Below are 51,124 nucleotides of genomic sequence, written 5' to 3'. Positions count from 1 at the left end.
CCCGGTGCTCCAGGACCATGCGAACGGCACGCTCGCGCACTTCTGGTGAAAACTGGTTCGACTTCTTGCTCATGGCTCTATCCTCTCAGGGAAAAGAGCCTCCTCAAAACCCGGGGCGGTTCATACAGCCAGAACAGAATCGACAAACCTGACTGGTCAATGTTGAAGTCTGTGACGCAGTCTAGCGGCGAGTAAAGAAGCCATCCACCGCGGCCTCCTGAGCCTCGGCCCCCACTGGCTACGATGCGGAATCAGAACAACGATAAGCCACAGGGAGGAACCCATGTCACCCGTCACCCCAACCACTCCCGCACAACAGCGCTCCACCTTCGTGACCACGCTCGCCTGGCTGTGGATGGTGCCGTCGCAGGCCTCGGGCATCGGACTGCTCAAGCGCAAGGAGTGGGCGCGGCTGCTGTTCATCGCCCTGCTGGGCCTGAGCATCCTGGGGAACATCGGCGGGTTCTTCGCCCAGCAATCGGCCTTCTCGTACATCTCGGCCATGCCCGAGGCGCCGCCCGAATTCCACGCGCAGTTCGAACGCATGGCGACGACGATGTGGGTCGTTTCGATCGCGATGGCGGTTGGGGTCTCGGCGGTGTCGGGCTGGCTGATGTGGCGTCTGGCTTCGGCGCCGGTCAAAGCGGAGTTTGGTGCTGCATTTGGAGCTGCATGTTGAAAGCCTCCTCGATGCAAGTTCAGCTTTCACCAAACGACTATCTCGCCGCGGTTCGTCTCGGCATCAAGCCGCGCCCCGTGTTCATGGTCATTGGCTGCATGGTCTGCCTGCTCGGGTTGCTCGGGCTGGTCTGGATCGCGAAATCAATTGTTCAGGGTCAGGCTGGTTGGAACGAGGTGATCGGCTTCTTCGTTCTGTGCTTCCTCCCTGTTTGGTACTGGGTGTACATCCCTTGGCGGGTCAACAGGCTGTTTCGTCAGCATCGCTCGCTGCACGAGCCCTATACCGTTGAGCTGGAAGCGGAAGGCTTGCGCTTTCGAACTTCCAACGGCGCGGCTTTGCTGCCGTGGAGTCATGTACATCGGTGGAGGGAGTCCACTTCGGTTTTCTCTGTCTACCAGGCAGATACGCTGTTTCAAATCCTCCCGAAGCGATTCTTCGCGCGACCGCTCACCGAAGAAGCCTTACGAGAAGCGCTTCTCAGACACGTGGGACCGGCCAACAAGGCCGTCAAACCTGCGAAGCCTTGAATTTGTAACCGCGCTTTGCGGACACTTGCCTTGACGTTTACACGTCAGAGACGAAACAGGTCCACCATGGCTGTTCGACTTTGAAAGGAAAAGCCATGCAACGACGTTCCCTCTTTCAGGCCCTGTTGGCGACCGGTGTCGGCGTTTTCGCCCTGCCCGCCATGGCCAAGGACCACAAGGAATGGCCGCCTTCGGCACGGCACGGTGGCTGGAAAGACAAGCCGCCCAAGGGCGACAAACACGACAACGGACACGACAACGGACGCCACAACGCCCGCGGCCATGCGTTCGGGCGCGGCCGGCCGCTGCCGGGCGAGTTTCGTGGTCCGCGCTACGTCGTGACGGACTACCGGCGCTACCGCCTGCCGCGGCCTCCCCGCCACCAGCACTGGGTGCGGGTCGGCCCCGATTTCGTCCTGGTGATGGCCACCACGGGCATCATCGTGAACGTGGTGTTCGGCAACTGACCTCCCGCCCCGGCGCGCTCAGAACTTCCTCACCTCGATGCCGTGCTTCTGCAGCGCGTAGCCCATCTGCCGGGGCGTGATCTTGAGCAGGCGGGCGGCCTTGGCCTGGACCCAGCCGCAGCGCTCCATCGCCCAGACCAGGCGTTCGCGTTCGCCTTCGGGTTTGTCGTCGGCGCGGGCCGCTGACGCGATGCTGGTGCCCGCCGGCTCGGCACCGGCCGAGGGGGCCAGGGGGGCGCCGAAGGCGCTGTCTTCATCGAGTTCGGCCGGACGCGAGTCGCCCGCGTCGGTGCCGCCACCGAAGTAGGCGGGCTGGCGCGGGGGCGGCGCGGTGGGAATTTCGGTGATCGGGATTTCGGCCAGGCGGCTGGGGCGCACGGCGTCTTCGCGTTCGATGTGGTGCAGCACCTGCGTGAGGCAGCGGTTGTCGCGGCAGGGGAAGGCGAGGTCGGTGATGACTTCGTTGTGCGCCATGGTGGCGGTGCGCTCGACGCAGTTTTCCAGCTCGCGCACGTTGCCGGGCCAGTAGCAGCTGGTGAGCACGCGCATGGCCTCCGGGCTGAACTTGGTGGTCTTGGCGTTTTCGCGGTTGAAGCGTTCGAGGAAGTGCTGCGCCATCGCGGGGATGTCTTCGCGGCGCTCGCGCAGCGGCGGCAGCTGGATGCTGACGACGTTGATGCGGTAGTAGAGGTCGGCGCGGAATTCGCCGGCCTGCACCATGCGCTCGAGGTTGCGGTTGGTCGCGAGGATGAGGCGCACGTCGACCTTGACCGGCGCGCCGCCGCCGACGCGCTCGAAGCTGCGCTCCTGCAGCACGCGCAGCAGCTTGGCCTGGAACGAGGCGGAGATGTCGCCGATTTCGTCGAGAAAGAGCGTGCCGCCGTGGGCCATTTCGAAGCGGCCCTTGCGCTGGCCCTGGGCGCCGGTGAAGGCGCCTTTTTCGTGGCCGAACAGTTCGCTCTCCAGCAGGCTTTCGGTCAGCGCGGCGCAGTTGACGCCGACGAAGGGTTCCTTGGCGCGCGGCGAGAGGCTGTGGATGGCGCGGGCCATCACTTCCTTGCCGGTGCCGCTTTCGCCGCGCAGCAGCACGGTGGTGCGCGAAGGGGCGACCTGTTCGATCTGCTCGAAGACCTTGAGCATGGGCTCGGAGACGCCAACCACCTGCTCGATCTTGGCGCGCTGCCCGCCCAGGGCCTTGTGCATGCGGCGGGTTTCGTCCTGCAGGGTCTCAGCGGCGGCGGTGACACTGCGGTGCAGCAGCAGCGCCTGGCCCATCAGCGTGGCGACCATGCGCAGCAGCCGCAGGTCGTCGGCGAACACGCGGCGCTCGTCCGGGTTGAGGCAGTCGATCACCAGCACGCCCAGCGTGCGGTGGTCGGCGCGGATCGGGGTGGCGAGCATGGCGACCGGGATGCCCGGGCTCTGGTCGGCGCCGCCGGTGCGGTTGAGGAACAGCGGCTCTGCACGCACGTCGGGCACGGTGGCGGGCACGCCGCTGGCGAACACGTGGCCGACGATGCCTTCGCCCGATTCGAAATGCAGGCGCTGCTGTTCGGCCTGCGTGAGGCCGAGGGCGCAGAGGCCGGTGAGCCTGTTTTCGCCGTCGGCGACCACGACGAAAGTGCGGCGCCAGTCGAAGGCGTGGAGCAGGTAGTTGAGCGCTTCGCGGAAGGTCTTGTGGACGTCCAGCGAAGTGGCCAGCGTCTTGCTGACTTCGTAGACCGCGTCCAGCTCGCGACGCATCAGGTGGGGTTGCATGTTCACGATGGGACTCCCATCTTTGGTAGGCCGTCGGAGATGCACCAGCAGCGGGAATCCGCCGCGAGGCGACAGCCATGAGCCTGCTGCGGTGCAAAAAACATGCCGACCCCGGCGTTTGCAACAAACCCGACAAGGCCGCCCGGTGTTGTCCGACACGCGGCCCACAAAGCCCACACAAAACCGTCTTCGAAAGGCCGAGAAAGCGACAAAAGCGCATGGCACCGAAGTTGCAGAAGGGGCAACAACCGCCTTTTCCAGGAGCCTGCCATGCCGGACGACAGCACCCCTCACGCCACCGCCCGCACCGCACTGCCGATCTATCTGGATTACGCCGCGACGACCCCGGTGGACCGCCGCGTGGCCAGCAAGATGTGGCCCTACCTGATCGAGCAGTATGGCAACCCCGCCAGCCGTTCGCACGCCTATGGCTGGGTGGCGGAAGAAGCGGTCGAGCTGGCGCGCGAACAGGTCTGTGCGCTGATCAACGCCGACCCGCGCGAGATCGTCTGGACCAGCGGCGCGACCGAGTCGAACAATCTCGCGATCAAGGGCGCGGCCCACTTCCACAAGGCGAAGGGGAAACACCTCGTGACCGTGGCGACCGAGCACAAGGCGGTGCTCGACAGCATGCGCGAGCTGGAGCGCGAGGGTTTCGAGGTCACGGTGCTGCCGGTGCTGCCCAGCGGCCTGCTCGATCTGGACCTGTTCAAAGCATCACTGCGCCCTGATACGGTGCTCGCCTCGGTCATGTTCGTGAACAACGAGACCGGCGTGATCCAGGACATCGCCGCCATCGGCGCGATCTGCCGCGCCAAGGGCGTGCTGCTGCATGTGGACGCGGCGCAGGCCGCTGGCAAGGTGGTGATCGATCTGGACGTGCTGCCGGTCGACCTGCTCTCACTCTCGGCGCACAAGATCTACGGCCCCAAGGGCATCGGCGCCCTGTATGTGCGCCGCAAGCCGCGCGTGCGCATCGAGGCGCAGATGCACGGCGGCGGTCACGAGCGCGGCATGCGCTCGGGCACGCTGCCCACGCACCAGATCGTCGGCATGGGCGAGGCCTTCTGGCTGGCGCGCGAACAGATGGCGAGCGACAACGCGCGGATCACCGCGCTGCGCGAGCGGCTGTGGGCCGGCATCACGAAGCTGGACTGCGTCGAGCTCAACGGCGACCCGGTGCACCGCGCCTGCGGTTATCTGAACGCCAGCTTCAACTATGTCGAGGGCGAGTCGCTGCTGATGGGCATCAAGGGCGTGGCGGTGTCGTCGGGCTCGGCCTGCACCTCGGCCAGCCTGGAACCCAGCTACGTGTTGCGCGCCATGGGCCGCAGCGACGAGCTGGCGCACAGCTCGGTGCGTTTCTCGATCGGCCGCTTCACGACCGCCGAAGAGATCGATTCGACGATCGCGCAGATCACCGAGGTGGTGACACGGCTGCGCGGCATGAGCCCGCTGTGGGACATGGTGCAGGCCGGCATCGACCTGTCCACGATCCAGTGGGCGGAACACTGATCCATCCACCCTGACACCGGAGAAAACCATGGCCTACAGCGACAAGGTGGTTGACCACTACGAGAACCCCCGCAACGTCGGCGCGTTCGACGCCGGCGACGACAGCGTCGGCACCGGCATGGTGGGCGCGCCCGCCTGCGGCGACGTGATGAAGCTGCAGATCCGCGTGAACGCCCAGGGCGTGATCGAGGACGCGAAGTTCAAGACCTACGGCTGCGGCTCGGCGATCGCGTCGAGCTCGCTGGTCACCGAATGGGTGCGCGGCCGCACGCTGGACGAAGCGCTGGCGATCAAGAACTCCGCCATTGCCGAAGAGCTGGCGCTGCCGCCCGTGAAGATCCATTGCTCGATCCTGGCCGAGGACGCCATCAAGGCGGCCGTGGCCGACTACCGCTCGCGCCACGGCGGCTCTCCCGGCGAGAGCACCGTCGTGGAAAAGGAAGCCTGCGAACCCCGCGGTCATTGAGGCCGCACCCCTCCTGAGGAGAAATGCCATGTCCGCTGTGTCCGAAGCTGTCGCCCACCCGTCGGCGCCCATCCCTGCCCTGCTGGATTTCACGCCGCAGGCCGCCGCCAAGGTGGCCGAGCTGATCCAGGAGGAAGGCAACCCCGAGCTGAAGCTGCGCCTGTACGTCACGGGCGGCGGCTGCTCGGGCTTCTCGTATGGCTTCGTGTTCGACGACCAGGTCGCCGAAGACGACACCATCGTCTCGACCGAAGGCGTCTCGCTGGTGGTCGACGCGATGAGCCAGCAGTACCTGATGGGCGCGCGGGTCGATTTCGAGGACGGCCTGGAAGGCTCGCGCTTCGTGATCCACAACCCCAACGCGCAGACCACCTGCGGTTGCGGCAGTTCGTTTTCCGTCTGAAGGAGATCACCATGTCGGTGTCACTCACCCCCGCCGCCGCGCGGCATGTGGAGAGGTCGCTGGTCAAGCGCGGCGCGGGCCTGGGCCTGCGGCTGGCGGTGAAGACCAGCGGCTGCTCGGGCTTCGCCTACGCGCTGGAGTTCGTCGACGAGATGAACGCCGACGACCAGTGTTTCGAGAACCACGGCGTGAAGGTCATCGTCGACCCGCGCAGCCTGGGCATGCTCGACGGCACCGAACTGGACTTTGTGCGCGAAGGCCTCAACGAGGGCTTCAAGTTCAACAACCCGAACGCGAAAAACAACTGCGGCTGCGGCGAAAGCTTCGCGGTATGAAGCCCACCCCCGTCGCTTGCTCGCTGCGCGTAGCCGCATCCCCCCTCAAGGGGGCGCTCCCTGCGGCCCGGCGGAGCCGGTTCCGCGGGAGCCCTGGCGTGCGGTCGTGGCACCACTGAACCCGTATCGGAAAGAACATGGCACTCCTCCAGATCGCTGAACCGGGCCGCTCGGCCGCACCGCACCAGCACCGGCTGGCGGCGGGCATCGATCTGGGCACCACCAACTCGCTGATCGCGACGGTGCAGAGCGCGCAGGCGCGGGCGCTGCCCGATGCGGCCGGGGCGCTCTTGCTCCCCTCGGTGGTGCGCTACTTCGCCGACGGCGAGCCGGTGGTCGGCCACGCGGCGCAGGCGCAGCAGGCCGAAGACCCGCAGAACACGATCGTCTCGGTCAAGCGCTTCATGGGCCGCACCCTGGGCGACCTGCGCGAGGCCAAGGGACTGCCCTACCGCTTCGTCGACGGCGCGGGCATGGTCGGCATCACCACCGCGGCGGGCGAGCGCTCGCCGGTGCAGGTCTCGGCCGACATCCTCACCGCGCTGCGGTTGCGCGCCGAGGACGCGATGGGCGGTCCGCTGGCGGGGGTGGTGATCACCGTGCCGGCCTACTTCGACGACGCCCAGCGCCAGGCCACCAAGGACGCAGCCAGGCTCGCGGGCCTGACGGTGCTGCGCCTGCTCAACGAACCGACCGCCGCGGCGATTGCCTACGGTCTGGACAAGGCGGCAGAAGGCACGTTTGTGGTCTACGACCTGGGCGGCGGCACGTTTGACGTGTCGGTGCTCAAGCTCTCGCGCGGCGTGTTCGAGGTGCTGGCGACCGGCGGCGACTCGGCCCTGGGCGGCGACGATTTCGACCGCGTGATCGCCGAGTGGTTCTGCACGCAGCACGGCATCGCGGGCGTCGAGGCCTTGTCTCCGACGGCCCAGCGTTCGCTGCTGGGCGCGTCGCGCTCGGCCAAGGAAGCGCTGTCCTCGCACGAGACCACGCCGCTGCGGGTCGCACTGACCGGCGGCGAGACGCTGCAGGCGATCCTCAGCCGCGAGCAGTTCGCCCAGCTCTCCAGGACACTGGTCGACCAGACGATCCGAGCGACCAAGCGCGCGCTGCGCGACGCGCGGCTGTCGACCGCCGAGATCGACGGCGTGGTGCTGGTGGGCGGCTCGACGCGCATGCCGGTGGCGCGCGACGCGGTGCGCGAGCACTTCGGCGTCGAGCCGCTGGCCGACATCGACCCCGACCAGGTGGTCGCGCTCGGTGCGGCGATGCAGGCCGACGTGCTGGCCGGCAATGCGGGCGGCGACGGCTGGCTGCTGCTGGACGTGTGTCCGCTGTCGCTGGGGCTGGAGACCATGGGCGGGCTGGTCGAGAAGATCATTCCGCGCAACTCGACGCTGCCGACAGCGCGTGCGCAGGACTTCACCACCTTCAAGGACGGCCAGACCGCGATGAGTCTGCATGTGGTGCAGGGCGAGCGCGAGTCGGTCAGCGACTGCCGCTCGCTCGCGCGTTTCGTGCTGCGCGGCATCCCCGCCGCGGTGGCGGGCTCGGCGCGCATCCGCGTGAGCTTCCAGATCGATGCCGACGGCCTGCTCTCGGTCACGGCGCGCGAACAGACTTCGGGTGTCGAGGCACACGTCGAGGTGAAGCCCACCTACGGCCTGGGCGACGAACAGATTTCCTCGATGCTGCAGGACGCCATCGGCTCCTCGGCCAAAGACATGCAGCTGCGGTCCCTGCGCGAGGCACAGATCGACGCGCGGCGCCTGCTGGACGCGACCGACGCGGCGCTGGCGCAGGACGGGCACCTGATGAACGACGACGAAGTCGCGGCGATCCGCGCCGTGATGTTCCAGCTGGCCGATGTGCTGGAGACCGAAGAAGACGTGCAGGGTCTGCGCATCGCGAGCGCGGAGCTGTCCTCGGCCACCGGCGAGTTCGCCGCGCGGCGCATGAACGCCTCGATCCAGCAGGCGCTGGCCGGCCGTTCGCTCGAAAGCCTCTGATGCCTGTGGTCCTCCTCCTGCCCCACCCCGACCTTTGCCCCGAGGGCAAGGAGTTTGAAGTCAAGCGCGGCGCGATGTTGTGCGAGAGCATGCTCAAGGCGGGCGTGGCGATCGAACACGCCTGCGACATGGTGGCCGCCTGCGCGACCTGCCATGTGCATGTGCGCGAGGGTGGCGCTTCGTTGGCCGAGCCGGACGACGAAGAAAACGACCAGCTCGACAACGCCTGGGGGCTGGACGCGCAGTCGCGGCTGGCCTGCTGCGTGAAGCTGCGCGACGCCGATCTGGTGGTTGAGCTGCCCAAGCACACCCGCAACCACGCACGCGAGAAATAGCCTTCGTTGCACCTCGCGCTGCGGCGGGCCTGCGTGCGCGAGGGCACAACCGGGGTGGTCGGCTGCGCCGACTCCGGTGCGGGCGCACGGGCGGGATCGGCACGGCCAAACTCGCTGCGTTCGCTGCGCTCTCTCCGCTCAGACAGTGGCCGTGAGTCGGTCAACGAGGCGCGCACCTGCGCGCCCGATCCCGCCCGCACGCCCACAGCCACCCCGGAATGCGCCCCCGCGCACGCAGGCCCGCCGCAGCCAATGGCGTGGTTGGAGAGCGGTGTTTGAAACGGAACATTCCTGACACCGTTCGGGCAAGCCGGGTGCCCTCGTCGGACAAATCGGGCCTCAAACCACACACAACACCGCCCAAACACCGTGGCACGCCTTATGCGATAGACCTCTCGAAAGGACACCGCGACATGGCACACCACCTGGTCATCAACGACACCACGCTGCGCGACGGCGAGCAGACGGCGGGCGTGGCCTTCACGGTGGCGGAGAAGTGCGCGATCGCCAGTGCGCTGTCGGCCGCCGGCGTCCCCGAGATGGAAATCGGCATCCCGGCGATGGGCGACGAAGAGATCGCCTGCATCAACGAGATCGCGGCGCTGCGCCTGCCGGCCCGCCTGATGGTCTGGGGCCGCATGACCGACGCCGACCTCGCCGCCGCGCTGCGCTGCGAGGCCCACATCATTCACCTGTCGATGCCGGTCTCCGACATCCACCTGCGCCACAAGCTGCGCCAGACGCGCGAGGAAGTGATGTCGCAGGTCACGCGCGTCATCACCCGCGCCGCAGCCAGCGGCCTGCAGGTGTCGTTCGGCATGGAAGACGCCTCGCGCGCCGACCACGCCTTCATGGCGCAGATCGCGCGCCGCGCGGCCGACTGCGGCGCCTCGCGCGTGCGCTTCGCCGACACGCTGGGCGTGCTCGACCCGTTCTCGACCTTCGAGGCCATCGCCCGCCTGCGCCAGGACCTGCCCGACATGGAAATCGAGATCCATGCGCACAACGACCTGGGCCTGGCGACCGCCAACACCCTGGCCGCGCTGCGCGCCGGCGCCAGCCACGCCAACACCACCGTCAACGGTCTGGGCGAGCGCGCGGGCAACGCGGCGCTGGAAGAGATCGTGATGGGCGTGCGCCACCTGCACGGCGGCGACACCGGCGTGCACACGCAGTCGCTGGTCGCCATCTCGCACCTGGTCGCGCAGGCCTCGGGCCGCCCGGTCGCGTTCAACAAGAGCATCGTCGGCGAGGCGGTGTTCACCCACGAGTCCGGCATCCACATCGACGGCCTGCTCAAAAACCCGAGCACCTACGAAAGCTTCGACCCGGCCGAGCTGGGCCGCGAGCGCCGCACCGTGCTGGGCAAGCACTCGGGCTCGCAGTCGGTGCGCATGGCCTACGGCTCGATCGGTGTCGCGCTCAACGACGACGGCCTGACCGGTCGCCTGCTGGGCCGCATCCGCGCCCACGCGATGGCCGCCAAGCGCGCGCCGACGCCGCAGGACCTGCAGCGCTTCCTCGCCGAATCGCGCCCGGTGCTGCCGGCCGCCGGCAACGCGTCATGACCGACCGCGAGAACCCCATGCTGGCTGTCACCGCCCCGACCTCCGCCCAGCGTTCACCAGGCTGGTGGGCGCTGGTGCGCGGGGACGTGGCCTGTGTGCTGGCGCGCGACCCGGCGGCGCGCAACCGCCTGGAGGTCTGGACCATCTACCCGGGCGTGCAGGCCGTGGCGCTGCACCGGCTGGCCCACGCACTGTGGTCGCGCGGCTGGCGCTTCGGACCACGCTTCATTTCCTATGTCGCGCGCTGGATCACCAACGTCGACATCCACCCGGGCGCGCGCATCGGTGCACGCTTCTTCATCGACCACGGCGCGGGCGTCGTGATCGGCGAGACGGCCGAGATCGGCGACGACGTCACCCTCTATCACGGCGTCACGCTCGGCGGCACCAGCTGGAACCCCGGCAAGCGCCACCCGACGCTGGGCCACGGCGTGGTGGTCGGCGCGGGCGCCAAGATCCTGGGGCCCATCACCGTCGGCGAAGGCGCCCGCGTGGCGGCCAATTCGGTGGTGATCGAACCCGTGCCCTCGGGCGCGACGGTGGTCGGCATTCCGGGCCGCGTGGTCGCGCCGCGCCGCCGCACGCCGCACGGCTTCGACCTCAACCACCACCTGATCCCCGACCCGGTCGGCAAGGCCATGGCCTGCGTGCTCGACCGGCTCGCCCAGCTTGAACGCGCACAGGCCGCCGGCGCCGGCCTGAGCACGACCGACGCGGCCTGCGGCGGTTGCGAAGACCCCTGCGCCACCCCCAGCTTCGACCGCAAGACAACGGTCACCGTCCACGAGGAGTGAACACCATGGAAGACTTTCTCACCCGCCTCAAGGCCCTGTCGTCGGCCGAAGACTTCCTGCACTTCTTCGGGGTGCCGTTCGACCCCGCGGTGGTCAACGTGAGCCGGCTGCACATCCTCAAGCGCTTCTTCCAGTACCTGCGCCAGCAGTCGGCCGACATGCCGCAGGACAACGAGGTCGCGATGTTCACGGCCTACCGCGGCCTGCTGGTCCAGGCCTACGGCGACTTCGTGCGCTCGACCCCGGCCCAGGAAAAGGTCTTCAAGGTGTTCCAGGACGTCGGTGGCCGCCAGCACGTGTCGATCGACAACCTCAAGGCCTCATTGCCGCAGCGCGCCGCTGCCTGAAAGGAGCACCACCATGCACATCGTCGTCTGCATCAAGCAGGTCCCGGACTCGGCGCAGATCCGCGTCCACCCGGTGACCAACACCATCATGCGCCAGGGCGTGCCGGCGATCGTGAACCCCTACGACCTGTTCGCGCTGGAAGAGGCGCTGCGCCTGAAGGACCAGTTCGGCGGCCGCGTCACCATGCTCTGCATGGGCCCGCCGCAGGCCGAGGACGCGCTGCGCAAGTGCATCAGCTTCGGCGCCACCGACGCCATCCTGGTGACCGACCGCGCCTTCGCCGGCGCCGACACCCTGGCCACCAGCTACGCGCTGACCGCGGCCATCCGCAAGATCCACGCCGAGCAGGCGGTGGACCTGGTCTTCACCGGCAAGCAGACCATCGACGGCGACACCGCCCAGGTCGGCCCCGGCATCGCCAAACGCCTGGGCTGGAACCTGCTGACCTACGTCAGCAAGATCAACGAGGTCGACCTGGACGGCAAGACCCTGACCGTGGAGCGCCGCGCCGAAGGCGGCGTGCAGCGCCTGCAGACCACGCTGCCCAGCCTGATCACCATGCTCGAAGGCACGAACGAAATGCGCTTCGCCACCATGGACGACATGCTGCGCGCCGGCCGCTGCCAGATCCGCAAGTGGAGCAAGGACGACGCCGGCATCGAGGACATCACCAAGATCGGCCTCAAGGGCAGCCCCACGATCGTCAGCAAGGTGTTCGCCCCCAAGGCCCGCAGCGTGCGCGCCGAGATGCAGGAAGTGGGCGACGGCACCAGCGTCAACGACGTCTGCCTGAACCTGCTGCAGAAGATCTTCACCACCCACCCGACGCTCGAGCAAGAGACCGTCGAGCGCCTGTCCGCCTGAGGAGCACACCATGAGTGAAGCCGCCAAACCCGCGAACGTTCCGCAGATGGCCGCCGCCGCCGCTGCGGGTGCCGCCAAGACCGCCGGCCGCAGTGGCCGCAGCACCGAACTGCCCGAACACCTGAAGGTCTACAAGGGCGTGTGGGTGTTCATCGAACACGACCGCGGCCAGGTGCACAGCGTCAGCTGGGAGCTCATGGGCGAGGCCCGCAAGCTGGCCGACAAGCTGGGCGTGGACGTCAGCGGCGTGCTGCTGGGCGGCCCGGCCGACAAGCTGGAGGACTACGCCAAGGAGGCCTACGTCTACGGCGCCGACCACTGCTACCTCATGCGCGACCCGGTGCTGCAGGGCTACCGCAACGAGCCCTTCACCAAGGGCCTGACCGACCTGGTGAACCAATACCAGCCCGAGATCCTGCTGCTGGGCGCGACCACCATGGGCCGCGACCTCGCGGGCTCGGTGGCCACCACCCTGGGCACGGGCCTCACCGCCGACTGCACCGAGCTGAACATCGACGGCCGCGCCCTGGCCGCCACCCGCCCCACCTTCGGCGGCAGCCTGCTGTGCACCATCATGACCCTGGCCTACCGGCCGCAGATGGCCACCATGCGTCCGCGCACCGCCGCCATGCCGGCCCGCGACGAAAGCCGCAGCGGCGACATCATCACGATGGACCTCGGCATGATCGAGACCGACATCGTCACCAAGCTGCTGGCCTTCATTCCCGACGCCACCAGCAACAACATCAACCTGGCCTACGCGGACATCATCGTCACCGCCGGCAAGGGCCTGAAGAACGCCGACAACTGCAAGCTGGTGTGGGACCTGGCCCGCGTGCTGGGCGCCGAAGTCGGCGCGACGCGGGCGGTCACGCAGGCCGGCTGGCTGGAGGCCGAACGCCAGGTCGGCCAGACCGGCAAGACCGTGCGGCCCAAGCTCTACATCGCGGCCGGCGTGAGCGGCGCAATCCAGCACCGGGTGGGCATGGAGGCCTCGGACGTGATCGTCGCGATCAACACCGACCCCAACGCGCCGATCTTCGACTTCGCCCACCACGGCATCGTCGGCAACGCGATGCAGGTGCTGCCGGCGCTGACCGCCGCCTTCCGCTCCCACCTCGACAAGCGCATCCGGAGAGTGGCATGACCCCCCGAAGCGGCCAAGGCCGCCTCCCCCCAGGGGGCGCCGCTGGCGGCCCGGCAAAGCCGGTTCCGCGGCGGCCGCTTGAAAAATCCTCGTTCAAGGAGATCTGAGATGTCCAACGAAAAGTTCGACGCGATCGTGGTCGGGGCGGGGCCCTCGGGCAACGCCGCGGCCTACACCATGGCCAAGGCCGGCCTGAAGGTCCTGCAGATCGAGCGCGGGGAATACCCGGGCAGCAAGAACGTGCAGGGCGCGATCCTGTACAGCAACGCGCTGGAACAGATCATTCCGGACTTCCGCGAGGACGCGCCGCTGGAGCGCCACATCATCGAGCAGCGCATGTGGATGATGGACGACGAGAGCTTCGTCGGCACCCACTACCGCAGCGACGACTACAACAAGCCGCCCTACAACCGCTACACCATCATCCGGGCGCAGTTCGACAAGTGGTTCAGCTCCAAGGTGCGCGAGGCCGGTGCCCTGCTGATCTGCGAGACCACGGTGGAAGAGCTGCTGCTGGACGGCGAACGGGTCATCGGCGTGCGCTGCGACCGCCTGGGTGGCGAGGTCTACGCCGACGTGGTGGTGCTGGCCGACGGTGTCAACAGCACGCTGGCGCGCAAGGCCGGCTTCCACGGCGAACTGGACGCGGGCAACGTGGCGCTGGCCGTCAAGGAAATCCTGTTCATGCCCGAGGAGGTGATCCAGTCGCGCTTCAACATCAAGGAAGACGAGGGCGTGGTGATCGAGCTGATGGGCAAGGTGACCGAGGGCATGGTGGGCACGGGTTTCCTCTACACCAACAAGGAGTCGCTCACCATCGGCGTGGGCTGCATGCTCAGCGACTTCAAGGCCAACCCGCTGCGCACCAAGCCCTACGAGCTGCTGGAAAAGCTGAAGAAGCACCCCAGCATCGCGCCGCTGATCGAAGGCGGCGAGATGAAGGAGTACTGCGCCCACCTGATCCCGGAGGGCGGCTTCAACGCCGTGCCGCGCATCCACGGCGCCGGCTGGCTGATCGTGGGCGACTCGGGCGGCTTCGTCAACGCGGTGCACCGTGAAGGCTCCAACCTGGCCATGACCAGCGGCCGCCTGGCCGGCGAGACGGTGATCGCACTGAAGGAAGCCGGCAAGGAACCCACGGCGGCCAACCTGAAGCTCTACAGGGACAAGATGGACGGGTCCTTCGTGATGAAAGACCTGAAGAAGTACCGCAAGCTGCCCGACGTGCTGCACAGCAGCCCGCAGTTCTTCACCGCCTACCCCGAGCTGGTCAACCGCGCGGCCAAGACCTTCTTCACCGTCGACGGCGTGGACAAGCATTCCAAGGAAAAGGAAATCCTGGGGAGCTTTCGCAGCAAGCGCAGCCTGACCGGCCTGATGGGCGACGCCTTCAAGCTCTGGCGCGCCTCGCGCTGAACGCGCACGCCACCGCCGCACCCCCGCCGACCGCCCTTGCCCGAAGGAGCCACCATGAGCCTCGCCGTCAACGTCGAAGAGAAACTCTTCCAGAACCGCTACAAGGTCGACCACGGTCGGCCCCACATCCAGATCAAGAACGCCGAGGTCTGCAGCAACGAGTGCCAGTCGCAGGCCTGCACCTTCATCTGCCCGGCCGCCTGCTACAAGGCCGAAGGCAACCGCACGGTGACCCTGATCACCGACGGCTGCCTGGAGTGCGGCAGCTGCCGCGTGATCTGCACCGAACACGCCAACGTCGCCTGGGAATACCCGCGCGGCGGCCACGGCATCCTTTTCAAATTCGGTTGAAAGCGAAGCCATGAGCAAACCCGCCCGACACGTTTTCATCTGCACCCAGAACCCGCCGCAGCACCCGCGCGGCTCCTGCGCCGCCAAGGGCAGCACCGCGGTGCTGCAGGCCTTCTGGGCCGAGCAGCAGAAGCGCCAGGCCTACGAGGGTCTCGCGATCACCTACTCGGGCTGCATCGGCCCCTGCGACCAGGGCGCCAACGTGCTGGTCTACCCCGAGTCGGTGCTCTACCGCAATGTGACGCCCGAGGACGTGGCCGAGATCTTCGACGCGCACCTGGTCGGCGGCACGCCGGTCGGGCGCCTGCTCGCGCCCGGGTCGGTCTGGTGAGCCAGCGCCCGCCGGCGGGCGGCCGTCGGGACCTCAGGAAAGGGACGGTGCGGGGCCGTCGCCCAGGCTCCGGGTGAAGTCTTCCACCGCCGGCCGTGCCCGCGCCAGCGGTGCACGCGTGGGCGTGCCCAGGCTCACGAAGCAGACCGCGTGTTCGGCCGGGCCGAGACCGAACAGGCCACGCACGGCCCCGGACTTGAGGCCCTTGCCCGAGGTCAGGGCCGAGCCATAGCCCAGGGCGGTGGCCGCCAGCAGCAGGTTCTGCACCGCGCAGCCGGCCGACAGCGTGCGTTCCAGCACATCGACATCCGGGTCGCCGCGGTCGTCGTCGACCACCAGCAGAAGCAGCTCCGGCGCCCGCGCCGCCTTCTCGCGCGCCTGCGCCTGCTGCTCGGCAGTCGCCGCCGGATCGCGTTCCAGCAGCGCCCGGGCCAGCGCGTCGCCCAGCGCGGCGCGCTGCGACAGCGGAATGCGCACGAAGCGCCAGGGCAGCAGCTGGTTGTGGTCGGGTGCGGTGGCGGCGGCGGCCAGGCACTGGTGCAACTCGCTCTCGGTCGGTCCCGGGGCCACCAGGCGTTTGGGCAGGGTCGTGCGCCGCGCCTGCATCACCTCCAGGAGCGCCGGAGCACTGTGGCTGTCATCCGTCTTCATGCAGTGTCTGTCCGTCGTGTTCGACATAGGCCATGTAGGGACCGGTTCCGCTGTGGTCGGACTCGGAGGCCGGCACGAAGGCGCCGCGCCCGGCATCGAACACGTGCACCTCGCCCTGCTCGATCACATAGTGCCAGCCGTGCAATGTAAGGTGTCCGGCCTCGACCGCGCGGCGCACCATCGGATAGTCCATCAGGCGTTCGAGCTGCAGCACCACGGCGCGCTGCTCGGTGCGGTGCAGGGCCTCGCGGCTGGGCTGGACCGGCAGCAGGGCTTCGTCGACCAGCTTGAGCCAGGCCTTGAGCGCCACCGCCTCGTCGGGCGCGCCTTCGTAGGCGGTGCGGATCGCGCCGCAATGGCTGTGGCCGCAGACGATGATGCGTTCGACCTGGAGGCTGAGCACCGCAAATTCGATCGCGGCCATCGTGCCATGGAGCCCGTGGGACTGGTCGTAGGGCGGCACGAAGGCCCCCACGTTGCGCACCAGGAACAGCTCGCCCGGCGCCGCACCGGTGAGCAGGTAGGGCACCAGCCGCGAGTCGGAACAGCCGATGAACAGGGTCTTGGGGTGCTGCCCCTGGGCCACCAGGTCCTGGAAGCGCTGCTGGTGGCGCGGGAAGTAGTCCTCGTGGAAATCGCGCAAGCGCAGCAGCAGGTCGTCGGGCATGGCGGGCCTCCGCTCCACCCGGTTATTGCACCAGTGGCGTGTCGGCGCCTTCCAGCTCGATGCCCTCCACCCTCGCCCGCCCGACCAGCAGGCGCATGTACTGGCGCAGCGCGGTGGCGCGCGACTGGTGCGTCAGGCGCTGGCGGATCGCGTCGGCGACCTCTTCGTAGGCCGGCAGCGTGCCCTTCTTGCGGCTGAGCACCTCGATGATGTGCAGGCCGAAGCGTGTGTGCACCAGGCGCGGATGCACCCCCATGCCCCAGCGCGAGTCGCTCTGGAAGAACAGCTCGTTGGCGAGTTCGGGCGCGCAGTCCTCCGGCGACACCCAGCCCAGGTCACCCCCTTCGGCGCTGGACGGGCAGTTGGACAGCTCGGCCGCCAGCTGCGCAAAGCGGCCGGGCGGCACGTCCTTGCGCGCCAGCTCCAGCAGCGCGGCCTCGGCGCGCTGGGTCAGCGCGTGCACATTGACGCCCGGCGTCACCGCGAACAGGATGTGCCGCACGTGCAGCGCCTGTCCGGCGATGAAGTGGGCCTTGTGGGTGTCGTAGTAGCGGCGGCACTCCTCGTCGGTCGGCTCGGGCGAACGCACCTCGTCGTCGGTCATCGCTTCGATCACGTGGCGCTCGGCCGCGTCGAGCTCGGGCGCCACCAGCACATGGGTGACGGGCAGCAGGCCGCGGAACACCGCGTGCTGCCGCAGCAGTTCGCTGTAGGCGCGCTCGCGCAGGGTTTCGGCGTCCAGCGCTTCGCCCGGCTCGTGCAGGGCAATGCCGTTGATGCTGGCGGGCACGATCTGCATCTGCCCCGAGCAGGCGCAGTTCGCGCTGCCGCATCCCAGGGATTGGCGTTCGGTCATGGTCATTCCTTCACACATGCTCAGCGACCCCGCTGGCTCAGGGGAGCCTGCGGCGTCATGCCGACACGGCGGCTGCGCACCACCTGGTAGGGACGCGCGACGTAGGCCAGGGTGCCGAAGCCGCTCCACACGTGCACCAGGCGGGTGAACGGGAAGATCAGGAAGATGCTCATGCCCAGGAACATGTGGGCCTTGAACACCCAGCTGGCCTCGGCCAGCAGCTCGGGCGCGCCGGCGCGGAAGGTGACGATGCGCTGCGCCCACTCGGCGAGCAGCAGCATCATGCCGCCGTCCAGGTGCTGGGCCGACAGCGGGATGGTCGCCAGACCGAGCGCGAACTGCGCCCACAGCAGCCACAGCAGCACGATGTCGCTGGTCTTGCTGGTGGCGCGGATGCGCGCGTCCGACAGGCGGCGGTGCAGCAGGATGCTGACACCGACGAAACCGAACAGGCCGAACAGGCCGCCCGAGACCATGGCCATGAGCTGCTTGTTGCCGGCGCTGATGAAGGGCTCGTACACGAAGTGCGGTGTCAGCATGCCCACACTGTGGCCGAAGAACAGGAACAGGATGCCGACGTGGAACAGGTTGCTGCCCCAGCGCAGCTGCCCTTTGCGCAGCAGCTGCGAGGAGTCGCTCTTCCAGCTGTACTGGTCGCGGTCGAAACGGATCAGGCTGCCCAGCAGGAAGACCGTGAGCGCGATGTAGGGATAGATGCCGAAGATGAAGTTCTGCAGGCCGTTCATGCTGCGACTCCTTGGGTTGGACTGGGGGAAGCAGGGGTGTTCTTGCGGACGATGTGGATCGGCTGCGCCTGGCCGGGCCGGTTCTGGCCGCGGGTGCTGCAACCGTCGAAGGCCTCGGGTTCGGCCCAGGCTTCGTCGAGCGCCTCGTCGGCCGTGAAGGGCACGGCCTGGGCCTTCTGGCCGGCCAGCTCCAGCACGGCAGCGACGACGGCCGCGTACGGGCTCTCGCGCTTGAGCAGGGCGCTGAAGACGGCGTTCAGGATGTGGGCCACTTCACCGAGGAAGGCCTTGGCCAGCGCGGGCGGCTGGGTGGAGGCGAACTCCAGCACCACGCCCAGGTGGTCGGGCAGCTCGTCGGGCCCGAGGTACAGGCCGGCCTTCTCGTAGGTCTGCACCAGATCGATCATGGCCGGGCCACGGTCGCGCGAGTCGCCGTGCACGTGCTCGAACAGGTGCAGCGAGGTGGCGCGGCCGCGGTCGAAGGTCTCGACGTAGCGGGCTTCGACCTCCAGCGGGTCCAGCCGCACCAGTTCGGCGGCCAGCGCGCGCAGCTCGGCGCGGCGCGGCGCCGGCACCGAAGCCTCTTCGTCGATGGCGGCGATCAGCGGCGCCAGTTCGCTGCGCAGCTGCGCATCGGGGTAGGCTATCAGACGCGCCAGGGCGCGCAGGGAATAGCGGGTGTTCTTCATGGCGTTTCCTTTCAGACCACCGACTGGATCGGGATGGTGCGGCGCTTGCTGCCACCGAACAGACTCGTCTCCGACGCGCCGTCCGAGCAACCGTTGCCGAACGAGAAGCCGCAGCCGCCGCGCAGGTCGAAGGCGTTTTCGGCGTACTCGCGGTGCGAGCTGGGGATGACGAAGCGGTCTTCGTAGTTGGCGATCGCCATCACGTGGTACATCTCTTCGACCTCGGCGCGGGTCAGGCCGGTCTGCTCCAGCACCCGGGTGTTCTCGACGCCGTCGACGTGCTTGCCGCGCTGGTAGGCGCGCATGGCCAGCATGCGTTCGAGCGCGCGCACCACCGGTGCCGTGTCGCCCGCGGTCAGCAGGTTGGCCAGGTACTGCAGCGGGATGCGCATCTGGCTGAAGTCGGGCAGCTCGCCGTTGGCACCGATCTGGCCGGCGTTGGCGGCGGCGCTGATCGGCGAGAGCGGCGGCACGTACCAGACCATGGGCAGGGTGCGGTATTCGGGGTGCAGCGGCAGCGCGACCTTCCAGTCGATCGCCATCTTGTAGACCGGGCTGTTGCGCGCGCCTTCGAGCCAGTTCTCGGGAATGCCGTCCTTGCGCGCCTGCTCGATCACGGCCGGGTCGTTCGGGTTGAGGAAGATGTCGAGCTGGGCCTGGTACAGGTCCTTCTCGTCGGGCACGCTGGCGGCCTCGGCGATGCGGTCGGCGTCGTACAGCACCACGCCCAGATACCGGATGCGGCCCACGCAGGTTTCACTGCACACGGTCGGCTGGCCGGCCTCGATGCGCGGGTAGCAGAAGATGCACTTCTCGGCCTTGCCGGTCTGCCAGTTGTAGTAGATCTTCTTGTAGGGGCAGCCGCTGACGCACATGCGCCAGCCGCGGCACTTGTCCTGGTCGATCAGCACGATGCCGTCGTCCTCGCGCTTGTAGATCGAGCCCGAGGGGCAGGACGCCACGCACGCCGGGTTCAGGCAGTGCTCGCACAGGCGCGGCAGGTACATCATGAAGGTGTTCTCGAACTGGCCGACCATGTCCTTCTGGACCTGGTCGAAGTTCGCGAGGTTGGCGTCCGCGCTGCGCTTGCTGAACTCACCGCCGAGGATTTCTTCCCAGTTCGGTCCCCACTCGATCTTCTCCATGCGCTGGCCGGTGATCAGGCTGCGCGGGCGGGCGGTCGGCGCGGCCTTGGTTTCCTTGGCCGACTGCAGGTGGTCGTAGTCGAAGGTGAAGGGCTCGTAGTAGTCGTCGATCTGCGGCAGGTTGGGGTTGCTGAAGATCTTCATCAGCAGCGACCACTTGCCGCCCTGCTTCGGGACGATGGAACCGTCGGCCTTGCGGACCCAGCCACCGTTCCACTTGTCCTGGTTCTCCCATTCCTTGGGGTAGCCGATGCCGGGCTTGGTCTCGACGTTGTTGAACCAGGCGTATTCGACGCCGGGGCGGCTGGTCCAGACGTTCTTGCAGGTGACCGAACAGGTGTGGCAACCGATGCACTTGTCCAGGTTCAGCACCATCGCGATTTGGGCGCGTACTTTCATTTCTTATCTCCTGTGCCGTTCAAGCCTGAACCGTGTCGGTGCCTTCGCCGTCGAGCCAGTCGATCTTGCGCATCTTGCGCACGATGACGAACTCGTCGCGGTTGGTGCCGATGGTCCCGTAGTAGTTGAAGCCGTAGCTGAACTGTGCGTAGCCGCCGATCATGTGGGTCGGTTTGGTCACGATGCGGGTGACCGAGTTGTGGATGCCGCCGCGCGTGCCGGTGATCTCGGCGCCGGGGGTGTTGATGATCTTTTCCTGCGCGTGGTACATGAGCACCATGCCCGGGTTCACGCGCTGGCTGACCACCGCGCGCGCCGCGATGGCGCCGTTGGTGTTGAACAGCTCGACCCAGTCGTTGTCGACGATGCCGGCGCCCTTGGCGTCGTCCTCGCTGAGCCAGATCACCGGACCGCCGCGGTTGAGCGTGAGCATGTGCAGGTTGTCGCTGTACGTGCTGTGGATGCCCCACTTCTGGTGCGGCGTGATGAAGTTGAGGCTGATCTCCTTGTTGCCGTTGGGCTTGCGGTCGATCATGTCGTCCACGGTCTTCAGGTCGACCGGCGGACGGTAGCTGGTCATGCCTTCGCCGAAGGCCAGCATCCAGGGGTGGTCCAGGTAGAACTGCTGGCGGCCGGTGAGGGTGCGCCATGGGATCAGCTCGTGCACGTTGGTGTAGCCGGCGTTGTACGAGACCTTCTCGGACTCCAGCCCGGACCAGGTGGGCGAGCTGATGATCTTGCGCGGCTGGGCCTGGATGTCGCGGAAGCGGATCTTCTCGTCCTCGCGGTGCAGGGCCAGATGGGTGTGGTCGCGGCCGGTGATCTTGCCCAGTGCTTCCCAGGCCTTCACGGCCACGTGGCCGTTGGTCTCGGGCGCCAGCTGCAGCACCACCTCGCAGGCGTCGATGTCGCTGTCGATCCTCGCCATGCCCTTGGTGACGCCTTCGGTGTGCACCTGGCCGTTGAGCTCCTTGAGCTGACCGACTTCGGTCTGCGTGTTCCAGCCGATGCCCTTGCCGCCGTTGCCGGCCTTGTCCATCAGCGGCCCCAGTGCGGTGAAGCGCGCGTAGGTGTTGGGGTAGTCGCGTTCGACCACGCTGATCTGCGGCGCGGTCTTGCCGGGGATCAGGTCGCACTCACCCTTCTTCCATTCCTTGACGTCGAAGGGCTGCGCCAGCTCGGCCGGCGAGTCGTGCATCAGCGGCGTGAGCATCAGTTCCTTCTCGACGCCCAGGTGGCCGACGCAGACCTCGCTGAAGGCCTTGGCGAAACCCTTGTAGATCTCCCAGTCGCTCTTGCTCTGCCAGGCCGGGTCCACCGCGGTGGACAGCGGGTGGATGAAGGGGTGCATGTCGCTGGTGTTGAGGTCGTTCTTCTCGTACCAGGTGGCCGTGGGCAGCACGATGTCGGAGTACAGGCAGGTCGTGCTCATGCGGAAGTCCAGCGTGACCAGCAGGTCCAGCTTGCCTTCGGGCGCCTTGGTGTGCCACGCGACCTCGGTCGGTTTGGCGTCGTTGGGGCCGAGGTCCTTGCCCTGCACGCCGTGGGTGGTGCCCAGCAGGTGCTTGAGGAAATACTCGTGGCCCTTGCCGCTGGAGCCCAGCAGGTTGGAGCGCCAGACGAACATGTTGCGCGGCCAGTTGGCCGGGTGGTCCGGGTCCTCGCAGCTCATCTTGAGCGAGCCGTCCTTCAGCGCCTTGACCGCGTAGTCCTTCGGGTCCATGCCGGCGGCGGTCGCGTCCTTCACCACCTGCATCGGGTTGGTCTGCAGCTGCGGCGCGCTGGGCAGCCAGCCCATGCGTTCGGCGCGCACGTTGTAGTCGATCAGGCTGCCACCGAACTTGGCCTTGTCGGCCAGCGGCGAGAGGATTTCGTCGACGCCCAGCTTCTCGTAGCGCCACTGGTCGGTGTGGGCGTAGAAGGCGCTGGTGCTGTTCATCTGGCGCGGCGGGCGCACCCAGTCGAGCGCGAAGGCCAGCGCGGTCCAGCCGGTCTGCGGGCGCAGCTTTTCCTGGCCCACGTAGTGCGCCCAGCCACCACCGCTCTGGCCGATGCAGCCGCACATCATCAGCATGTTGATGATGCCGCGGTAGTTCATGTCGCTGTGGTACCAGTGGTTCATCGCCGCGCCGATGATGACCATGGACTTGCCCTTGGTCTTGTCGGCGTTGTCGGCGAACTGGCGCGCCACGGCGATCACCTGGTCGCGCTTGACGCCGGTGATCTTCTCCTGCCAGGCGGGCGTGTAGGGGGTATCGTCGTCGTAGCTCATCGCCGCCTGTTCACCGGGCAGGCCGCGCGAGACACCGTAGTTGGCCACGGTCAGGTCGAACACGGTCGCCACCAGCGCGTACCGCTCTTCGCCGGCCTTGCCCAGCTTGACGCGGCGCACCGGCACCTTGCGCACCAGCACGTCGTCGACCGCGCCGGCCTGCTTGTTGGCGCTGAAGTTGGGGGTGTCGATGCCACCGAAGTACGGGAAGCCGACGTCGCCCACCTCGTATTCGCTGCCCTCGCCTTCCATCAGGCTGAGCTTGAGCTTCACCTGCTCGTCGCCGCGCGCTTCCTTGTCCTCCAGGTTCCACTTGCCGGCATCGGTGCGGCCCTCGGCGCCCCAGCGGAAACCGATCGAACCGTTGGGCAGCACGACCTTGTCGTCCTGGTCGAGCGCGACGGTCTTCCACTCGGGGTTGTTGGCCTGGCCGAGCTTGCCGTTGAAGTCGCTGGCGCGCAGGTAGCGGCCGGGCACGACGACCTTGCGGCCATCGGGCAGGGTGCGCTCTTCGAGCTGCACCAGGTTGGGCATGTCGGTGTAGCGGCGCACGTAGTCGTCGAAGTACGCCGACCGCTTGTCGAAGTAGAACTCCTTGAGGATCACGTGGCCCATGGCCATGGCGATCGCCGCGTCGGTGCCCTGCTTGGGGTGCATCCACAGGTCGCAGAGCTTGCTGATCTCGGCGTAGTCGGGCGTGATCGCGACCGTCTTGGCGCCCTTGTAGCGGACCTCGGTGAAGAAGTGGGCGTCGGGCGTGCGGGTCTGGGGCACGTTGGAGCCCCAGGCAATGATGTAGGTGGAGTTGTACCAGTCGGCCGATTCGGGCACGTCGGTCTGTTCGCCCCAGACCTGCGGGCTGGAGGGCGGCAGGTCGCAGTACCAGTCGTAGAAGCTCATGCACACGCCGCCGATCAGCGAGAGGTAGCGCGAGCCGGCGGCGTAGCTGACCATGGACATGGCCGGGATCGGCGAGAAGCCGAAGATGCGGTCGGCGCCGTAGGTCTTGACGGTGTAGACGTTGGCGCTGGCGATGATCTGGTTGACCTCTTCCCAGCTGCTGCGCACGAAGCCGCCCAGGCCGCGCTGCTGCTGCCATTCGCGGCGGGCCTCGGCGTTTTCGGCGATGGCCGCCCAGGCGTCGACCGGGCTCTTGGCCACGGCCAGCGCGGCGCGCCAGTGCTTGAGCAGGCGCGCGCGGATCATCGGGTACTTCACCCGGTTGGCGCTGTACAGGTACCAGCTGTAGGAAGCGCCGCGGGCACAGCCGCGCGGCTCGTGGTTGGGCAGGTCGGCGCGGGTGCGTGGGTAGTCGGTCTGCTGGGTTTCCCAGGTGACGATGCCGCCCTTGACATAGATCTTCCACGAGCAGCTGCCGGTGCAGTTCACGCCGTGGGTGGAGCGCACGATCTTGTCGTGCGCCCAGCGGTTGCGGTAGGCGTCTTCCCAGGTGCGGTCTTCACCGGTGGTGACACCGTGTGAACCGGAGAAGCTCTCTGTGGGAGCCGAGAAATGGCTCAGGCGGTCGAGGAAGTGACTCATCGTGGGGTCTCCGGGAAACGTTCAGGGGTTCTTGATCTCGGCACCGGCGCGCAGGTAGAACCACCAGTTCAGCACCAGGCACAGGGCGTAGAAGACGGCGAAGCCGTAGAAGGCCAGCTGCGGGGTGCCGGCCTTGATGTACTGGCCGATCAGCACCGGCGCGATGAAGGCGCCGTAGGCAGCCACCGCCGAGGTCCAGCCCAGCACGGGGCCGGCCTGGGCGCGGTCGAAGATCACGCCGATGGTGCGGAAGGTCGAGCCGTTGCCGATGCCGCTGGCGAAGAACAGCACCATGAACAGGCCCAGGAACATCGGGAAGTACTGCTCGGGCGTGGCCGAACCGTAGGCCTGCATCATCACGTAGCCCACCGCCACGGCGGCCGCCGCCATCACCGCGGTGATCACCTGCGTCACGATCGAGCCGCCGACCTTGTCGGAGATCCAGCCGCCGATGGGCCGCGTGGCCGCGCCGACGAAGGGGCCGATCCAGGCATAGGTCAGGGCCGAGGGGGCGTTGGGGTTCTTCAGGGTGTGCTGCAGCACGCCGGCCGCGTCGGGCACGTGCTGGAAGCCGAAGATGACCGTGATGGCCAGCGGCAGCGCCATCGAGAAACCGATGAAGGAGCCGAAGGTGACGATGTAGAGCGCGGTCAGCGACCAGGTGTGCTGGTTGCGGAAGATGGCGAACTGCTTCTTCACGCCCTCCTTCATCTCGCCGAAGGCCGCTAACCGCATCACGGTCAGCGCCATCAGGATGTCCAGCGGGATCGCGACCCACATGCTCAGCAGGCCCAGGCCGGTGGGCTTGGGCAGATAGAGCCAGAGCATGAACACCGTCGGCACGAAGGCCAGGGTGTAGAGGTAGGTGATCTTGGCGAACGCGGTGACCGGGCTGCCGGTACCTGGCGACACCGACTTGAGGTTGTTCATGCCGAACCAGCACAGCGCCCCCAGCGGCACCAGCGAGAACACCCAGGCGAAGCCGGCGTTCTGGATCCAGGTCGGCGTGCCGGCGGCGATCTTGCCGAAGATCCAGCCGCTGTCCTTCACCAGGGTCATCGACTCACCACCGAAGGCGCCGAGCAGGGGCATGGTCATCACCAGCGGGATCACGATCTGCATCGTGGTCACGCCGAAGTTGCCCAGGCCGGCGTTCAGGCCCAGCGCCGTGCCCTGCAGGCGCTTGGGAAAGAAGGTGCTGATGTTGGACATCGAGCTGGCGAAGTTGCCGCCGCCCACGCCCGACCACAGCGCCATCAGCTGGAAGGCCCAGAGCGGCCAGTCCTTGTGCTGCAGCACGATGCCGGTGCCGATCGCCGGGGCCAGCAGCATGGCGGTGGTCAGGAAGATGGTGTTGCGGCCACCGGCCAGGCGGATCAGGAACGAGGCCGGGATGCGCATGGTCGCGCCGGAGATGCCCGAGATCGCGGTCAGTGTGAACAGCTCGGCCTGGGTGAAGGGGAAGCCCAGGTTGAGCATCTGCACGGTGATGATCCCCCACATGCCCCAGACCGCGAAGCCGCACAGCAGGGCGGGCACCGAGATCCAGAGGTTGCGGTAGGCGATGCGGCTGCCGGTGCTGTTCCAGAAGCGCTCGTCTTCGGGGCGCCAGTCCTGGACATCGGCGCCGGAGGTTGATTGGTTGTTCATGGGAAGTGCTGGCCGCAGGACTCAGTTCTGGAGGGAAAAAGACTTGGCGCTGGTGCCCATGACGGGGGTCTGGCGGACCTCGGTCCAGTACATCCAGATCAGCGAGACCCAGACCACGCCGTACATCAGCATGAAGGCGCTGGAGCGGATGCCGGTCAGGTCCATCAGCACGCCGAACAGGATCGGCAGCACGAAGCCGCCCATGCCGCCGGCCAGGCCGACGATGCCGCTGATGGCGCCGATGTTCTTGGGGTAGTCGTCGCTGATGTACTTGAAGACGCTGGCCTTGCCGAAGGCAAAGGCCACGCCGAGCACGGCCATCAGCGTGGTGAAGAGGTAGACGTTCAGGCCGATGTGGAAGGTGCTGGGTCCGTTGACCGTCTGCACGGTGAAGTCGGTCTGCGGGTAGGACAGCAGGAACAGGCAGATCCAGCTCACCCACATCACCCACCAGGTGACCTTGTGCGCGCCGTACTTGTCGGAGAGCACGCCGCCGATGGCGCGCAGCACGCCGCCGGGCAGCGAGAAGCAGGCCGCCAGCAGCGCCGCCACGCGGATGTCCAGGCCGAACTCGCCCACGTAGTACTGCACCATCCACAGCGCCAGCGCCACGTAGCCGCCGAACACGATGCTGTAGTACTGGCAGTACTTGATGACCTTGGGGTCCTTCAGCGCCTGGAGCTGGTCGCTGAACTTGACGTTGCTGGGCACCAGGTGGGCCGGGTCGCTGTGGCTGAACAGCCAGAACAGCACCAGGGTGCCAAGCATGATGGCCGCGTACACCTGCGGCACCATGGTCCAGCCGAAGGCCACCAGCAGCACCGGCGCGACGAACTTGTTGACCGCCGAGCCCGAGTTGCCGGCGCCGTACACGCCCATGGCCATGCCCTGGCGGCTCTTGGGGAACCAGCGCGCCACGTAGGGCGTGCCGACCGAGAAGGAGCCGCCGGCCAGACCCACGAACAGGCCGATGACCAGGAAGTGCCAGTACTCGGTGGCGTAGCTCATCAGGTAGATGGCCGGCACGGTGATCGCCATCAGGGTGGCCATGACGATGCGGCCGCCGTATCGGTCGGTCCAGATGCCCAGGGGCACCCGGATCAGCGAGCCGGTGAGCACCGGCATCGCGGTCAGCAGACCGAACTCGGTCGCGTTCAGGTTCAGCATCTTCTTGATCGGGATGCCGATCACGCCGAACATCATCCAGACCATGAAGCAGACCGTGAACGCCAGCGTGCTGACGATCAGGACGGACCAGGCCTTTCTTTCATTTCTCAGCTCTGAAGCCATGTTTTCTCTCCGAAAGACGTGGCATGAATGTCCCTTTTCAGGGGAGGGCTGAACATCCGCCGGAGGCACACGTGGCCGCGGCAGAAGGACGAGGGGTCACCCCATCGGCATCGTCCTAAAGAACTATGTTCCGTGTTTTGCGGTGTGACTTGATTTACATCAAGTCGATGTCGGACAGCGTCCTGCCGGAACCAGGCAGGAATCACCTTGAATATAAGTAATTAATAAATTACATTGGTGTCCATGCCGCTCCCGAACACCCCCAAACAAGCCACCGAACAGCGCCAGGCCAGCCTGGTGTCGGCTGCGCTCGCGTTGGCCGCACAGCACAGCCCGGCCAGAGTGACCACCGCCGACCTGGCCCGAGCGGTGGGGCTCACGCAGGGCGCGGTGTTCCGCCACTTCGAGAGCAAGGAAGCGATCTGGCTGGCGGTGATCGACTTCGCGCACCAGGTCCTGCTGGCACGGCTGCAGACCGCGGCCCAGTCGCATGTGCAGCCGCTGACCGCGCTGCGTGCGGTGTTCATGGCGCACGTGGACTTCGTGGTGGAACAGCCGGGTGTGCCGCGGGTGATCTTTCAGGAGCTGCAGCACCCGGAGGACACAGCGCTGAAGGCGCGCGTGCGCGTGCTGATGCAGGACTACCGCTCGCTGGTCACCCGACTGCTGCTGCAGGCGCAGGCGGCGGGGCAGCTGGCGCCAGGCACCGACCTTCAGGCCAGTGCGGTGCTGTTCATCGGCTCGGTGCAGGGGCTGGTGATGCAGTCGCTGCTGAGCGGACAGGTCGGGGCCATCCGCACGCTGGCACCCGCGGTGTTCGACCTGTTCCAGCACGCTGTTGCCGCACCCACCAACCCCACACGGCGCCCCCCGGAGACCACCGAATGAAGACAAATCCACAAACCTCGCGCCGGCTGCTGCTGGGCGGCCTGGCGCTGGCCCTGGTGGGTGCGCTGGCGTTTGTGGCGCTGCGCACCGGGCCGCTGGCGCCGGTGAAGGTGCAGGTGACGCCAGTGACCAAGGGCCGCGTGACACCCGAGATCTTTGGCATCGGCCTGGTCGAGGCGCAGCGCAGCTGGATGGTGGGGCCCACCACGGCCGGCCGTGTGCTCGGCGTGCGGGTGGACGCGGGTCAGACGGTGCAACCGGGTCAGGTGCTGGCAGAAATGGACCCGGTGGACCTGGACCAGCGGCTGGCGGCACTGGACGCCTCGCTGGCCCGTGCGCAGAGCGTGCAGCGAGCCGCCGATGCGCAGCTTGGCGATGCGCAGGCGCGGCGCACGCTGGCGATGGCGAACCTGAAGCGCAACGAGGAACTGGCGCGGCAAGCCTTCATCAGCCCCGGGGCGCTGGAGGCACGCACACAAGAGGTGGCGTCGGCCCATGCGGGCGTGGCCGCCGCACAAGCCAACCTCGGTGGCAGCACACAGGACATCGCGCGGCTGCGCGCCGAGCGCGCAGCCCTGGCACAGCAGCGCAGCAACCTGAGGCTGCTGGCCCCCGGCGCGGCGGTGGTCACGGCGCGCGAGGCCGAAGCCGGCACCACAGTCGTGGCGGGCCAGGCCGTGCTGCGGCTGATGGACCCGGCCAGCCTGTGGGTGAAGCTGCGGGTGGATCAGGGCCGAAGCGCCGGACTGGCGCCAGGACTGGTGGCGAGCATCGCCCTGCGCTCGCGCCCGGGCGAGACGCTGATCGGCAAAGTGGCCCGGGTGGAGTCGCTGGCCGATGCCGTGACGGAGGAACGGCTGGCGATGGTGGCATTTGACAGCCTGCCCGCCGGCGTGTCGGTGGGCGAGATGGCGGAAGTGACGGTGCAGTTGCCCGCTGCCCCCGAGCGCCTGCTGCTGCCCAATGCGGCCGTGGTGCAGCACGAGGGAAAAACCGGGGTGTGGCGGCTCACGGATGGCGTTCCCGCCTTCTCGCCGGTGGTGCTGGGGGCGCAGGGTCTGGATGGCCAGGTGCAGGTGCTCGAAGGCCTGAACGAAGGCGACACGGTGGTGCTGTACAGCCAGAGCGCCCTGAAGCCGGGGGCACGCATCGCAGTGGTGGACAGGCTGGTTCCGTCGGGAGCAGCAAGGTGATCAGCCTGGCGGGCCGCGACATCCTGCACGGCTGGAGCAAGTACGTGCTGACCGGGCTGGGCCTGGGGCTGCTGATCGGCGTGACGCTGACGATGGCGGGCGTTTACCGAGGCATGGTGGACGACGCACACGCGCTGCTGGCCAACAGCCGCGCCGACCTCTGGGTGGTGCAGAAGGACACGCAGGGCCCGTACGCGGAATCGTCGAGCATCAAGGACGACGTGGTGCGCAGCATGCGCGGCATGCCGGGGGTGGCCGCGGCGGCCAATGTGGCCTATCTGACGATGCAGGTGCAGAGGAATGGCCGGGACCAGCGCGTGATGGTGGTGGGCATGGAGCCGGGCATGCCCGGCGCGCCGGGCTACCTGGTGGCGGGACGGCACATCACGCGCAACCACTACGAGGCGGTGGCCGATGTGAAGACAGGGTTCGCGCTGGGCGATGTGGTGCGCATCCGCCGCCACGACTACACCGTGGTGGGACTGACGCGGCGCATGGTGTCCTCGGGCGGCGACCCGATGCTGTTCGTGCCGATGAAGGACGCGCAGGAAACGCAGTTCCTGAAAGACAACGACGCCATCGTCAACGACCGCGCGCGCACCGCCGCCAATCCGGCCTTCAACCGCCCGGGCAGCCCCGGCCTGCTGGAGGCGGTGCAAAGCCTGCAGACCAGCAGCCGCAGCGTGAACGCGGTGCTCGTGCAGATCGCACCGGGCTTCACACCCGAGCAAGTGGCCGGGCCGATCCGTCGCTGGAAGCACCTGAGCGTGCACACCCGCGACCAGATGGAAGACATCCTGATCGTCAAGCTGATCGCCAATTCGGCCAAGCAGATCGGCATGTTCCTGGTGATCCTGGCCATCGTCAGCGCGGCCATCGTCGCCTTCATCATCTACACCATGACCATGGGCAAGCTGCGCGAGATCGCGGTGCTCAAGCTGATCGGCACGCGCGACCGCACCATCGCCGGCATGATCCTGCAGCAGGCGCTGGGCCTGGGGCTGATCGGCTTTGCGGTGGGCAAGGTGGCGGCCACGGTGTGGGGACCGGCTTTCCCCAAGTTCGTGTTGCTGCTGCCGGGCGACGCGGTCACCGGTCTGGTGGTCACACTGCTGATCTGCGCGCTGGCCAGCACGCTGGCGATCCGCGTGGCGCTCAAGGTCGACCCGGGCGCAGCGATCGGATGAACGCCATGAACACCCACACCCAAGGCGGCATCCTGATCGAAGGCCTACGCAAGGTCTATGGCCACGGCGACACCGCCGTGGAAGCCCTCAAACACGTGAACATGCAGGTGGCCCCAGGCGAGGTGGTGGGCCTGGTCGGGCCGTCGGGCTCTGGCAAGAGCACGCTGCTCAAATGCCTGGGCGCGATCATCGAACCCACCAGCGGCAGGATGACGCTGGGCAACGAAGTCATCTACGACAACGGCTGGAAAGTCAAAGACCTGCGCGCGCTGCGGCGCGACCGCATCGGCTTCGTGTTCCAGGCGCCGTATCTGATTCCGTTCCTGGACGTGACCGACAACGTGGCGCTGCTGCCGATGCTGGCGGGCCTGTCCAATGCGAATGCGCGCGAACGCGCGCTGGAACTGCTGACTGCGCTGGACGTGCAGCACCGCGCCAGCGCCGAGACATCGCAGCTCTCCGGTGGTGAGCAGCAGCGCGTGTCCATCGCCCGCGCGCTCGCCAACAAGCCTCCGGTCATATTGGCCGACGAACCCACCGCGCCCCTGGACAGCGAGCGCGCGCTGGGTGTGATGCGCATCCTCAACCAGATGGCGCGGCGGGCCCACACCGCGATCATCGTCGTCACACACGACGAAAAGATCATCCCGACTTTCAAACGGATCTACCACATCCGCGACGGCCAGACAGTGGAAGAAGCCGGCGAAGGCCTCGCCCTGGATGACCACGGGAACGACACCCCCTCTTGAACGGGAGAACCGCCATGACTTCCCACCGCCCCCTGAAAGTTCTCGCCGCCGTGGCCGTGGTGTTCGGCGCGCTCACGGTGTTCAGCGGCGGGCAGGGCCTGTTCGGCCCGGCCGACACCCGCGCGGCCCTGGGCCACACGGTGGGCTTCGTGCTGTGGTTCAACTTCCTGGCCGGCTTCGTCTATGTGGTGGCCGGGCTGGGCCTGTGGCTCGGCCGGCGCTGGGGCCTTTGGCTGGCCACCGCGCTGGCGCTGGGCACGGCGCTGGTGGCGGTGGCCTTCGGTCTTCATGTGCTGGACGGCGGCGCCTACGAAATGCGCACCGTGGGCGCGCTGGCACTGCGCCTGGGCTTCTGGGCGGTGGTGTCTGCCGTCGGCTGGCGCAGCACCCGGTAGGCGCCCCCGTCAGGCCAGGCCCTGGCTGGTGGCGAACACGGCGGCCTGTACGCGGGAGCTCAGGCCCAGCTTGCGCAGGATGTGCTGCACGTGGATCTTCACCGTGGTCTCGGCGATGTCCAGTTCGCGCGCGATCAGCTTGTTGCTGTCGCCGCGTGCGATCAGCAGCAGGATCTCGCGCTCGCGTGGCGACAGCAGGTCTGCGCTGGGCACGGCCTCGCGCGGCACCGCCGGCGTCACCGGCGCGCTGACAGGGGCCACGGCCGGCACGGCGGTGGGCGCTGCGGACGGACGCGAACGGAACACCGCCACCAGCTTGGTCATCATCTCCGGGCTGATGACCGACTCGCCGTCCACCACCTTGACGATGGTCTCGCACAGCTGGTCGGACTCCACCGTCTTGAGCAGGTAGCCGTCGGCCCCGGCCTGCAGCGCGGCGGCCAGGTCGTTTTCGTTCTCGCTCACGGTCAGCATCAGCACACGCGCGGCGGGCGCGGCCTCCTTGAGTGCGGGGATCGCGTCCACCCCGCGCACGCCCGGCAGGTGGTTGTCCAGCAGGATCACGTCGGGCCGCTGCTGCGCCAGGCAGCGCAGGGCCTCGCCCACGTCGCCGGCCTCGCCGGCCACCAGGAAGCGCTCGTCCTGTGACAACAGGGCCTTCAGGCCGCGGCGGAACAGGGTGTGGTCGTCGACCAGCAGCAGTTGGATGGAACGGGTCATGGGGTGTTCAAAACGGATTCGGTGAAGTTCAGGCCCGCCGTGCCCACGCCCACCGTGGTCACCGGGTTGGTGGGCAGCGTGAGCGTGACGGTGGTGCCCTGGCCAGGCAGGGATTCGATCAGCACCGTGGCGCCGATGCGTTCGGCGCGCTCGCGCATGATCTTGGTGCCCACATGCGTTTCCCCGTGGCGCTGCGCGGTGTCGAAGCCGCTGCCGTTGTCGCGCACCACGAAGCGCCATTGCGAGCCCTTGTGCACGTCCAGGCTGACGTGGCTGGCCCCGGCGTGCTTGCGCACATTGGACAGCGCTTCCTGCACCACGTGCAGCACCTGCACCTGCACGTCGGCCGGCAGCGGCAGGCCTTCGCCGTCGACCTGCAGCCGGGTCGGCATGCCGGTCTGGTGCTGGAACTTCTGCAGCGTCTCCTGCAGCGCGGCTTCGATGTCGTCGGTGTTGGTGCGGGTGCGAAAGTGCACCAGCAGCTCGCGCACGTCGTTGATGCTTTCTTTCAGCCCCGCGTCCAGCTCGTCCAGTGTGGACTGCACCTGCTCGGGCTGCTGTTTCTGCACCGCGCCGCGCAGCAACTGGGCCTGGATTTTCAGAAAAGCCAGCGACTGGGCGATCGAGTCGTGCAGCTCGCGCGCCAGCAGGGCCCGCTCCTCGCCGACCGCGGCCTCGCGTTCGAGCGCCGCCGCGCGCAGACCTTCGAGGGCGCTGGCCAGGTGGCTCGCCAGCGCGTCGAGCAGTTCGGTCTCGTCCGCGTTGAGGTGGATGTCGCTGCGGAAGAACAGGTCGATCTCGCCGATCAGCCGCTGCTGCAGCCGCACCGGCACGCTCACCAGGTTCTGGTAGCCCGCGCGCGCGCAGTGGCGCATGGGCGCCGCGTCGTGGTTGTGGATGGGGATGACGCGGGTGCGCGCATCGGGCTGCAGGCTGCCGCAGGCGCAGGCCCCGGCGATCAGGCTGCGCTCTTCGGCCTGCATGTCCTGCGGGAAGCAGTCGGAAGCCAGCATGAGGTAGCGCTGGTTGGCTTCGTCGGACCAGCGCACCGCCACCGCGTCGGCCTTCATGACCGACCGCACCCGCTGCGAGAAGCCCTTGGACAGTTCTTCGATGGTGTTGGCCTTGGCCAGGAAGGCGCTGACCTCGTACAGCGCCTCCAGCCGCGCGTGCTGCGCTTCGATGCGCTCGGTCTTGGCCGCCACCTTGGCTTCCAGGCCTTCGTAGAGCGACTGCAGCTTGGCGGCCATGCGGTTGAAGCCGGCGGCCACCTGGCCGAATTCGTCCTGCGTGTCCACGTCGATGCGGGCGCCGAACTGCCCCCCCTCGACCTGCGCCAGCCCGCGCTGCAGGTGCGCCAGCGGGTTGATCACGTACTGGTAACCGGTGTAGAGCATGACCACCGCGGCCGCGATGGCCAGCGCCATCATGGCGAACTGGAACAGGTTGAGCAGCGCGGTGTAGCCGGCCAGCTGGTGTTCGATGGCGAGCACCAGCCGGTCGATGGCGCGCACGAATTCATCGGCCGAGCGCAGCAGCACCTGGTCGTCGGTCGGCAGGGCCAGGGTCCACAGCCCGCGCTGGCTGAGCCAGAGCCGCTCCACGGCGGCGAGTTCGCGCTGCACGTCCACATCCGAGGGCACAAACAGCGGACGCGTGGCATCGCCTTCGCGCAGCAGGCCCAGGCTGTCGTCGAACTGCTGCACCAGCGCCTGCACCTCGGGCGCCGGCCGCTCGGCCTGCACCGCGCTGGCCAGCCGCCAGGTCTGCATGCGCATGCGCCCGGCCTCGTTGACGGCCGCCGCCCCGCCTTCGAGCTGGCGGGTGATCCAGAGCGTCAGGCTGATCGAGGCCAGCGCCAGCACCAGCAAGGCGGCGCCAATGCGGACCAGCTTGACGGAAAGGGAAGCGTTGTGGGTCATGGGATCGGCGGATCAAGAGCGAGGGGCCTGGGCACTGTACCCGTTGGGAGCGCGGGGCCATCGGGTCGATGGGGGTGCCCGGTGCGTAAGATTCATAAACCATGAGTCTTTAAACCCTACCCGACATGACCCATGTTGTCACCGAGGCCTGCATCCGGTGCCGTTACACGGACTGCGTCGACGTCTGCCCGACCGACGCGTTCCGTGCTGGCCGCAACATGCTGGTCATCCGCCCGGACGACTGCATCGACTGCGCCGTCTGCGTGCCCGAATGCCCGGTGGACGCCATTTTCTTCGATGCCGACGTGCCGTCAACGCAGCGCCGGTTCATCCCCCTCAACGCCGAGCTGAGCGAGCACTGGCCCGTCATCACCCGCAGCGTGAGCGCCCTGCCCGACGCTGACCACTGGGCCACCGTCGACGACAAAGACAGCCAACTGGACCGGCGAGCACCCGACCCCAGGAACACCCCATGAGCATCCCCTCCCCCGCCGCGAACGGACAGCCCGGCGGCTCGCTGTACGAGAGCCGCATCAAGATCTACCCGCGCTCGGTCACTGGCGTCTTTGCCCGCTGGCGCTGGGTCATGGTGTGGATCACACAGCTGTTTTTTTATGGCATGCCGTGGCTGCAATGGAACGGACGCCAGGCCCTGCTGTTCGATCTGGAGCAGCGCCGCTTCTACGTGCTGGGCCTGGTGCTGCAGCCGCAAGACTTCATCTACCTCGCGGCCCTGCTGGTGATCAGCGCGCTGGCGCTGTTCTTCTTCACCGCCATCGCCGGGCGCCTGTGGTGCGGCTACGCCTGCCCGCAGACGGTCTACACCGAGATGTTCCTCTGGATCGAGCGCAAGACCGAAGGCGACCGCTCGGCCCGCATGCGCCTGGACGCCCAGCCCTGGTCGCTGCACAAGCTCACGCGCAAGGGTGCCAAGCAGGCCGGCTGGATCGGTCTGGCGCTGCTCACCGGCTTCACCTTCGTCGGCTTCTTCCACCCGATCCGCGAACTGGTGCCGGCGCTGACCGGTCCGGCGCAGTCGCCCTGGCTGTGGTTCTGGGTGCTGTTCTACGCGCTGGCGACCTACGGCAACGCCGGCTACCTGCGCGAGCAGATGTGCAAGTACATGTGCCCCTACGCCCGCTTCCAGAGCGCGCTGATCGACATGGACTCGCTGGTCATCGCCTACGACGGCGCGCGCGGCGAGCGGCGCGGCCCACGCTCGCGCAAGAGCGAGGAGCGCCCCGCGGGCCTGGGCGACTGCATCGACTGCACGCTGTGCGTGCAGGTCTGCCCGACCGGCATCGACATCCGCCACGGCCTGCAGAACGAGTGCATCGCCTGCGCAGCCTGCATCGACGTCTGCGACGACGTCATGGACAAGATGGGCTATCCCAAGGGGCTGATCCGCTACACCACGGGCAACGCGGTGGCCCAGGGCTGGAGCGTGCGCCAGATGCTGCGGCGGGTCTGGCGCCCGCGCGTGCTGATCTACGGCGCCCTGCTCGCCGTCCTGAGCGGGGCCTGGCTCTGGAGCCTGGGTCACCGCTCCGATGTCGACGCCATGCTGATCAAGGACCGCGGCGCGCTGGCGCGCATGGTCGATCGGGGTGCGATCGAAAACACCTACCGCCTGCAGGTCACGAACAGCCGGGAGGCCGCGCGCCGCTTCCGGCTGGAGGTGCAGGGCCTGCCCGGCCTGCGCATCGACTCGGCCACCACGCTGCAGGTCGAGGCCGCCGGCAGCGCGTCGGTGCCGCTGCGGCTGGTGCTGCCCGGCGAGATCGCCCAGCAACACGCGGGGCAGTCCCTGCACGTGCAGGTGCGGGTGGTGCCCGACGAAGCCCGTGCCGACGACCCCGCGCTGCTGGTCGGCGCCGTCTTCATCGTGCCGCGCTGATCCGGGGCGCCGGCGGTGTGAGGGGTCGTCCGTCCGGAAACCCGGACTCCTCCGAAGGAAATATTCATTTCAAATGAATCTTGTGGCTCAATACCCGCACCTTCCCTCCACATTGCCGCCACCACCATGAACACCGCCACCGCCGAACGCCCCATCGAGCAGCTCGCCATCGGCCAGATCGCCGTCGATCTGCCGGGTGCCACCGCCATCTTCCGCCGCCTCAAACTCGACTTCTGCTGCGGCGGCCAGGTCAGCCTGCAGGAAGCCTGCGAACACAAGGGACTGGAGACGGCCCGCGTGGTCGCCGAGCTGGCCGGCCTGCGGCGCGACGACACCGCCCCGGAGACCCCGGACGCGAATGTCCTGATCGACCACATCCTGACCCGCTACCACGCGGTGCACCGCGAACAGCTGCCCGAACTCATCCGCATGGCGCGCCGCGTCGAAGCCGTGCACCGCGACCACCCGGACGTGCCGCACGGCCTGGCCGAGCACCTGGAAATCATGGAAGCCGAACTGCTGGAGCACATGGAGAAGGAGGAGCAGATCCTCTTCCCCGCCATCGAGGCCGGCACCGCTGGCGTGCAGGAACCCATCGTCGCGATGCGCGCGGAGCACATCGGCCACGGTGAACACCTCGAACGGCTGACCGCCCTGACCCACGACCACACGCCACCCCAGGGCGCCTGCAACACCTGGCGCGCGCTGTTCGCCGGCACGGCACAGCTGACCAACGACCTGATCAGCCACATCCACCTGGAAAACAACGTGCTGTTCCCGCGCTACGGCGCCTGAGCGCCGTCCCTCACGCGTGCCTCACGGCGGCGTCACCACTCGGCGAAGCTGCCGTCGGCGTGGCGCCAGACCGGGTTGCGCCAGCGGTGGCCCTCGGCCGCGCGCTCGCGCACATAGGCCTCGTTGACCTCGATGCCCAGCCCCGGCCCGGTCGGGATCGCCACCATGCCGTCCTCGTAGGCGAACACCCCGGGGTTGCTCACGTAGTCCAGCAGGTCGTTGGCCGCGTTGTAGTGGATGCCCAGGCTCTGCTCCTGGATGAAGGCGTTGTAGCAGCCGGCGTCGATCTGCAGGTTGGCCGCCAGCGCGATCGGGCCCAGCGGGCAGTGCAGCGCCAGCGCCACGTCGTGCGCCTCGGCCATGGCCGCGATCTTGCGCGTCTCGGTGATGCCACCGGCGTGCGAGGGGTCGGGCTGGACGATGTCCACATAGCCCTCGGACAGGATGCGCTTGAAGTCCCAGCGCGAGTACAGGCGCTCACCCAGCGCAATCGGCATGGTCGCCACGTGGGCCAGTTCCTTGAGCGCCTCGTGGTGCTCGCTGAGCACCGGCTCCTCGACGAACATCAGGTTGTAGGGCGCCAGTTCACGCAGCAACACCTTGGCCATGGGCTTGTGCACGCGGCCGTGGAAGTCGACCCCGATGCCCACGTTCGGCCCGACCGCCTCGCGCACCGCGGCCACGTTGGCCAGGCAGCGCTCCACCTTGTCGTGGCTGTCGATGAACTGCAGCTCTTCGGTGCCGTTCATCTTGACGGCGGTGAAGCCGCGCGCCACCGCGGCCGTCGCGGCGGCGGCGGTGGCGCTGGGGCGGTCGCCGCCGATCCAGCTGTAGACGCGGATGCGCTCGCGCACGCTGCCGCCCAGCAGCTCGGACACCGGCACGCCCAGGGCCTTGCCCTTGATGTCCCACAGCGCCTGGTCGATGCCGGCGAGTGCGCTCATGTGGATGCCGCCGCCGCGGTAGAAACCGCCGCGGTACATCACGGTCCAGTGGTCCTCGATGTGGCGCGGGTCCTTGCCGATGAGGTAGTCGGCCAGTTCATCGACCATGGCGGCCACCGTGTGGGCGCGGCCTTCGAGCACCGGTTCGCCCCAGCCGCTGATGCCTTCGTCGGTCTCGATCTTGAGGAAACACCAGCGCGGCGGAACGATGAAGGTGGTGAGGCGGGTGATTTTCATGGGAGGGGCGGGTGGTTCAGTGGGCGCTGTGCGCGGCCTGCCAGGCCAGGACAAACGCGGCGGCGCGGCGGGACACCTCGTCGGCGCGGTCGCCCGCGCGGTAGAGCGCGGAGCCGAGCCCGAAGCCCGAGGCACCGGCCGCGAGGTAGGAAGCCAGGCTGTCGGGCGTGATGCCGCCGACCGGCACGATGGCCACCGGCGGCGTGAGCACCGCGCGCCAGGCCTTGAGGCCCACGGGGCCCAGCGTCTCGGCCGGGAACATCTTGAGCACGTCGGCGCCCGCCGCCAGCGCCGCGAAGGCTTCGGTCGGCGTGGCGACCCCGGGAGCGCAGGCCAGTCCGATGGCCTTCGCCGCCGCGATGACGGCCGCATCGCCGTGTGGCATCACGACCAGCTGGCCGCCGGCGTCGGCGATTTCGGCACAGGACTCTGGCCGCAGCACCGTGCCGGCGCCGACCAGCGTGTCCTCCGGCAGGGCGTCGCGCAGGGCGCGGATGCTGCGCAGCGGATCGGGCGAGTTCAGCGGCACCTCGATCAGGCGGATGCCGGCCGCGTGCAAGGCGAGACCGATCGTGGCCGCCTCCTCGGGGCGGACCCCGCGCAGGATGGCGATGAGGCCGTGGGTGGACAGGGTCTGGCGGAACAGCAGGGAATGGGTCATGGGAGATTCGATCCGGGGATTCGGGTCAGGCCGGCCGCCTGCGCGATGCGCCAGAGGCCCAGCGGGGTGACACCGGCGCGGATGTCCGGCGGCGGCAGGCCCCGGGCTTCCAGCGCCGTCGCGTAACGCAGGCACAACGCCGGCTCGCCGCACAGCACCACGGGCATCCCGGCGTCGAGTGCCGGCGCCAGCGCGGCCACTTCGTGCCCGATCAGCAGGCCCGAGAGGTAGTCGGGCTGGGCCTCGCCGGCGAGCTGGCGGGTGAGGCCCAGGGTGCGCACGCTGAAAACCGTCGACAGCACGCCCATCGAACCCAGGGCGGACTGCGCCACCCGCAGGCCGCGCGCGAACGCGGACTCGTCGTGCGGCGAACCGGGCACCATGGTGCGGCCCAGGATGGTGTGCTGCGACAGCGCGGCATAGATCTCGCCGGTCATGAAGGTCTCGAAGCGCACGACGGCGCCGTCCTCCACCCAGGCCCACTTGGTGTGTGTGCCCGGCAGACCGACCAGCAACCGCGTGGGAGCCTGGCCTGCGCCGGACAGGCTCTGCAGCACACCCGCGATCTGGGTCTCTTCGCCGCGCATCACATTGGGCAGTTCGCCGGCCTGCAGCAGGCCCGGCACCACGTGCAGCGGCTGGCCGCCGGGGCGCTCGATCACGGTCATTGCGGTGGCCAGCTCGCTGGCGCGGGCCGGCAGGGGCTGGTAGCGCGCCTCGCGCCAGCCCTGGGCGCTGCCGACCATGCCGCAGGCGATCAGCGGCGTGTCCGGATGGGCCGTGAGCCAGTCGCCACACAACCCCTGCAGCGTGGCCTCGAAGGCCGCCGCCGGTGTGTCGATGCCGGGACCGGTGGGCAGGTGCATCACGCCGTGTTCGCTGCGCCGCGTCTCCAGCACCGCCCCACCCTCGCCCATGGCGTAGGCGCGCAGCGAGCTGGTGCCCCAGTCCAGCGCGATCAGCGCAGTGTCTTCGCGCATTCAGGTTCCCCAGCGCAAGACCAGAGGGTCCAGCCGGCGCGCGATGTCGATCAGGCCGCGCCGCACCTCGGGGTGCATGGGCGGGAACGGATGGCGTCCTGCTTCGCAGGCGATCACGCCGCCCTCTTTCATCAGCGCCTTGGCGGTCAGGATGCCGCCCTGGCGGTTCTCGTGGTTGATCAGCGGCAGCCAGCGCTGGTAGAGCTCGAAGGCGCGGTTGACGTGGCCGTTGCGGTGCGCTTCGAGGATCGGGCGGATGCCGTCGGGGAAACCGCCGCCGGTCATGGCGCCGGTCGCGCCCGCGTCGAGGTCGGCCAGCAAGGTGATGGCTTCTTCGCCGTCCCAGGGGCCTTCGATGGCGTCGCCGCCGAGGCGGATCAGCTCGCGCAGCTTGCTCGCGGCGCCCGGCACCTCGATCTTGAAGTACGCGAGCTGCTCGATCTCCTGCGCCATGCGCGCGAGCAGGGGCGCGGACAGCACCGTGCCGCTGGCCGGCGCGTCCTGCACCATGATGGGAATGCCGATCGCATCGGACACGCGCGCATAGAACTCGACAATCTGCGCCTCGGGCACGCGGAAGGTGGCACCGTGGTAGGGCGGCATGACCATCACCATCGCGGCGCCCATGTCCTGCGCGCGGCGGCTGCGTTCGGCGCAGACGCGGGTGCCGTAGTGCGTGGTGGTGACGATCACCGGCACGCGGCCGGCCACGTGTTCGAGGCAGGTGCGGGTGAGGATCTCGCGCTCATCGTCCGAGAGCGAGAACTGCTCGGAGAAATTGGCCAGGATGCACAGGCCGTCGACCCCGGCGTCGATCATGAAATCGAGGCAGCGCTTCTGGCTGGCCAGATCGAGTTCACCGGAGTCGGTGAAGGTGGTGGGCACCACCGGAAAGATGCCGCGGTAACGCGGCGCGCGGGCAGAGGCGGTCATGGTCGTTTCAGTGGGAATGGCGGGGCACCGCGGAGCCGCGGCAGCCGACGAGGAATTCGAAGTCGCAGCCCTGGTCAGCCTGCAGCACGTGGTTGACGTAGAGCCGCTGGTAGCCGCCCTGCATCGCGTGTTCCGGCGGCTTCACCGCGGCCAGGCGCGCGGCCAGTTCTTCGTCGCTGATGTCCAGGTGCAGGCGGCCGGTGGTGCAGTCGAGTTCGATGAAGTCGCCGTCGCGCACGGCCGCCAGCGGGCCGCCGGCCGCGGCCTCGGGCGCCACGTGCAGCACCACGGTGCCGTAGGCGGTGCCGCTCATGCGCGCGTCGGAGATGCGCACCATGTCCTTGATGCCCCGGCGCAGCAGCTTGGGCGGCAGGCCCATGTTGCCGACCTCGGCCATGCCGGGGTAGCCCATGGGACCACAGTTCTTGAGCACCATCACGCAGGTCTCGTCGATGTCCAGGTCTTCGTCGACGATGCGCTCCTTGTAGTGCTCCAGGGTCTCGAACACCACGGCGCGGCCGCGGTGTTTCAACAGGTGGGGCGAGGCGGCCGAGGGCTTGAGCACCGCGCCGCGCGGCGCCAGGTTGCCGCGCAGCACGCAGATGCCGCCATCGGGCACCAGCGGGTTGTCCAGCGGGCGGATCACCTCGTCGTTGTACTGCGGGGCTTCGCGCACGTTCTCCCACAGGCTCTTTCCGTTGACGGTGAGTGCGTCGGGGTGCGGCAGCAGCTTGTTTTCGCCCAGGCGGCGCAGCACCGCCGGCAGGCCACCGGCGTAATAGAACTCCTCCATCAGGAAGCGGCCCGAAGGCTGCAGGTCGACCACGGTCGGCGTGCCCTTGCCGATGCGGGTCCAGTCGTCCAGCTCCAGGTTCACGCCGATGCGCCCGGCAATCGCCTTTAGATGGATCACCGCGTTGGTCGAACCGCCGATGGCCGCATTGGTGCGGATCGCGTTTTCAAACGCCTCACGGGTCAGGATCTTGGACAGGCGCAGGTCTTCGTGCGCCATCTGCACGATGCGCTGGCCCGACATGTGGGCCAGCACGTAGCGGCGCGCGTCGACCGCGGGGATCGCGGCGTTGTGCGGCAGCGAGGTGCCGAGCGCCTCGGCCATGCAGGCCATGGTGGAGGCCGTGCCCATGGTGTTGCAGGTGCCGGCCGAGCGCGACATGCCGCCCTCGGCCGCGAGGAACTGGTGCATGTTGATCTCGCCCGCCTTGAGCGATTCGTGCAGCTGCCACACGGCCGTTCCCGAGCCGATGTTCTTGCCGTCGAGCTTGCCGTTGAGCATCGGCCCGCCGGTCACCACGATGGCCGGCACGTCGCAGCTGGCCGCGCCCATCAGCAGCGCGGGCGTGGTCTTGTCGCAGCCCACCAGCAGCACCACCGCGTCGATCGGGTTGCCGCGGATCGCTTCCTCGACGTCCATCGAGGCCAGGTTGCGCGTGAGCATGGCGGTCGGCCGCAGGTTGGACTCGCCGTTGGAGAACACCGGGAACTCGACCGGGTAGCCGCCCGCCTCGAGCACGCCCTTCTTGACGTGTTCGGCCAGCTTGCGGAAGTGCGCGTTGCAGGGCGTCAGCTCGGACCAGGTGTTGCAGATGCCGATGATCGGGCGGCCGTCGAACGCGTGGTCCGGGATGCCCTGGTTCTTCATCCAGCTGCGGTACATGAAGCCGTTCTTGTCGGCGCTGCCGAACCACTGGGTGGAGCGCAGCTTGCGGGGGGTGTCGGACATGGTGGGTGTGGCGGTGAGGGTTGGCGGTGTCGGGAAGGTCAGGCGCCCGGGCGGCGGACCATGAGCCGCTGCAACAGGCAGAACAGGAACAGCAGCAGGCCGACGACGATGCGCGTCCACCAGGAGCTGAGCGTGCCGTCGAAGGTGATCAGGGTCTGGATCAGGCCCAGGGTGAGCACGCCGAACAGCGTGCCGAAGATGTAGCCCACGCCGCCGGTCAGCAGCGTGCCGCCGATGACCACGGCGGCGATCGCGTCGAGCTCCATGCCGACGGCGTGCAGGCCGTAGCCCGAGAGCATGTAGAAGGTGAAGACCACGCCGCCCAGCGCCGCGCACAGGCCGGAGATCGCGTAGACGCCCACCACCGTGCGCCGCACCGGCAGGCCCATCAGCACGGCCGAGTGTTCGCTGCCGCCGATGGCGTAGACCGTGCGGCCGAAGGCCGTGCCGTGCGCCACGAACAGGGCCACCAGCAGGCAGGCCAGCGCGACCATGGCACCCAGGCTGAGCGTGACGCCGTCGGCCAGCTCCAGCCGGCGGTAGGCCAGCTCGGAATAGGCCTCGTTGCCGATGCTGATCGAGTCGATGCTGATCAGGTAACACAGGCCCCGCGCCAGGAACATGCCGGCCAGCGTGACGATGAAGGGCTGCAGCCGGAAGCGCTCGATCAGGAAGCCCATGAAGGCACCGAAACCCAGCCCCATGAGCAGCACCAGGGCGATCGCGGGCAGCGGCGACCAGCCGTGGTGTTCCACCAGCGAGGCCAGCACCATGGTCGAGAGCGCCACCACCGATCCCACCGACAGGTCGATGCCGCCGCTGAGGATCACGAAGCTCATGCCGGTCGCGACGATCAGCAGGAAGGCGTTGTCGATCAGCAGGTTGAGAAACACCTGGGGCGAGAAGAACCCGGTGTAGCGCCAGGCACCGGCCAGCACCATCAGCAGGAACAGCGCGATCGTGGCCAGCAGCGGCAGAAAGCGCAGGTCCAGCCGGGACAGGGAGGTCGTCTTGTGCGTCATGCGCCGGCTCCCCGGACGGGCGGGCGCTGGGCCAGCGCCCAGAGCTGGGCGCGGAACTCCGGCGACTGCAGCAGCATCACCACGAACACCACCGCGGCCTTGACCACCAGATTGATCTCGGGCGGCACCCCCAGCGAATAGATCGCATAGGTGAGGGTCTGGATGATGAGCGCGCCGATCAGGGTCCCGGCCAGGCTGAAGCGGCCACCGGCCAGCGAGGTGCCGCCCAGCGTGACCGCCAGGATGGCGTCCAGCTCCATCAGCTGGCCGGCGTTGTTGCCGTCCGCGCTCTTGACGTTCGAGCTGATCAGCAGACCGGCGACGCCGGCGCAGAAGCCGCAGAACACGTAGGCGGCGGCGGTGAGCAGGCGCGAGCGGATGCCGGCCACCCGCGCGGCCGAGGGGTTGACGCCCACCGCCTGCACGAACAGGCCCAGCGGGGTGCGGTAGAGCAGCAGCGCCAGCAGGGCCATCACCCCGACCCAGACAAACAGCGAGAACGGCAGCCCCAGCAGGTACCCGCCGCCGATGAAGAAATAGGGCTGGTAATAGACCGTGATGATCTGGCCGTCGGTGATGAGCTGGGCCACGCCGCGGCCCGCCACCATGAGGATCAGGGTCGCGATGATCGGCTGCATGCCGATGCCCGCGACCAGCAGCCCGTTCCACACGCCACACAGCGTGGCCACGGCCAGCGCGCCGGCCACGGCCACGCCCATCGGCAGCCGCGTGGTGGCGCCGTCGACCGAACCGCCGATCATCCAGGCGGCGACCGCGGCCGAAATGGCGACCACCGCACCGACGGAAATGTCGATGCCGCGCATCGCGATCACCAGGGTCATGCCCAGCGACACCAGGATCAGCGGTGCCGCGCGGTTGAGGATGTCGATCAGGCTGCCGTAGAGGTGGCCGTCGCGCCACTCGATGTGCAGGAAGCGGCCGTTGGCGACCACGTTGACCAGCAGCAGCAGGGCCAGCGTGACCAGTGGCCAGGTGAGGCGATGGCCCAGCCAGGCCTGCAGTCGAGAGGAAGATTCAGGCATGCTCGTTCGCAATCAGTTCGTAGACGGCGTCTTCGCTGCTGCCGGCGGGCAGTTCGCCGATCGGCCGCCGGTCGCGCAGCACCAGGATGCGGTGCGACACCCGGACCACCTCGCTCATCTCCGACGAGATGAAGACCACCGCCATGCCCTGCGCCGCCAGGCGCAGGATCTGGTCCATGATCTCCTGCTTGGCCGCCACGTCGATGCCGCGCGTGGGTTCGTCCAGGATCAGCAGGCGCGGCGCGGTCGCCAGCCAGCGGGCGATGATGACCTTCTGCTGGTTGCCACCGGAGAGCAGGCCCACCGGCGTCTCGGGGCCCGGCGTGCGGATGCCCAGCAGCGCGATGTAGCGTTCGGTCATGCCGCGCTGCTCGGCCAGCGACAGGGGCTGGCGCATGCCGCGCATGGCCTGCAGCGCAATGGCAATGTTCTCGCGCACCGAAAGGTCGGCGAAGATGCCTTCGGTCTTGCGCTCCTCGGGACACATCGCCAGGCCGTGGGCGATGGCGTCGACCGGGTTGGAAAACCGCATGACCTCGCCCCGCACGCGCAGCACGCCGGCGTCGGGCCGGTCCAGGCCGAACAGCAGCCGCGCCAGCTCGGTGCGACCCGCGCCCAGCAGGCCGGCGATGCCCAGCACTTCGCCCGGGCGGATCGCCAGGTCGGTGGGCTGGATGCTGCCCGTGCGGCCCAGACCTTCGGCCTGCAGCAGCGCGGGCACCTGCTCGCCGCCGGTGGACCCGGGGCCCGGGCCGGCGGTCGCCGGACCCAGCTCGCGGCCCACCATCGCTTCGATCAGCGCCTGCGGGGGCAGGTCCGGCGTCGGCCATTCCCCGATCCAGCGGCCGTTGCGCAGCACCGTGATGCGGTTGGCCAACGCGTAGACCTGGTCCAGGAAGTGGGTGACGAACAGGATCGCCATGCCCTCGTCGCGCAGCCGCCGCAGCACCTCGAACAGCCCCTGCACTTCGCCGTCGTCGAGACTGGACGTCGGCTCGTCGAGGATCAGCACCCGGGCATCGATGCCCAGGGCGCGCGCGATCGCCACCAGCTGCTGGATCGCCACCGGGTAGTCGGACAGCCGCCGCGTCACATCGATGTCCAGGCCCACCCGGGCCAGCAGACGCCGCGCCTGTTCGCGGGTCGCGGCCCAGTCGATGCGGCCACCCTGCCACCAGCCGTGGCGCGGGTAACGCCCTGCAAAGATGTTCTCGGCCACCGTGAGGTTGGGGCAGAGATTGACCTCCTGGTACACGGTGCTGATGCCCTGCTGCTGGGACTGCAGCGGCGAACCGGGCCAGCCGGAGCGCCCGCCCAGCCGCATGTCGCCCACGGTGGGCGCCACCACGCCGGTCAGCACCTTGATCAGGGTGGACTTGCCCGCCCCGTTCTGCCCCATCAGCGCATGCACCTCGCCGGAAAACAGGCGCAGCCCGACCTCCTGCAGCACGGTGGAGCGCCCGAAGCGCATGCCCACGCCCGAGAGCTGCAGCAGCGGTGAGCTCGTCGGCATGCTCATGCCTTGTTCTTGTTGTAGACGTCGACGAACACGGCGGCCAGCAGCACCAGGCCCTTGATGACCTGCTGGTAGTCGATGCCGACGCCCATGATCGACATGCCGTTGTTCATCACGCCCATGATGAAAGCGCCGATCACCGCGCCCATCACCTTGCCCACGCCGCCGGAGGCCGAGGCCCCGCCGATGAAGCAGGCGGCGATCACGTCCAGTTCGAAGCCCAGGCCCGCCTTGGGCGTGGCGGTGTTCAGGCGCGCCGCGAAGATCAGCCCCGCCAGCGCGGCGAGCACGCCCATGTTCACGAAGGTGTAGAAGCTCAGCCGTTCGGTCTTGATGCCCGAGAGCTTGGCGGCCTTCTCGTTGCCGCCCAGCGCATAGATGCGCCGGCCCAGCACGGTGCGCGCGGTGACGAAGTCGAAGGCCACGATCAGCAGCGCCATCACGATCAGCACATTGGGCAGCCCCTTGTACGAGGCCATCATGTAGCCGAAAAAGACCAGCAGGCCGGCGAACACGGCCAGCTTGATCGCGAACAGCGCCAGCGGTTCGGTGTCGATGCCGTGGCGCAGCTGGTTGCGCCGGGCGCGCAGTGTGGACAGGGCCAGCAGCGCCGCCGCCACCACGCCGATCAGCAGCGAGGTCAGGCGCAGGCCCTCTTCGCTGAACAGGTCGGGGATGAAGCCCGAGCTGAGCTTCTGGAACGACTCGGGGAACGGCCCGACCGACTGCCCCTGCAGCAGCGCCAGCGCCAGGCCCTTGAACACCAGCATGCCCGCCAGCGTGACGATGAACGAGGGGATGCGGAAGAAGGCGACGAACCAGCCCTGCGCGGCGCCGATCACCGCGCCGGTGACCAGGCACACCAGCGTGGCCGGCACGAAGTGCCATTCGTAGTTGACCATCAGCACCGCCGCCAGCGCGCCGATGAAGCCGCAGACGGAGCCGACCGAAAGATCGATGTGGCCGGCCACGATGACCAGCAGCATGCCCAGCGCCATGATGACGATGTAGCTGTTCTGCAGCACCAGGTTGGTCAGGTTCAGCGGCTGCATCAGCGTGCCGTCGGTCATGACCTGGAAGAAGGCCATGATCGCGACCAGCGAGATCAGCATTCCGTATTCGCGGAAGTTGTGCTTGAGGAAGTCCAGGGCCGGACGGCCAGGGGCCGAAGCGGCGGGAGTGGGGGCGGTGGTGGGCTGGTCCATGGGGTCAGTGGCTGGTGACGATCGCGCGCATGATCTTTTCCTGCGAGGCCTCGGCGACCGGCATCTCGGCGACGAAGCGGCCTTCGTTCATGACGTAGATGCGGTCGGACAGGCCCAGCAGTTCGGGCATTTCGGAAGAGATCACGATCACGCACTTCCCTTCGGCCGCGAGCTGGGCGATCAGGGTGTAGATCTCGTACTTGGCGCCCACGTCGATGCCGCGCGTGGGCTCGTCGAGGATGAGCACCTCGGGGTTGGTGAACAGCCATTTGCTGAGCACCACCTTCTGCTGGTTGCCGCCCGAGAGGTTGACGGTCTTCTGGTTCACGCCGGCGCTGCGGATGCGCAGCTTCTCGCGGTAGCCCTGGGCCACGCCGTACTCGCGGCCGTCGTCGATGACACCCGCGCGCGAGACCGCGCCCAGGTTGGCCAGCGAGGTGTTGAACTGGATGTCTTCGGCCAGCACCAGGCCGTTGCCCTTGCGGTCTTCGGTGACGTAGGCCAGGCCGTGGGCCACCGCCTTGCCGACCGTGCCGACGTCGATCGGCTTGCCGTGCAGCCGGACTTCGCCGCTGATGCGCTGGCCCCAGGCGCGGCCAAAGACGCTCATGGCGAACTCGGTGCGGCCCGCGCCCATCAGGCCGGCGATGCCGACGATCTCGCCGCGCTTCACATGCAGGTCCACGCCCTTGATGACTTCGCGGTCGGCGTGTTGCGGGTGGTGCACGCGCCAGTCGCGCACCTCGAACACGGTCTCGCCGATGTCGGGCGTGCGCGGCGGGTAGCGGTCGGCCATCTCGCGCCCGACCATGCCGCGGATCACGCGGTCCTCGCTGACCGTTTCATCGCGGCATTCGATGGTCTCGACGGTGGAGCCGTCGCGCAGGATGGTCACCGCGTCGGCCACGCGCGCGATCTCGTTGAGCTTGTGCGAGATCAGGATGCAGGTGATGCCCTGCCCCTTGAGTTCGAGCAGCAGGTCCAGCAGGGCCTGGCTGTCGTTTTCGTTCAGGCTGGCGGTGGGCTCGTCCAGGATCAGCAGCCGGACCTGCTTGGACAGCGCCTTGGCGATCTCCACCAGCTGCTGCTTGCCCACGCCCATGTCGGTGATCAGGGTCGATGGCGATTCCTTCAGACCCACCTTGCGCAGCAGGTCCTGCGTCTGCCGGTGGGCCGCCATCCAGTCGATCACGCCGCGCTGCGCGACCTCGTTGCCGAGGAACACGTTTTCGGTGATCGACAGCAGCGGCACCAGCGCCAGCTCCTGGTGGATGATGATGATGCCCAGCTGCTCGCTGTCGTGGATGCCTTTGAAGTGGCGCTCCTGGCCGTCGAACAGGATCTCGCCGGTGTAGCTGCCGGTGGGGTACACGCCCGAGAGCACCTTCATCAGCGTCGACTTGCCGGCCCCGTTTTCGCCCACGAGCGCGTGGATCTCGCCGGCGCGCACGCGCAGGTTCACCTGGTTGAGGGCGACCACGCCGGGAAAGGTCTTGCGGATGGACCGCATCTCCAGAAGGGTTTGCAAAGCGGAATCCTCGGTGCGCAACGCGTCGGGGGCCACCGGACGGAGGCCCCCTGCGGTCGCTGCTTACTTGACCTGCGACTCCTTGTAGTAGCCGCTGTCGACCAGCACCTTCTTCCAGTTACTCGCGTCGACCGGCACCGGCTTGAGCAGGTAGCTGGGCACCACCTTCACGCCGTTGTTGTAGGTCTTGGTGTCGTTGATCTCGGGCTGCTTGCCCGAGAGCGTGGCGTCCACCATGTTGGCCGTGACCTTGGCCAGCTCACGCGTGTCCTTGAAGATGGTCGAGTACTGCTCGCCCTTGAGGATGGACTTGACCGAAGGCACTTCGGCGTCCTGGCCGCTGACCACCGGGCAGGGCTGCTGCGCGGTGCAGTAGCCGACGCCCTTGAGCGAGGACAGGATGCCGATCGACAGGCCGTCGTAGGGGCTGAGCACGGCGTGGACCTTGTCCTTGCCGTAGAAGGCCGACAGCAGGTTGTCCATGCGGGCCTGCGCCACGGCGCCGTCCCAGCGCAGCGTGCCGACCTTGTCCATGCCCATCTGCTTGCTGCGCACCACCAGCTTGCCGCTGTCGATGTAGGGCTTGAGCACGCTCATGGCGCCGTCGTAGAAGAAGAAGGCGTTGTTGTCGTCGGGCGAGCCGCCGAACAGCTCGATGTTGAACGGGCCCTTGCCGGCCTTCAGGCCCAGCTTGTCGACGATGGAGGTCGCCTGCTGCACACCGACCTGGAAGTTGTCGAAGGTGGCGTAGTAGTCGACGTTCTTGCTGCCCTTGATCAGGCGGTCGTAGGCGATGACCTTGACGCCCTTGTCGGCCGCGTTCTGCAGCGCCTTGGACAGCGTGGTGCCGTCGATCGAGGCGATCACCAGCACCTTCACGCCCTTGGTGATCATGTTCTCGACCTGGGCCAACTGGTTGGGGATGTCGTCGTCGGCGTACTGCAGGTCGGTCTTGTAGCCGCGGTCCTTGAGGACCTTGACCATGTTGTCGCCGTCGGCAATCCAGCGCGCGGACGATTTGGTGGGCATGGAGATGCCAATGGTGCCTTTGTCCTGCGCCAGTGCGCCGGTGGTGAGGGTGGCGGCGGCCAGCGCGACGGCGCAGAGGATGTGGCGGCGGTTGGTGGTGTTCAAGTGGGTCTCCTGGGGTGGATGCCGCGCGGTGGTCCGCGCGGCAGATCTGTTGTTGTGGGTGCCGGGTGTGTGACGGGTGATCAGTACTTGCGCTTGGGGAACTCCTGTGCGGCGGTTTCCATCGGGAAGATGCCTTCCTGGGTCACGATGCGCTTGGGCACGGGCTTGCCGGCCTTGACGTCCTTGACGATCTGCATGAGCTGCGGGCCCAGCAGCGGGCTGCACTCGACGCTGACGTTCATCTTGCCGGCGATCATGGCTTCGAAGGCGCCCTTGACCGCGTCCACCGAGATGATGGTGATGTCCTTGGCGGGCTTGAGGCCGGCTTCCTCGATGGCCTGGATCGCGCCGATCGCCATGTCGTCGTTGTGCGCGTAGAGCACGTTGATGTTCTTGCCCTCGGCCTTGAGGAAGGCTTCCATGACTTCCTTGCCCTTGGCGCGGGTGAAGTCACCGGTCTGCGAGCGCACGATCTTGAACTTCGGGTCGGCCTTGATGATTTCCTCGAAGCCCTTCTTGCGGTCGATGGCGGGCGCGGAGCCCACCGTGCCCTGCAGCTCGACGATGTTGACGGTGCCGCTCTGGCCCTTCGTCTTCTCGACCAGCCAGCGCCCGGCCTTGCGGCCCTCTTCCACGAAGTCGGAGCCCAGGAAGGACACATACAGGGAGTCGTCCTTGACGTTGACCGAGCGGTCGGTGAGCACCACCGGGATCTTGGCGGCCTTGGCTTCGCGCAGCACCATTTCCCAGCCCGACTCCACCACCGGCGAGAACGCGATCACGTCGACCTTCTGCGCGATGAAGCTGCGGATGGCCTTGATCTGGTTTTCCTGCTTCTGCTGCGCGTCGGAGAACTTCAGGTCGATGCCGGCTTCCTTGGCCGAGGCCTTGACCGACTCGGTGTTGGCGGTGCGCCATTCGCTCTCGGCACCGACCTGGCTGAAGCCCAGCACGAGGGGCTTCTGGGCGAACGCGGTGGCCGGCAGCAGAACGGCCAGGGAAGCGGTCGCCAGGGTGGCGACCAGGGTGCGGCGCTGAATGCGTTTCATGGTGTCTGTCTCCTGTTTGGGGTGGTGAAAGCGGAAGCGGTCAGGCCAGCATGTAGCCGGTCTTGACGGTGGTGTAGAACTCCGCCGCGTAGCGGCCTTGTTCGCGGGATCCGTGGCTGGAGTCTTTGCGCCCGCCGAACGGAACATGGAAATCCACGCCGG

At 68.0% G+C, this 51,124-nt stretch carries 48 protein-coding genes and 1 pseudogene (1 of these 49 cut by a window edge); 25 read left to right on the top strand and 24 right to left on the bottom strand.

Annotated features, from left to right (window positions below; genetic code table 11):
• The first annotated feature begins 283 nt into the window (after positions 1–283).
• The 3 genes from ACS5NL_RS20195 to ACS5NL_RS20185 all read left to right on the top strand — a co-directional run bounded on the left by ACS5NL_RS20195 (position 284) and on the right by ACS5NL_RS20185 (position 1,676).
• Positions 284–679: a hypothetical protein gene (locus ACS5NL_RS20195; protein ID WP_439355762.1), complete on the top strand. Its 396-nt coding sequence runs from the start codon at positions 284–286 to the stop codon at positions 677–679.
• Positions 673–1,209, top strand: coding sequence for a YcxB family protein (locus ACS5NL_RS20190; protein ID WP_439355761.1), 537 nt, complete (start codon positions 673–675; stop codon positions 1,207–1,209). The genes ACS5NL_RS20195 and ACS5NL_RS20190 overlap by 7 nt, the downstream gene beginning before the upstream one ends.
• Before the next feature lie 95 nt (positions 1,210–1,304).
• Positions 1,305–1,676, top strand: a complete 372-nt coding sequence (locus ACS5NL_RS20185) for an RcnB family protein (protein WP_439355760.1) — start codon at positions 1,305–1,307, stop codon at positions 1,674–1,676.
• Between the two features lie 18 nt (positions 1,677–1,694).
• Here the strand turns inward: ACS5NL_RS20185 and nifA are convergent, their stop codons facing one another.
• Complete coding sequence (gene nifA / locus ACS5NL_RS20180; protein WP_439355766.1) at positions 1,695–3,434, bottom strand: nif-specific transcriptional activator NifA; 1,740 nt, start codon at positions 3,432–3,434, stop codon at positions 1,695–1,697.
• Between the two features lie 270 nt (positions 3,435–3,704).
• Here nifA and ACS5NL_RS20175 point away from each other — a divergent pair, with 270 nt between their 5' ends.
• The 14 genes from ACS5NL_RS20175 (at position 3,705) to ACS5NL_RS20110 (ending at position 15,316) form a co-directional block, all read left to right on the top strand.
• Positions 3,705–4,949, top strand: coding sequence for an IscS subfamily cysteine desulfurase (locus tag ACS5NL_RS20175; protein WP_439355759.1), 1,245 nt, complete (start codon positions 3,705–3,707; stop codon positions 4,947–4,949).
• Between the two features lie 28 nt (positions 4,950–4,977).
• Complete coding sequence (gene iscU, locus ACS5NL_RS20170) at positions 4,978–5,415, top strand: Fe-S cluster assembly scaffold IscU (RefSeq protein WP_439355758.1); 438 nt, start codon at positions 4,978–4,980, stop codon at positions 5,413–5,415.
• 28 nt (positions 5,416–5,443) lie between these two features.
• Complete coding sequence (erpA, locus tag ACS5NL_RS20165) at positions 5,444–5,818, top strand: iron-sulfur cluster insertion protein ErpA (RefSeq protein ID WP_439355757.1); 375 nt, start codon at positions 5,444–5,446, stop codon at positions 5,816–5,818.
• An 11-nt stretch (positions 5,819–5,829) separates the two neighbouring features.
• On the top strand, positions 5,830–6,153 hold the full coding sequence (gene iscA / locus ACS5NL_RS20160; protein ID WP_411366297.1) for an iron-sulfur cluster assembly protein IscA: 324 nt from the start codon (positions 5,830–5,832) through the stop codon (positions 6,151–6,153).
• A gap of 137 nt (positions 6,154–6,290) precedes the next feature.
• On the top strand, positions 6,291–8,162 hold the full coding sequence (gene hscA / locus ACS5NL_RS20155; RefSeq protein ID WP_439355756.1) for a Fe-S protein assembly chaperone HscA: 1,872 nt from the start codon (positions 6,291–6,293) through the stop codon (positions 8,160–8,162).
• Complete coding sequence (fdx, locus tag ACS5NL_RS20150) at positions 8,162–8,497, top strand: ISC system 2Fe-2S type ferredoxin (protein WP_439355755.1); 336 nt, start codon at positions 8,162–8,164, stop codon at positions 8,495–8,497. The genes hscA and fdx overlap by 1 nt, the downstream gene beginning before the upstream one ends.
• Positions 8,498–8,910: 413 nt before the next feature.
• Positions 8,911–10,065 (top strand): homocitrate synthase, encoded by a 1,155-nt coding sequence (nifV, locus tag ACS5NL_RS20145; protein ID WP_439355754.1) that lies wholly within the window; start codon positions 8,911–8,913, stop codon positions 10,063–10,065.
• A gap of 17 nt (positions 10,066–10,082) precedes the next feature.
• Positions 10,083–10,859 (top strand): serine O-acetyltransferase, encoded by a 777-nt coding sequence (gene cysE, locus ACS5NL_RS20140; RefSeq protein WP_439355765.1) that lies wholly within the window; start codon positions 10,083–10,085, stop codon positions 10,857–10,859.
• A gap of 5 nt (positions 10,860–10,864) precedes the next feature.
• Positions 10,865–11,206, top strand: a complete 342-nt coding sequence (nifW, locus tag ACS5NL_RS20135; RefSeq protein ID WP_439355753.1) for a nitrogenase stabilizing/protective protein NifW — start codon at positions 10,865–10,867, stop codon at positions 11,204–11,206.
• A gap of 13 nt (positions 11,207–11,219) precedes the next feature.
• Positions 11,220–12,071 carry an electron transfer flavoprotein subunit beta/FixA family protein gene (locus ACS5NL_RS20130; protein ID WP_439355752.1) on the top strand — a complete coding sequence of 284 codons (852 nt, stop codon included), beginning with the start codon at positions 11,220–11,222 and terminating at the stop codon, positions 12,069–12,071.
• Between the two features lie 10 nt (positions 12,072–12,081).
• Positions 12,082–13,218 (top strand): electron transfer flavoprotein subunit alpha/FixB family protein, encoded by a 1,137-nt coding sequence (locus ACS5NL_RS20125; protein ID WP_439355751.1) that lies wholly within the window; start codon positions 12,082–12,084, stop codon positions 13,216–13,218.
• Positions 13,219–13,326: 108 nt separating this feature from the next.
• Positions 13,327–14,634 (top strand): FAD-dependent oxidoreductase, encoded by a 1,308-nt coding sequence (locus tag ACS5NL_RS20120; protein ID WP_439355750.1) that lies wholly within the window; start codon positions 13,327–13,329, stop codon positions 14,632–14,634.
• A 54-nt stretch (positions 14,635–14,688) separates the two neighbouring features.
• Entirely contained in the window at positions 14,689–14,985 is a 297-nt protein-coding gene (locus tag ACS5NL_RS20115; protein ID WP_439355749.1) for a ferredoxin family protein, read from the top strand.
• A 10-nt stretch (positions 14,986–14,995) separates the two neighbouring features.
• Positions 14,996–15,316 (top strand): (2Fe-2S) ferredoxin domain-containing protein, encoded by a 321-nt coding sequence (locus ACS5NL_RS20110; protein WP_439355748.1) that lies wholly within the window; start codon positions 14,996–14,998, stop codon positions 15,314–15,316.
• Positions 15,317–15,349: 33 nt separating this feature from the next.
• Here the strand turns inward: ACS5NL_RS20110 and ACS5NL_RS20105 are convergent, their stop codons facing one another.
• The 8 genes and pseudogenes from ACS5NL_RS20105 to ACS5NL_RS20070 all read right to left on the bottom strand — a co-directional run bounded on the left by ACS5NL_RS20105 (position 15,350) and on the right by ACS5NL_RS20070 (position 27,223).
• Positions 15,350–15,967 (bottom strand): nitroreductase family protein, encoded by a 618-nt coding sequence (locus tag ACS5NL_RS20105; RefSeq protein WP_439355747.1) that lies wholly within the window; start codon positions 15,965–15,967, stop codon positions 15,350–15,352.
• Positions 15,954–16,634, bottom strand: a complete 681-nt coding sequence (locus ACS5NL_RS20100) for a carbonic anhydrase (protein WP_439355746.1) — start codon at positions 16,632–16,634, stop codon at positions 15,954–15,956. Before ACS5NL_RS20100 ends, ACS5NL_RS20105 begins: the two co-directional genes overlap by 14 nt.
• Positions 16,635–16,656: 22 nt before the next feature.
• Positions 16,657–17,490, bottom strand: coding sequence for a peptidylprolyl isomerase (locus ACS5NL_RS20095; RefSeq protein WP_439355745.1), 834 nt, complete (start codon positions 17,488–17,490; stop codon positions 16,657–16,659).
• 20 nt (positions 17,491–17,510) lie between these two features.
• The gene (gene narI, locus ACS5NL_RS20090; protein ID WP_439355744.1) at positions 17,511–18,236 is read right to left on the bottom strand and encodes a respiratory nitrate reductase subunit gamma; all 726 of its coding nucleotides are present in this window, start codon (positions 18,234–18,236) and stop codon (positions 17,511–17,513) included.
• On the bottom strand, positions 18,233–18,925 hold the full coding sequence (narJ, locus tag ACS5NL_RS20085; protein ID WP_439355743.1) for a nitrate reductase molybdenum cofactor assembly chaperone: 693 nt from the start codon (positions 18,923–18,925) through the stop codon (positions 18,233–18,235). Before narJ ends, narI begins: the two co-directional genes overlap by 4 nt.
• Positions 18,926–18,936: 11 nt before the next feature.
• Positions 18,937–20,469, bottom strand: coding sequence for a nitrate reductase subunit beta (gene narH, locus ACS5NL_RS20080; protein ID WP_439355742.1), 1,533 nt, complete (start codon positions 20,467–20,469; stop codon positions 18,937–18,939).
• A gap of 19 nt (positions 20,470–20,488) precedes the next feature.
• A complete protein-coding gene (locus ACS5NL_RS20075; protein ID WP_439355741.1) occupies positions 20,489–24,283 on the bottom strand; it encodes a nitrate reductase subunit alpha in 3,795 nt (1,264 codons plus the stop codon).
• A 21-nt stretch (positions 24,284–24,304) separates the two neighbouring features.
• Positions 24,305–27,223: pseudogene (locus tag ACS5NL_RS20070) on the bottom strand (nitrate/nitrite transporter).
• 243 nt (positions 27,224–27,466) lie between these two features.
• On the opposite strand from ACS5NL_RS20070, the gene ACS5NL_RS20065 reads away from it, so the two are divergent.
• The 5 genes from ACS5NL_RS20065 to ACS5NL_RS20045 are packed head-to-tail and all read left to right on the top strand — an operon-like array spanning position 27,467 to position 31,635.
• Positions 27,467–28,111, top strand: coding sequence for a TetR/AcrR family transcriptional regulator (locus ACS5NL_RS20065; protein ID WP_439355740.1), 645 nt, complete (start codon positions 27,467–27,469; stop codon positions 28,109–28,111).
• Positions 28,108–29,304 carry an efflux RND transporter periplasmic adaptor subunit gene (locus ACS5NL_RS20060; protein ID WP_439355739.1) on the top strand — a complete coding sequence of 399 codons (1,197 nt, stop codon included), beginning with the start codon at positions 28,108–28,110 and terminating at the stop codon, positions 29,302–29,304. Before ACS5NL_RS20065 ends, ACS5NL_RS20060 begins: the two co-directional genes overlap by 4 nt.
• Entirely contained in the window at positions 29,301–30,491 is a 1,191-nt protein-coding gene (locus ACS5NL_RS20055; RefSeq protein WP_439355738.1) for an ABC transporter permease, read from the top strand. The genes ACS5NL_RS20060 and ACS5NL_RS20055 overlap by 4 nt, the downstream gene beginning before the upstream one ends.
• Positions 30,488–31,240: an ABC transporter ATP-binding protein gene (locus ACS5NL_RS20050; RefSeq protein ID WP_439355737.1), complete on the top strand. Its 753-nt coding sequence runs from the start codon at positions 30,488–30,490 to the stop codon at positions 31,238–31,240. The genes ACS5NL_RS20055 and ACS5NL_RS20050 overlap by 4 nt, the downstream gene beginning before the upstream one ends.
• A 14-nt stretch (positions 31,241–31,254) precedes the next feature.
• Positions 31,255–31,635, top strand: a complete 381-nt coding sequence (locus ACS5NL_RS20045; protein ID WP_439355736.1) for a hypothetical protein — start codon at positions 31,255–31,257, stop codon at positions 31,633–31,635.
• 9 nt (positions 31,636–31,644) lie between these two features.
• Here ACS5NL_RS20045 and ACS5NL_RS20040 read toward each other — a convergent pair whose 3' ends face one another.
• A complete protein-coding gene (locus ACS5NL_RS20040; RefSeq protein WP_439355735.1) occupies positions 31,645–32,355 on the bottom strand; it encodes a response regulator in 711 nt (236 codons plus the stop codon).
• Positions 32,352–34,277 carry a type IV pili methyl-accepting chemotaxis transducer N-terminal domain-containing protein gene (locus ACS5NL_RS20035; RefSeq protein ID WP_439355734.1) on the bottom strand — a complete coding sequence of 642 codons (1,926 nt, stop codon included), beginning with the start codon at positions 34,275–34,277 and terminating at the stop codon, positions 32,352–32,354. The genes ACS5NL_RS20040 and ACS5NL_RS20035 overlap by 4 nt, the downstream gene beginning before the upstream one ends.
• Positions 34,278–34,402: 125 nt before the next feature.
• Between ACS5NL_RS20035 and fdxA the strand changes: the two genes are divergently transcribed.
• From fdxA to ytfE, 3 genes are all read left to right on the top strand, one after another.
• Positions 34,403–34,753 (top strand): ferredoxin FdxA, encoded by a 351-nt coding sequence (fdxA, locus tag ACS5NL_RS20030; protein WP_439355733.1) that lies wholly within the window; start codon positions 34,403–34,405, stop codon positions 34,751–34,753.
• Positions 34,750–36,174, top strand: a complete 1,425-nt coding sequence (ccoG, locus tag ACS5NL_RS20025; RefSeq protein WP_439355732.1) for a cytochrome c oxidase accessory protein CcoG — start codon at positions 34,750–34,752, stop codon at positions 36,172–36,174. Before fdxA ends, ccoG begins: the two co-directional genes overlap by 4 nt.
• Before the next feature lie 126 nt (positions 36,175–36,300).
• Complete coding sequence (gene ytfE / locus ACS5NL_RS20020; RefSeq protein ID WP_439355731.1) at positions 36,301–36,969, top strand: iron-sulfur cluster repair protein YtfE; 669 nt, start codon at positions 36,301–36,303, stop codon at positions 36,967–36,969.
• 32 nt (positions 36,970–37,001) lie between these two features.
• Here the strand turns inward: ytfE and dgoD are convergent, their stop codons facing one another.
• From dgoD to ACS5NL_RS19955, 13 genes are all read right to left on the bottom strand, one after another.
• Entirely contained in the window at positions 37,002–38,150 is a 1,149-nt protein-coding gene (dgoD, locus tag ACS5NL_RS20015; protein ID WP_439355730.1) for a galactonate dehydratase, read from the bottom strand.
• 16 nt (positions 38,151–38,166) lie between these two features.
• Positions 38,167–38,811 (bottom strand): 2-dehydro-3-deoxy-6-phosphogalactonate aldolase, encoded by a 645-nt coding sequence (locus tag ACS5NL_RS20010; protein WP_439355729.1) that lies wholly within the window; start codon positions 38,809–38,811, stop codon positions 38,167–38,169.
• The gene (locus tag ACS5NL_RS20005) at positions 38,808–39,791 is read right to left on the bottom strand and encodes a 2-dehydro-3-deoxygalactonokinase (RefSeq protein ID WP_439355728.1); all 984 of its coding nucleotides are present in this window, start codon (positions 39,789–39,791) and stop codon (positions 38,808–38,810) included. The genes ACS5NL_RS20010 and ACS5NL_RS20005 overlap by 4 nt, the downstream gene beginning before the upstream one ends.
• The gene (locus ACS5NL_RS20000) at positions 39,792–40,724 is read right to left on the bottom strand and encodes a dihydrodipicolinate synthase family protein (RefSeq protein ID WP_439355727.1); all 933 of its coding nucleotides are present in this window, start codon (positions 40,722–40,724) and stop codon (positions 39,792–39,794) included. It abuts the gene before it with no gap.
• 7 nt (positions 40,725–40,731) lie between these two features.
• A complete protein-coding gene (locus ACS5NL_RS19995) occupies positions 40,732–42,465 on the bottom strand; it encodes an IlvD/Edd family dehydratase (RefSeq protein WP_439355726.1) in 1,734 nt (577 codons plus the stop codon).
• Between the two features lie 38 nt (positions 42,466–42,503).
• Positions 42,504–43,487 (bottom strand): galactofuranose ABC transporter, permease protein YjfF, encoded by a 984-nt coding sequence (gene yjfF / locus ACS5NL_RS19990; protein ID WP_439355725.1) that lies wholly within the window; start codon positions 43,485–43,487, stop codon positions 42,504–42,506.
• Positions 43,484–44,530, bottom strand: a complete 1,047-nt coding sequence (locus ACS5NL_RS19985) for an ABC transporter permease (protein ID WP_439355724.1) — start codon at positions 44,528–44,530, stop codon at positions 43,484–43,486. Before ACS5NL_RS19985 ends, yjfF begins: the two co-directional genes overlap by 4 nt.
• Positions 44,523–46,049, bottom strand: a complete 1,527-nt coding sequence (locus ACS5NL_RS19980) for a sugar ABC transporter ATP-binding protein (RefSeq protein WP_439355723.1) — start codon at positions 46,047–46,049, stop codon at positions 44,523–44,525. Before ACS5NL_RS19980 ends, ACS5NL_RS19985 begins: the two co-directional genes overlap by 8 nt.
• Complete coding sequence (gene mmsB / locus ACS5NL_RS19975; RefSeq protein WP_439355722.1) at positions 46,046–47,251, bottom strand: multiple monosaccharide ABC transporter permease; 1,206 nt, start codon at positions 47,249–47,251, stop codon at positions 46,046–46,048. Before mmsB ends, ACS5NL_RS19980 begins: the two co-directional genes overlap by 4 nt.
• A 4-nt stretch (positions 47,252–47,255) precedes the next feature.
• Positions 47,256–48,761 (bottom strand): multiple monosaccharide ABC transporter ATP-binding protein, encoded by a 1,506-nt coding sequence (gene mmsA / locus ACS5NL_RS19970; protein ID WP_439355764.1) that lies wholly within the window; start codon positions 48,759–48,761, stop codon positions 47,256–47,258.
• 81 nt (positions 48,762–48,842) lie between these two features.
• Positions 48,843–49,889, bottom strand: coding sequence for a multiple monosaccharide ABC transporter substrate-binding protein (chvE, locus tag ACS5NL_RS19965; RefSeq protein ID WP_439355763.1), 1,047 nt, complete (start codon positions 49,887–49,889; stop codon positions 48,843–48,845).
• A gap of 104 nt (positions 49,890–49,993) precedes the next feature.
• Positions 49,994–50,962, bottom strand: coding sequence for an ABC transporter substrate-binding protein (locus ACS5NL_RS19960; RefSeq protein WP_439355721.1), 969 nt, complete (start codon positions 50,960–50,962; stop codon positions 49,994–49,996).
• Positions 50,963–51,002: 40 nt separating this feature from the next.
• On the bottom strand, positions 51,003–51,124 hold the 3' end of the coding sequence (locus tag ACS5NL_RS19955) for an aldehyde dehydrogenase family protein (protein WP_439355720.1). Its footprint extends 1,330 nt past the window's final position; only the last 122 of its 1,452 coding nucleotides appear in the window; its start codon lies off the right edge, out of view — the gene reads right to left on this strand; its stop codon occupies positions 51,003–51,005.

Source organism: Hydrogenophaga sedimenti, assembly GCF_051857515.1.
In the GTDB taxonomy this organism is placed as follows: domain Bacteria; phylum Pseudomonadota; class Gammaproteobacteria; order Burkholderiales; family Burkholderiaceae_C; genus Hydrogenophaga.
This window is presented reverse-complemented; position numbering and strand designations above follow the sequence as displayed.

What these genes read in the sequence shown, in the direction of transcription:
- ACS5NL_RS20195 (WP_439355762.1), top strand. Translation starts at nt 284, where the DNA reads ATGTCACCCGTCACCCCAACCACTCCCGCACAACAGCGCTCCACCTTC.
- ACS5NL_RS20190 (WP_439355761.1), top strand. Translation starts at nt 673, where the DNA reads ATGTTGAAAGCCTCCTCGATGCAAGTTCAGCTTTCACCAAACGACTAT.
- ACS5NL_RS20185 (WP_439355760.1), top strand. Translation starts at nt 1,305, where the DNA reads ATGCAACGACGTTCCCTCTTTCAGGCCCTGTTGGCGACCGGTGTCGGC.
- nifA (WP_439355766.1), bottom strand. Translation starts at nt 3,434, where the DNA reads ATGCAACCCCACCTGATGCGTCGCGAGCTGGACGCGGTCTACGAAGTC.
- ACS5NL_RS20175 (WP_439355759.1), top strand. Translation starts at nt 3,705, where the DNA reads ATGCCGGACGACAGCACCCCTCACGCCACCGCCCGCACCGCACTGCCG.
- iscU (WP_439355758.1), top strand. Translation starts at nt 4,978, where the DNA reads ATGGCCTACAGCGACAAGGTGGTTGACCACTACGAGAACCCCCGCAAC.
- erpA (WP_439355757.1), top strand. Translation starts at nt 5,444, where the DNA reads ATGTCCGCTGTGTCCGAAGCTGTCGCCCACCCGTCGGCGCCCATCCCT.
- iscA (WP_411366297.1), top strand. Translation starts at nt 5,830, where the DNA reads ATGTCGGTGTCACTCACCCCCGCCGCCGCGCGGCATGTGGAGAGGTCG.
- hscA (WP_439355756.1), top strand. Translation starts at nt 6,291, where the DNA reads ATGGCACTCCTCCAGATCGCTGAACCGGGCCGCTCGGCCGCACCGCAC.
- fdx (WP_439355755.1), top strand. Translation starts at nt 8,162, where the DNA reads ATGCCTGTGGTCCTCCTCCTGCCCCACCCCGACCTTTGCCCCGAGGGC.
- nifV (WP_439355754.1), top strand. Translation starts at nt 8,911, where the DNA reads ATGGCACACCACCTGGTCATCAACGACACCACGCTGCGCGACGGCGAG.
- cysE (WP_439355765.1), top strand. Translation starts at nt 10,083, where the DNA reads ATGCTGGCTGTCACCGCCCCGACCTCCGCCCAGCGTTCACCAGGCTGG.
- nifW (WP_439355753.1), top strand. Translation starts at nt 10,865, where the DNA reads ATGGAAGACTTTCTCACCCGCCTCAAGGCCCTGTCGTCGGCCGAAGAC.
- ACS5NL_RS20130 (WP_439355752.1), top strand. Translation starts at nt 11,220, where the DNA reads ATGCACATCGTCGTCTGCATCAAGCAGGTCCCGGACTCGGCGCAGATC.
- ACS5NL_RS20125 (WP_439355751.1), top strand. Translation starts at nt 12,082, where the DNA reads ATGAGTGAAGCCGCCAAACCCGCGAACGTTCCGCAGATGGCCGCCGCC.
- ACS5NL_RS20120 (WP_439355750.1), top strand. Translation starts at nt 13,327, where the DNA reads ATGTCCAACGAAAAGTTCGACGCGATCGTGGTCGGGGCGGGGCCCTCG.
- ACS5NL_RS20115 (WP_439355749.1), top strand. Translation starts at nt 14,689, where the DNA reads ATGAGCCTCGCCGTCAACGTCGAAGAGAAACTCTTCCAGAACCGCTAC.
- ACS5NL_RS20110 (WP_439355748.1), top strand. Translation starts at nt 14,996, where the DNA reads ATGAGCAAACCCGCCCGACACGTTTTCATCTGCACCCAGAACCCGCCG.
- ACS5NL_RS20105 (WP_439355747.1), bottom strand. Translation starts at nt 15,967, where the DNA reads ATGAAGACGGATGACAGCCACAGTGCTCCGGCGCTCCTGGAGGTGATG.
- ACS5NL_RS20100 (WP_439355746.1), bottom strand. Translation starts at nt 16,634, where the DNA reads ATGCCCGACGACCTGCTGCTGCGCTTGCGCGATTTCCACGAGGACTAC.
- ACS5NL_RS20095 (WP_439355745.1), bottom strand. Translation starts at nt 17,490, where the DNA reads ATGACCGAACGCCAATCCCTGGGATGCGGCAGCGCGAACTGCGCCTGC.
- narI (WP_439355744.1), bottom strand. Translation starts at nt 18,236, where the DNA reads ATGAACGGCCTGCAGAACTTCATCTTCGGCATCTATCCCTACATCGCG.
- narJ (WP_439355743.1), bottom strand. Translation starts at nt 18,925, where the DNA reads ATGAAGAACACCCGCTATTCCCTGCGCGCCCTGGCGCGTCTGATAGCC.
- narH (WP_439355742.1), bottom strand. Translation starts at nt 20,469, where the DNA reads ATGAAAGTACGCGCCCAAATCGCGATGGTGCTGAACCTGGACAAGTGC.
- ACS5NL_RS20075 (WP_439355741.1), bottom strand. Translation starts at nt 24,283, where the DNA reads ATGAGTCACTTCCTCGACCGCCTGAGCCATTTCTCGGCTCCCACAGAG.
- ACS5NL_RS20065 (WP_439355740.1), top strand. Translation starts at nt 27,467, where the DNA reads ATGCCGCTCCCGAACACCCCCAAACAAGCCACCGAACAGCGCCAGGCC.
- ACS5NL_RS20060 (WP_439355739.1), top strand. Translation starts at nt 28,108, where the DNA reads ATGAAGACAAATCCACAAACCTCGCGCCGGCTGCTGCTGGGCGGCCTG.
- ACS5NL_RS20050 (WP_439355737.1), top strand. Translation starts at nt 30,488, where the DNA reads ATGAACGCCATGAACACCCACACCCAAGGCGGCATCCTGATCGAAGGC.
- ACS5NL_RS20045 (WP_439355736.1), top strand. Translation starts at nt 31,255, where the DNA reads ATGACTTCCCACCGCCCCCTGAAAGTTCTCGCCGCCGTGGCCGTGGTG.
- ACS5NL_RS20040 (WP_439355735.1), bottom strand. Translation starts at nt 32,355, where the DNA reads ATGACCCGTTCCATCCAACTGCTGCTGGTCGACGACCACACCCTGTTC.
- ACS5NL_RS20035 (WP_439355734.1), bottom strand. Translation starts at nt 34,277, where the DNA reads ATGACCCACAACGCTTCCCTTTCCGTCAAGCTGGTCCGCATTGGCGCC.
- fdxA (WP_439355733.1), top strand. Translation starts at nt 34,403, where the DNA reads ATGACCCATGTTGTCACCGAGGCCTGCATCCGGTGCCGTTACACGGAC.
- ccoG (WP_439355732.1), top strand. Translation starts at nt 34,750, where the DNA reads ATGAGCATCCCCTCCCCCGCCGCGAACGGACAGCCCGGCGGCTCGCTG.
- ytfE (WP_439355731.1), top strand. Translation starts at nt 36,301, where the DNA reads ATGAACACCGCCACCGCCGAACGCCCCATCGAGCAGCTCGCCATCGGC.
- dgoD (WP_439355730.1), bottom strand. Translation starts at nt 38,150, where the DNA reads ATGAAAATCACCCGCCTCACCACCTTCATCGTTCCGCCGCGCTGGTGT.
- ACS5NL_RS20010 (WP_439355729.1), bottom strand. Translation starts at nt 38,811, where the DNA reads ATGACCCATTCCCTGCTGTTCCGCCAGACCCTGTCCACCCACGGCCTC.
- ACS5NL_RS20005 (WP_439355728.1), bottom strand. Translation starts at nt 39,791, where the DNA reads ATGCGCGAAGACACTGCGCTGATCGCGCTGGACTGGGGCACCAGCTCG.
- ACS5NL_RS20000 (WP_439355727.1), bottom strand. Translation starts at nt 40,724, where the DNA reads ATGACCGCCTCTGCCCGCGCGCCGCGTTACCGCGGCATCTTTCCGGTG.
- ACS5NL_RS19995 (WP_439355726.1), bottom strand. Translation starts at nt 42,465, where the DNA reads ATGTCCGACACCCCCCGCAAGCTGCGCTCCACCCAGTGGTTCGGCAGC.
- yjfF (WP_439355725.1), bottom strand. Translation starts at nt 43,487, where the DNA reads ATGACGCACAAGACGACCTCCCTGTCCCGGCTGGACCTGCGCTTTCTG.
- ACS5NL_RS19985 (WP_439355724.1), bottom strand. Translation starts at nt 44,530, where the DNA reads ATGCCTGAATCTTCCTCTCGACTGCAGGCCTGGCTGGGCCATCGCCTC.
- ACS5NL_RS19980 (WP_439355723.1), bottom strand. Translation starts at nt 46,049, where the DNA reads ATGAGCATGCCGACGAGCTCACCGCTGCTGCAGCTCTCGGGCGTGGGC.
- mmsB (WP_439355722.1), bottom strand. Translation starts at nt 47,251, where the DNA reads ATGGACCAGCCCACCACCGCCCCCACTCCCGCCGCTTCGGCCCCTGGC.
- mmsA (WP_439355764.1), bottom strand. Translation starts at nt 48,761, where the DNA reads ATGCGGTCCATCCGCAAGACCTTTCCCGGCGTGGTCGCCCTCAACCAG.
- ACS5NL_RS19960 (WP_439355721.1), bottom strand. Translation starts at nt 50,962, where the DNA reads ATGAAACGCATTCAGCGCCGCACCCTGGTCGCCACCCTGGCGACCGCT.